The organism is Ulvibacter litoralis (assembly GCF_900102055.1).
Classification (GTDB): Bacteria; Bacteroidota; Bacteroidia; order Flavobacteriales; family Flavobacteriaceae; genus Ulvibacter; species Ulvibacter litoralis.
In genome coordinates this window covers 173,014-230,684 of record NZ_FNBA01000004.1, presented here as the reverse complement: position 1 = coordinate 230,684, position 57,671 = coordinate 173,014, and the positions used below count along the sequence as shown (strand labels likewise).

General features: G+C 33.6%; 46 protein-coding genes and 1 pseudogene (2 of these 47 only partly in view). 14 read left to right on the top strand and 33 right to left on the bottom strand.

What is annotated here, in order from left to right; translation table 11 throughout:
* The 27 genes and pseudogenes from BLQ00_RS13525 to cysQ all read right to left on the bottom strand — a co-directional run.
* Nucleotides 1–1,167, bottom strand: partial view of a glycosyltransferase gene (locus tag BLQ00_RS13525; RefSeq protein WP_139149417.1) — the 5' portion only. It extends 15 nt beyond the left edge of the window; the window shows 1,167 of its 1,182 coding nt (coding positions 1–1,167); the start codon lies at nt 1,165–1,167; its stop codon lies beyond the left edge, outside the window.
* Nucleotides 1,160–2,332: a non-hydrolyzing UDP-N-acetylglucosamine 2-epimerase gene (gene wecB, locus BLQ00_RS13520; protein ID WP_093144853.1), complete on the bottom strand. Its 1,173-nt coding sequence runs from the start codon at nt 2,330–2,332 to the stop codon at nt 1,160–1,162. Before wecB ends, BLQ00_RS13525 begins: the two co-directional genes overlap by 8 nt.
* Before the next feature lie 194 nt (nt 2,333–2,526).
* Nucleotides 2,527–2,829: pseudogene (locus BLQ00_RS13515) on the bottom strand (four helix bundle protein).
* Between the two features lie 112 nt (nt 2,830–2,941).
* Nucleotides 2,942–4,060, bottom strand: a complete 1,119-nt coding sequence (locus tag BLQ00_RS13510; protein WP_093144852.1) for a polysaccharide biosynthesis C-terminal domain-containing protein — start codon at nt 4,058–4,060, stop codon at nt 2,942–2,944.
* 41 nt (nt 4,061–4,101) lie between these two features.
* The gene (locus BLQ00_RS13505; protein WP_093144851.1) at nt 4,102–4,524 is read right to left on the bottom strand and encodes a cupin domain-containing protein; all 423 of its coding nucleotides are present in this window, start codon (nt 4,522–4,524) and stop codon (nt 4,102–4,104) included.
* Nucleotides 4,525–4,532: 8 nt separating this feature from the next.
* The gene (locus tag BLQ00_RS13500; RefSeq protein WP_093144850.1) at nt 4,533–5,564 is read right to left on the bottom strand and encodes a polysaccharide biosynthesis protein; all 1,032 of its coding nucleotides are present in this window, start codon (nt 5,562–5,564) and stop codon (nt 4,533–4,535) included.
* 20 nt (nt 5,565–5,584) lie between these two features.
* Nucleotides 5,585–6,709 (bottom strand): EpsG family protein, encoded by a 1,125-nt coding sequence (locus BLQ00_RS13495; protein WP_093144849.1) that lies wholly within the window; start codon nt 6,707–6,709, stop codon nt 5,585–5,587.
* Between the two features lie 27 nt (nt 6,710–6,736).
* Entirely contained in the window at nt 6,737–7,804 is a 1,068-nt protein-coding gene (locus BLQ00_RS13490) for a nucleotidyltransferase family protein (RefSeq protein WP_093144848.1), read from the bottom strand.
* A gap of 3 nt (nt 7,805–7,807) precedes the next feature.
* Entirely contained in the window at nt 7,808–9,010 is a 1,203-nt protein-coding gene (locus BLQ00_RS13485) for a glycosyltransferase family 4 protein (RefSeq protein ID WP_093144847.1), read from the bottom strand.
* A 54-nt stretch (nt 9,011–9,064) separates the two neighbouring features.
* Entirely contained in the window at nt 9,065–9,685 is a 621-nt protein-coding gene (locus tag BLQ00_RS13480) for a NeuD/PglB/VioB family sugar acetyltransferase (protein WP_093144846.1), read from the bottom strand.
* 1 nt (nt 9,686) lies between these two features.
* Nucleotides 9,687–10,853: a LegC family aminotransferase gene (locus BLQ00_RS13475; protein ID WP_093144845.1), complete on the bottom strand. Its 1,167-nt coding sequence runs from the start codon at nt 10,851–10,853 to the stop codon at nt 9,687–9,689.
* 147 nt (nt 10,854–11,000) lie between these two features.
* Entirely contained in the window at nt 11,001–11,933 is a 933-nt protein-coding gene (locus BLQ00_RS13470; protein WP_093144844.1) for a hypothetical protein, read from the bottom strand.
* A gap of 5 nt (nt 11,934–11,938) precedes the next feature.
* Nucleotides 11,939–13,369, bottom strand: a complete 1,431-nt coding sequence (locus BLQ00_RS13465; RefSeq protein ID WP_093144843.1) for an MATE family efflux transporter — start codon at nt 13,367–13,369, stop codon at nt 11,939–11,941.
* 251 nt (nt 13,370–13,620) lie between these two features.
* Nucleotides 13,621–14,289: an acetyltransferase gene (locus BLQ00_RS13460; RefSeq protein ID WP_093144842.1), complete on the bottom strand. Its 669-nt coding sequence runs from the start codon at nt 14,287–14,289 to the stop codon at nt 13,621–13,623.
* A 9-nt stretch (nt 14,290–14,298) separates the two neighbouring features.
* Nucleotides 14,299–15,207 (bottom strand): HpcH/HpaI aldolase/citrate lyase family protein, encoded by a 909-nt coding sequence (locus BLQ00_RS13455; protein ID WP_093144841.1) that lies wholly within the window; start codon nt 15,205–15,207, stop codon nt 14,299–14,301.
* A complete protein-coding gene (locus BLQ00_RS13450; protein WP_093144840.1) occupies nt 15,197–15,664 on the bottom strand; it encodes a MaoC family dehydratase in 468 nt (155 codons plus the stop codon). The genes BLQ00_RS13455 and BLQ00_RS13450 overlap by 11 nt, the downstream gene beginning before the upstream one ends.
* A gap of 11 nt (nt 15,665–15,675) precedes the next feature.
* Nucleotides 15,676–16,497, bottom strand: coding sequence for an HpcH/HpaI aldolase/citrate lyase family protein (locus BLQ00_RS13445; RefSeq protein WP_093144839.1), 822 nt, complete (start codon nt 16,495–16,497; stop codon nt 15,676–15,678).
* A gap of 155 nt (nt 16,498–16,652) precedes the next feature.
* Nucleotides 16,653–17,735: a DegT/DnrJ/EryC1/StrS family aminotransferase gene (locus BLQ00_RS13440; RefSeq protein ID WP_093144838.1), complete on the bottom strand. Its 1,083-nt coding sequence runs from the start codon at nt 17,733–17,735 to the stop codon at nt 16,653–16,655.
* A 19-nt stretch (nt 17,736–17,754) separates the two neighbouring features.
* Nucleotides 17,755–18,624, bottom strand: coding sequence for a glucose-1-phosphate thymidylyltransferase RfbA (gene rfbA / locus BLQ00_RS13435; protein ID WP_093144837.1), 870 nt, complete (start codon nt 18,622–18,624; stop codon nt 17,755–17,757).
* Between the two features lie 25 nt (nt 18,625–18,649).
* The gene (rfbB, locus tag BLQ00_RS13430) at nt 18,650–19,699 is read right to left on the bottom strand and encodes a dTDP-glucose 4,6-dehydratase (RefSeq protein WP_093144836.1); all 1,050 of its coding nucleotides are present in this window, start codon (nt 19,697–19,699) and stop codon (nt 18,650–18,652) included.
* A 102-nt stretch (nt 19,700–19,801) separates the two neighbouring features.
* Nucleotides 19,802–20,989, bottom strand: a complete 1,188-nt coding sequence (locus BLQ00_RS13425; RefSeq protein WP_093144835.1) for a UDP-N-acetylglucosamine 4,6-dehydratase — start codon at nt 20,987–20,989, stop codon at nt 19,802–19,804.
* Between the two features lie 272 nt (nt 20,990–21,261).
* Nucleotides 21,262–22,371 (bottom strand): Wzz/FepE/Etk N-terminal domain-containing protein, encoded by a 1,110-nt coding sequence (locus BLQ00_RS13420; RefSeq protein WP_093144834.1) that lies wholly within the window; start codon nt 22,369–22,371, stop codon nt 21,262–21,264.
* 266 nt (nt 22,372–22,637) lie between these two features.
* The gene (locus tag BLQ00_RS13415; protein ID WP_093144833.1) at nt 22,638–23,762 is read right to left on the bottom strand and encodes an O-antigen ligase family protein; all 1,125 of its coding nucleotides are present in this window, start codon (nt 23,760–23,762) and stop codon (nt 22,638–22,640) included.
* Complete coding sequence (locus BLQ00_RS17880) at nt 23,755–24,372, bottom strand: acyltransferase (protein WP_093144832.1); 618 nt, start codon at nt 24,370–24,372, stop codon at nt 23,755–23,757. Before BLQ00_RS17880 ends, BLQ00_RS13415 begins: the two co-directional genes overlap by 8 nt.
* A 201-nt stretch (nt 24,373–24,573) precedes the next feature.
* Nucleotides 24,574–26,001, bottom strand: coding sequence for a lipopolysaccharide biosynthesis protein (locus BLQ00_RS13405; RefSeq protein ID WP_093144831.1), 1,428 nt, complete (start codon nt 25,999–26,001; stop codon nt 24,574–24,576).
* Nucleotides 26,002–26,203: 202 nt separating this feature from the next.
* Nucleotides 26,204–28,615 (bottom strand): SLBB domain-containing protein, encoded by a 2,412-nt coding sequence (locus BLQ00_RS13400; RefSeq protein ID WP_093144830.1) that lies wholly within the window; start codon nt 28,613–28,615, stop codon nt 26,204–26,206.
* Nucleotides 28,616–28,774: 159 nt separating this feature from the next.
* On the bottom strand, nt 28,775–29,584 hold the full coding sequence (gene cysQ / locus BLQ00_RS13395; RefSeq protein WP_093144829.1) for a 3'(2'),5'-bisphosphate nucleotidase CysQ: 810 nt from the start codon (nt 29,582–29,584) through the stop codon (nt 28,775–28,777).
* A 203-nt stretch (nt 29,585–29,787) separates the two neighbouring features.
* Here cysQ and BLQ00_RS13390 point away from each other — a divergent pair, with 203 nt between their 5' ends.
* Both BLQ00_RS13390 and BLQ00_RS13385 read left to right on the top strand, forming a co-directional pair.
* The gene (locus BLQ00_RS13390; RefSeq protein ID WP_093144828.1) at nt 29,788–30,279 is read left to right on the top strand and encodes a Dps family protein; all 492 of its coding nucleotides are present in this window, start codon (nt 29,788–29,790) and stop codon (nt 30,277–30,279) included.
* A 16-nt stretch (nt 30,280–30,295) separates the two neighbouring features.
* Complete coding sequence (locus tag BLQ00_RS13385; RefSeq protein ID WP_093144827.1) at nt 30,296–31,159, top strand: esterase-like activity of phytase family protein; 864 nt, start codon at nt 30,296–30,298, stop codon at nt 31,157–31,159.
* Here BLQ00_RS13385 and BLQ00_RS13380 read toward each other — a convergent pair.
* Entirely contained in the window at nt 31,149–34,853 is a 3,705-nt protein-coding gene (locus tag BLQ00_RS13380; protein WP_093144826.1) for a metallophosphoesterase, read from the bottom strand. The two genes, BLQ00_RS13385 and BLQ00_RS13380, sit on opposite strands and share 11 nt — an antisense overlap.
* A 50-nt stretch (nt 34,854–34,903) precedes the next feature.
* Here BLQ00_RS13380 and BLQ00_RS13375 point away from each other — a divergent pair, with 50 nt between their 5' ends.
* Nucleotides 34,904–36,091, top strand: coding sequence for a Pycsar system effector family protein (locus BLQ00_RS13375; RefSeq protein ID WP_093144825.1), 1,188 nt, complete (start codon nt 34,904–34,906; stop codon nt 36,089–36,091).
* Nucleotides 36,092–36,094: 3 nt separating this feature from the next.
* Here the strand turns inward: BLQ00_RS13375 and BLQ00_RS13370 are convergent, their stop codons facing one another.
* The gene (locus BLQ00_RS13370) at nt 36,095–38,467 is read right to left on the bottom strand and encodes a GAF domain-containing protein (RefSeq protein WP_093144824.1); all 2,373 of its coding nucleotides are present in this window, start codon (nt 38,465–38,467) and stop codon (nt 36,095–36,097) included.
* 138 nt (nt 38,468–38,605) lie between these two features.
* On the opposite strand from BLQ00_RS13370, the gene BLQ00_RS13365 reads away from it, so the two are divergent.
* Complete coding sequence (locus BLQ00_RS13365) at nt 38,606–39,718, top strand: TlpA disulfide reductase family protein (protein WP_093144823.1); 1,113 nt, start codon at nt 38,606–38,608, stop codon at nt 39,716–39,718.
* On the opposite strand, the gene BLQ00_RS13360 is transcribed toward BLQ00_RS13365, so the two are convergent.
* Together BLQ00_RS13360 and BLQ00_RS13355 are read right to left on the bottom strand one after the other, a co-directional pair.
* On the bottom strand, nt 39,719–40,399 hold the full coding sequence (locus BLQ00_RS13360; RefSeq protein ID WP_093144822.1) for an SIMPL domain-containing protein: 681 nt from the start codon (nt 40,397–40,399) through the stop codon (nt 39,719–39,721). It lies immediately after the preceding gene.
* 13 nt (nt 40,400–40,412) lie between these two features.
* On the bottom strand, nt 40,413–41,060 hold the full coding sequence (locus tag BLQ00_RS13355; RefSeq protein WP_093144821.1) for a rhomboid family intramembrane serine protease: 648 nt from the start codon (nt 41,058–41,060) through the stop codon (nt 40,413–40,415).
* Between the two features lie 136 nt (nt 41,061–41,196).
* Here BLQ00_RS13355 and BLQ00_RS13350 point away from each other — a divergent pair, with 136 nt between their 5' ends.
* Entirely contained in the window at nt 41,197–42,087 is an 891-nt protein-coding gene (locus tag BLQ00_RS13350; protein WP_093144820.1) for a lysophospholipid acyltransferase family protein, read from the top strand.
* A gap of 11 nt (nt 42,088–42,098) precedes the next feature.
* Here the strand turns inward: BLQ00_RS13350 and BLQ00_RS13345 are convergent, their stop codons facing one another.
* Together BLQ00_RS13345 and glmM are read right to left on the bottom strand one after the other, a co-directional pair.
* Nucleotides 42,099–43,592 carry an aminotransferase class V-fold PLP-dependent enzyme gene (locus BLQ00_RS13345; protein ID WP_093144819.1) on the bottom strand — a complete coding sequence of 498 codons (1,494 nt, stop codon included), beginning with the start codon at nt 43,590–43,592 and terminating at the stop codon, nt 42,099–42,101.
* A 34-nt stretch (nt 43,593–43,626) separates the two neighbouring features.
* Nucleotides 43,627–45,015 carry a phosphoglucosamine mutase gene (glmM, locus tag BLQ00_RS13340; protein ID WP_093144818.1) on the bottom strand — a complete coding sequence of 463 codons (1,389 nt, stop codon included), beginning with the start codon at nt 45,013–45,015 and terminating at the stop codon, nt 43,627–43,629.
* Nucleotides 45,016–45,207: 192 nt separating this feature from the next.
* Here glmM and BLQ00_RS13335 point away from each other — a divergent pair, with 192 nt between their 5' ends.
* The 9 genes from BLQ00_RS13335 to BLQ00_RS13295 form a co-directional block, all read left to right on the top strand.
* Nucleotides 45,208–45,792, top strand: a complete 585-nt coding sequence (locus BLQ00_RS13335) for an acyl carrier protein phosphodiesterase (protein ID WP_093144817.1) — start codon at nt 45,208–45,210, stop codon at nt 45,790–45,792.
* On the top strand, nt 45,789–47,495 hold the full coding sequence (gene ggt / locus BLQ00_RS13330) for a gamma-glutamyltransferase (RefSeq protein WP_093144816.1): 1,707 nt from the start codon (nt 45,789–45,791) through the stop codon (nt 47,493–47,495). Before BLQ00_RS13335 ends, ggt begins: the two co-directional genes overlap by 4 nt.
* Nucleotides 47,496–47,800: 305 nt before the next feature.
* Nucleotides 47,801–48,814, top strand: coding sequence for a hypothetical protein (locus BLQ00_RS13325; protein WP_093144815.1), 1,014 nt, complete (start codon nt 47,801–47,803; stop codon nt 48,812–48,814).
* An 82-nt stretch (nt 48,815–48,896) separates the two neighbouring features.
* A complete protein-coding gene (uvrA, locus tag BLQ00_RS13320; RefSeq protein WP_093144814.1) occupies nt 48,897–51,728 on the top strand; it encodes an excinuclease ABC subunit UvrA in 2,832 nt (943 codons plus the stop codon).
* Nucleotides 51,729–51,762: 34 nt separating this feature from the next.
* Nucleotides 51,763–52,449 carry an LOG family protein gene (locus BLQ00_RS13315; protein WP_093144813.1) on the top strand — a complete coding sequence of 229 codons (687 nt, stop codon included), beginning with the start codon at nt 51,763–51,765 and terminating at the stop codon, nt 52,447–52,449.
* Nucleotides 52,450–52,549: 100 nt separating this feature from the next.
* Nucleotides 52,550–53,725, top strand: a complete 1,176-nt coding sequence (locus tag BLQ00_RS13310; RefSeq protein ID WP_217629433.1) for a T9SS type A sorting domain-containing protein — start codon at nt 52,550–52,552, stop codon at nt 53,723–53,725.
* The gene (locus tag BLQ00_RS13305) at nt 53,722–56,535 is read left to right on the top strand and encodes a gluzincin family metallopeptidase (RefSeq protein WP_093144811.1); all 2,814 of its coding nucleotides are present in this window, start codon (nt 53,722–53,724) and stop codon (nt 56,533–56,535) included. The genes BLQ00_RS13310 and BLQ00_RS13305 overlap by 4 nt, the downstream gene beginning before the upstream one ends.
* 21 nt (nt 56,536–56,556) lie before the next feature.
* Nucleotides 56,557–56,784 carry a hypothetical protein gene (locus BLQ00_RS13300; RefSeq protein ID WP_093144810.1) on the top strand — a complete coding sequence of 76 codons (228 nt, stop codon included), beginning with the start codon at nt 56,557–56,559 and terminating at the stop codon, nt 56,782–56,784.
* A 97-nt stretch (nt 56,785–56,881) separates the two neighbouring features.
* Nucleotides 56,882–57,671, top strand: the beginning of a protein-coding gene (locus BLQ00_RS13295; RefSeq protein ID WP_093144809.1) for an alpha-ketoacid dehydrogenase subunit alpha/beta. The gene runs 1,625 nt beyond the window's last position; the window shows 790 of its 2,415 coding nt (coding positions 1–790); it begins with the start codon at nt 56,882–56,884; the stop codon falls past the right edge of the window.

The following is a 57,671-nucleotide window of genomic DNA, read 5'->3' as shown; positions in this document are numbered from 1 at the left end:
TTTAAAATCGTCTAAAAAATTATGATAATCAAATACCTGAGATTTTTTACAATTTACTTTCATTTTATAAATTTCTTCAGGACTTAATGAAATAGCTTTGTCTATGGAATCTTGAATGCTTTTATCACTTTCTGTTGAAATTAAAAAACCATTTTCTCCTTCTGTTAAATAGTCAACAATATTGCTGTTTTTATTGGTTAATACAGGGATTCCACAGGTAATAGACTCTACAAACTTGGTTGGAAATCCTGCTTTTGTAACAATATTTTCATCTCGAATAAAAATTGAGAAATCACTGCTCTTCAACAACCTAACAGACTCAGAATGAGATACGCGACCATAAAAAGAAATTGAATCTTTCAAGGACTCTATCTCATCTTTAAAATTAGGATATATCTCAATAAAATTTTCTAGTTCTATTCCAACAATATGCAAAAAAAAGGAACGCCCTTCTTTTTTAAGGTTAGACATTGCTTTTATAATAAGATCAAGTCGATCTTTAGCACTAGATTTACTTGTTAAAGAGAAAGGAGATCCAGAATAAATAAACTGGACTGGACGATTCGTTACCACTAAGTCATTTTGCCATTTAGTATCAGTAACATCTACTAAAGGAGGAACTTTAATAGAATTTTGATTATTTACCGAATAATACCTATCAAGATATTCACTAATAGAAATAATTCCATCCATTTTAAAATGCAAATTTCGCATTCGCCAAAAGATGTCTCCTTTTTTTACTTTTCTATTTAAAAAACCACCTTCTTTAGGTGCTTCATACCATTCGGTACAATCTGAAATAATCTTAATTTGATTGCTATTACAATAGTTTTTTAATCGATATAATGAACCTGATGGCAAATTATAGCAAATAATCGCCTTTACGTTTTCTTGGCTTTTAATTAAATGTACATAATAATTATACTCAATAATGTACTTAAACCAATCTATAGTGCTATTTGGGTAGTTAAGTGAATAACATTCAAATCCATAATACTCCTGAGGCGTAGACACTCCATTGTTTTCAGAATCTTTATTCATTCCACAAAAAACAACCTTATAGCCTAATTCTCGAAGTATTTTTCCGTTTGAAATAACCCGATGTGCTGCTGCATTCTTATCCGGTAATTCAAATCCGCCAATATATAATATGGTTCCGCTACTCACTCCAAACAACCCTTTTAATGTAACTCGTATAACTTAAAATAATACGTACCATCTTCTCACCTACATTTGGCATTGAATAGTCTGCTACCCTTCTAAAACTTCTCTCTTCTCCTCTAGCCTGTGTTTGCAATTGAACCAAGCCTTGCATAATACGCTCGGGAGCTAATCCTACCATCATTACGGAAGCTTCTTCCATGGCTTCTGGACGTTCGTGAGCTTCGCGAATATTTAAGGCCGGGAAATTTAAAATAGAAGATTCTTCAGAAATGGTTCCACTGTCTGAAAGTACCGCATAACTATTCAATTGTAATGCGTTGTAGTCATTAAAACCTAAGGGTTTTAAAAACTGAACTTCTGGACGCATTTCAATTTTTTTCTTTTCAATCATATTTCGAGTACGTGGATGTGTACTAACGATTATCGGTAACTTGTAGGTATCGGCTATTAAATTTAAACTTTCCATTAAATTCTGAAAGTTTCTATCGCTGCCAATATTTTCTTCTCTATGTGCTGATACTACAAAATATTTATGAGCGGTAAGATCCAGACGTTCTAACACATCTGAAGTTTTAATTTTTGGCAAGTAATGATTTAGCACCTCAAACATGGGTGATCCTGTTTTAATAATACGATCTGCAGGTAAGCCTTCACGCAATAAATACTCACGCGCAATATCACTATAGGTACAATTTACATCACTGGTATGATCTACAATCTTACGGTTCGTTTCTTCAGGTACGCGTTGATCAAAACATCTATTTCCTGCTTCCATATGAAAAATAGGAATGTGTCTTTTCTTCGCAGGAATAGCACACAAACAACTATTGGTATCACCTAACACTAAAAAAGCATCAGGCTTCAGTTGCGCTAACAAAGGATCTACTTTAATTAATATATTCCCAATAGTTTCGGTTGCTGTTGTCCCTGCGGCTTCTAGAAAATAATCGGGCTTTCGGATTTCTAAATCGTCAAAAAATATCTGGTTTAACTCGTAGTCATAATTCTGACCTGTATGCACCAATATATGTTCAATCGCTTCCGAAGCATCTAACGCATCTAACGTTCTTGAAAGTCGTATAATTTCTGGGCGAGTACCCACAACGGTCATTACTTTTAGCTTCTTAGTTGGGGATTGGTTATTGGTGACAGGTGTGTTTGGGTACATTTTTATTTTTTTTTACTTGATTACTGGTGATTTGTTACTTGTGATCTGTGACTTATTATTTGTTATCTGTGATCTGTGATCTGTGACTTGTGACTTGTGACTAGTTACTGCTCACAATTCACTATCATATATTACTACAACGGTTTATTCTTTACCGATTTTATCAAGCCGTTCAGCATTTTACCTACATCATTTTAAGTACTTAGGCTTTTATCTAAATCCTCTTGCGTTGCAAAAGTAAGGTTTTTTGAGATAATCAATTGTGTTTCTAACTCCATGCAGCTTCCAAGAGAAGTATATAAATAGTGAATAAACTCCTTATCCCCTCGTCTTGCGGCTCCTTCCGCAATATTTGAAGGTATAGACACCGCTGCTCTGCGCATTTAATTTGTTAATCCGTACTTCTCTTCAGTTGGAAAACTTGCTGATAAATTATAAATATCAGTCACGAGATCAATGGCCTTTTTCCAAACTTCTAAGTCCTTATGAGTCTTCATTTCTTTCTATTTTAATTCTAGTGACTTGTGACTTGTTAATGCTCACTAATCACTAGTTACTGCTTACTAATTACTGTTTACTAGTCACTGTTCACTAATCACTAGTCACTGATTAAACTTCTTCAAAAAAGGTATCTGCATCTTCAGGATTGTACGGTTCATTGATCCAAAAGTTGGTATATAAAATGTCGTCTCCTATGTTTTTAATATTGTGCGTGTACCAAATTGGCATGTCAACATACGCAGGTTCGTCTCCGTCTAAATAAAAATCTAACACTTCATCAGTTCCTATTTTTCGCAGCTGAATTAACGCTTTTCCTTTTATAACTGCAAAGCGTTCAATTTTCCGGCTGTGGTAATGATTCCCACGGGTAATGCCAGGAACTGTGGTTGAAAATGAAACTTGCCCTCCAACCCCTAATCTAATAATCTCTACAAAACTCCCTCTCGGATCAGTATGTTGTGTGAATTTTACAGGAAAGTGATTTTTGATATCCATATAACATCTATACGTATTGAACAGATTCAATTGGAACGTATTTTCAATCACAGGAATCTCTCCGTTTTCTTGATATACGAGTTTGTAATGCTTCAGAAGCGCCAATAACTCTGAAACTTTAGCTTCAGAAGTATGTTTTATAATACAAAGTGGCTCATGCGCTTTAGCTTCAATTTTCTGAATTATTTCTGAAACTAACTCTCCTACATAAATTAATTTAAGATCGCCATCAACGTCAATTTTTGGGGTTTCATTATTGGCTACTTGATGTGAAAAAGTTGCAACTACCGAATTGTAGTATGGGTGCCCGAAAGGTCCAAAAACATTCGGGATTACCATTCCTGTAAACACCGCATTTTGTTTTTGTGCCCAAGCTTCAAATAATTCTCTTCCTTCCTTTTTAGATTTTCCGTAGCGGTTATCACGTTCTTCCTGTGAAGAAGATGAAAATAATACATGTGGTGTGCTTTTGGTACGTTCCAAAGCTGCAATAAGCTTAGAAACTAAAGCGACATTGGTTTCGTATATCACTTCCGGGTCGTTGTGTCTGTTTAAAGCAGCTAGATGTACTATAACATCACAACTTGAGACAAATGCATCTAACGCCTTCTCATCATCGAAAAAGGCACGTTTAAAGTCTATTCTTTCATACAGTTCTGGTGTGGTACCTAATGTATTGTACAAATGTGTCCCTACAAAACCTTCTTTTCCTGTTATTCCAATTTTTAACATACTCTTTGTTATTTAAGAAATTTTAAATTTCTTTTTTTAATTTATTCTTCTGAAAAATACGTGCTTTCAAAACGATGTTCATCAGTAACCTCTCCTAACATATAATCGGACATCACCAATAATTTAGAATCAGTTTCCAGCGCTTGAATACTGGTTACAAAACCAGATGGGACCTCTAACACATCTAATTTATCTGAAGACATCTTAAATGTTTGTCGTTTTAAAGTACGATTGGGTTGTTCCCAAGTATCAATCTTAATTACTGTAATTTCAAAAACACCAGAAGTAGCAATAAACCAGCGTCTTTCTATTGCGTGTCCTGTCCAGCCTCTTTTAAATGAAAGGTCATTATTGGTTATGGTATAGAACCTTTTTACTTCGGAAGCATCAAATTCGTTATTATAACAAAGTGTCCCTCGTGCGTCTTTATGGTTTCCTCCTTCTATGAATTTTGGCGCTTTCATTGAAATAATTATCCTGGCATTTGTAATACATCCTCACCAAAAACTTCTTTGCGTATTAATGGAAGTTTAGACAGTAATTTTTTCATTCCCTCCACATCTTCTTGAGAAGTATTGTGTGAATTGTAATCTTCTATTTCTGAAACTTCTTTTTCTCCTTCTGAAAAATACTGCGCATAATTCAAATCTCGATTATCGGCTGGAATGCGGTAAAATTCCCCCATATCTTCCGCTTTAATCATTTCTTCTCGTGTACAGAGAGTTTCGTAAAGTTTCTCCCCATGACGGGTTCCAATAATTTTAATTTCAGTATCCGATTTACACATTTCTTTTAATGCTTGTGCCAAATCTCCTATCGTTCCTGCGGGTGCTTTATTTACAAAAAGATCCCCTGCATTTCCATGTTCAAAAGCAAATAACACTAATTCTACAGCTTCATCTAGCGACATTAAAAAACGAGTCATTTTTGGATCTGTAATCGTAATCGGATTATTCTCTTGAATTTGTTTTAAAAACAAAGGAATTACTGAGCCTCGAGACGCCATTACATTTCCATAACGTGTAAGACACACCGTTGTATCAGGATTATTACGAGAAGCTGCAACTGCAACCTTTTCCATTAATGCCTTAGAAATTCCCATTGCATTAATTGGATACGCTGCCTTATCAGTACTTAAGCAAATCACTTTTTTTACTTTATTATAGGCTGCAGCATCAATTACATTTTGAGTTCCTAGTACATTGGTTCGTGTGGCTTCCAATGGGAAAAACTCACAGGAAGGAACCTGCTTCAGCGCTGCCGCGTGAAACACATAATCTACACCTCTACAGGCACGCTCTATACTATCGTAATTTCGAACATCACCGATGTAAAACTTGAGTTTCTCATTTTTGAGCGAATTTCGCATGTCATCTTGTTTCTTCTCATCGCGAGAAAAAATTCGGATTTCACTAAAATGATCGGTGTGTAAAAAACGTTGTAATACAGCATTTCCAAAGGATCCTGTTCCTCCCGTGATTAGTAGTGTTTTGTTCTGTAACATATTCTTAACTTAAATTATTTTTAAATCCTTCCTCTGTACTCTTTTGGAAGCTCCATTTCTTCCCAAAAGAATTTATATTCATCAAGACCTTGAATTGCAAATAGCGTAATAAAAAAGAACCCTATAATAGCCAATGTATATAAAAATTTTCTTGTTTTCTCCGATTCTCCCGCTGTTGCATCAAGTAGGTATGGAATCCACACCATAATAATAATTGCGAAATATTGCGCAATACGTCCTGCACTTGGATTTACCCATTGCAAGGGTAGAAAAAACAATGCGAGAGCAAAGGTATTATACATTAAGTAAGTTTTGTTTCCTAATGCCAATACTTTTTTAATTAACATCAATGCATAAATAGCTAGAAACACTTGAAAAGCGGTTAGAATTAACGATCCTCCTTGATGGTACTGACTGGCATAGGCTTCAAATCGATCTTGTAGTGTACTGTATTTAAGAAAGAGAATTGCCAATTGGTTTTTAAAAATCATGAAAAAGGGAAATCCAAAAACAGCACACACAAAGACAAATTCAGGACGTTTAATTTTCGACGCAAAATACAAGGGTAGAAAAACTAGTGCAGTAATATGGAATGAGGCACCTATAATAACAAGTACTGCAAAAGGAATCAGTTTTTCTTTTTTCACATACTCATAACTCCATAATAAAAATGCCGTTGCCAAGGTTTGCCGCAAGCCTGTTATGGAGAAAAAGCCATAAAAATAGCCCATATATATTATAAAGGCTAATATTGCATGGCTTATGCGAGTAGTGTTTTTAAGTACAAAATTACCCAATGCCATCATAAATATGACAGCAATAACTATTAAAAAAAATTGATAATTATCAAATAAAATTTGCAATATCTTCTGAAAAAGCGTGTAAAAAGGGTCTTTTTCACCTCCATATAGAAAAGAATTTAATATTTTTTGCCAAGAAGTTATCTTCACATTTTCCCATCTGATGTAATACTGATAGGTATCCGCTCCCACTGCCCAGTTCCGCAAGCCAGATTGAAGTGCTAAAATAAAAATCACAAAGCGGATATAAAATTTTCTACGTTGCTCGTATGAATTTTTATACGACTCTAAAGAAAACCAAATACCTGCTAATACAATTATAAATATGACAATGATTCTAATCATTCAGTAGTAAATCTATCTATGCAAATTTTAATGCTTTTTTAAAATTTTACCATAATCATCCCAATTCCCAATGTCTTGCCAACTATTTTCCGCAATCGGAAACACTCCCACATTTCCTGAATGTTCTTTTATTAATTCAATTAAGTGTGTAATATGAAAAAACTCATTTTCAGGAATATATTTTAACACACTGGGTTCTAAAATGTACATTCCTGTATTTATTTGAAAGACTAGTTCAGGTTTCTCATCTAATTTATCGAGAATACCGTTTTCTTTAGTCTGAATAGTACCATAAGGTATTTTATAACGCTTAATAGCAGAAACAATGGTAATTTCATTTTTGTTTTCTTTATGGTAGTTATAAATCTCTTCCAAATCTTGATCTATAAGGATATCGCAGTTTGATACAAAAAATGTAGAGTTGATTTTATCTTTTATGAGGTACATAGACCCTGCTGTTCCAAGTGGCTTGTCTTCTTCAAAATAGCTTACATTATAATCGGGATTAGCTAGAACATTAAAGTAGTTTTTGATTGTTTCTGCCTTGTAATTTACAGAAAGGTGAAAATCATTGCAGCCAACAGCCACAAAACGATCCATAATATCCTCTATAATGGTCTTTTCATTAATTGGCAGTAAAGGTTTCGGAAAAATATTTGTTAAAGGCTTTAAACGTGTCCCTTTACCACCTGCCATGATAATTACAGGCAAATCTAACTTAACTGTTTTCCTTTTAATATGAATATCAAAAACTTCATTCCAAAAATATAAATTAGTCAAACGCCCTTCATCATTAATTACAGGCATGCATTCTGTCCTGAATTCAAGCATTTTTTTCTTAATTTCTTCAAAAGTATCTGACTCTGAACAAACGGTAATCTGACTTCTTATTATCGAAGATATTGGACTCTCTAATGGTATTTTTTTTATGATAGCTCTTTGGATATCGCCAATACTTAAAACACTGTGAAATTGATCCCCTTTTAAAACAATCAATAATTTTCGATCAATTTTATCCATCTGTTCAAGCGCCTCTAAGATTGACAGTTGATTTCCGATAAATATTGGATTGTTTAAGTCTACTTGTTTACTCATAATTTATTGTTTATGCTCTATTCGCAAAATATCTTTATAAATGTTAATGAAATTTTGATATATTTTTTCATTATCATATTTGTCCATAATTAATTCAAACCCATTTTGAACCAATTTTTCAGTTCGTTTTCTATCGTTTAAGACTAATTTAATTTTTTCTACTAAGTCGCTTATGTTTTGATTTTCTACTAAGGTAATACATTCCTTTTCATCATTTAAACTAGGAATCCCTCCAACTGCATTTGCTACTACGGGAATTCTCATAAACATCGATTCTCTAATAGAACCTGGGACGCCATCAAAATGAGTGGGCAATACATAAATTTTTGCCTGAATTGCTAATCTAAAAACATCTTGTTGTGTTTTTTGAAATCCCGCAAAGTTAATATTATTGGTTAACCCCAACGAAACAATCAACTCCTTAATATACCCTATATAAGTTTCACTTCCCCCTCCTATTATTATGGCACTAATTGATGGATTTGTTTCTTTTAAAATATGCATAGCATTAATTAAATCTTCAATGCCCTTATTCTTAGTAACTCTAGCATAATAAACAATATCATATTTCTTATCTATAAAATCTGAAGAGCTTACCTCGGGTACGATGGTTGGATAATAATTAATATAGATTTTAGCTTTTGTATTAGTTCCTTTTAAATTTTTCTTGTCATTGGTAGAAGATAAAACAAAGTAAGAGGCCTTAGAATTAATTTTCCGTTCAAATCTCATTCTGTTCCATCGAACATATTGACTTATGATATTTTTTGGCTTACTAGATAGTGAAACAAAGCCTTGAATAGACACAAGTGTAGGGAACTTGTTGATCAATTTAAGGGCACTCGCCCCATAAAATGGATTTTCTGAGCCGTGTAAATGAATCAAGTCTGGGTTTAATTCACCCATTATTTTTAATACAGATTTAGTAGCTATTTTGTAATTGAGCGTTAAATTATATGCTCTATGAGGTAGAAAGCTAGGCTTATATTTATATAAGTATATATTAATATTACCTAATGTAAACTCTTTATATTCATTGTTAAAATAGTTTGGTGAAATTATAGATAAGTCGATATCTTCTCTATTTCTGAAAATACCTATTAATTCAGAAATCCAAGGCGCAGCATCAATATCTTTTTCACTTTCTAAGATATTTTTAACTTCTTCATTTGCAAAACTACAGATCCAAACTACTTTTTTCTTCATACTAATTATTCAAACTTTTACTACTCTTTACGTACTAATAAATGCTATTTTGACTTATGTATTTTTGAAAACACCGATTGCATCAATATTAACAGCTACTCTACTCCCTGAAGGAACAATCACTGAGCCTTTAATATTCAAATTATTATTTATTACCGCTTTACTACCTACAAAACAAGAATCTCCTATAACTACTGATCCATTGATAGTTGAGGTGGTAGAGATGTGGCAAAAATTACCTATTTTACAATCATGTTCGACTAACGATCCTGTGTTCAGAATACAGCATTTGCCAATTGTTGCAGCTGCATTAACGATTGCACTATGCATTACAATAGTTCCTTCTTCAAGGGTGGCCGATTTACTCACAATGGCATGAGGGCTAATAACTACAGGTAATTCTCCCCCAACTTTTTTAATGGTTTTATATATTTTCTCTCGAATTGCTGATGATTTAATTTGACCTACAGTAATTAGAAAACAATAATTCTCGTTTGCAAATTCCTCTATTAATTGATCAGAGCCTAGTATAGGATACCCAAGTATCTTTTCTCCAGTTAAACTTTCTTTATCGAGAATACCAGCAATTGTAAATTTATCTTCTCTTTCAATTACATCAATACAAGATTTGCAATGACCTCCTCCGCCTACCAGTATGATCTTCCTCTTTTCCATATTACAAACTAATTGCTGAACTCGGTATGTTTACCAATCTTTCAGCGATATACTTAGAGTTAGTTAAATCGCCACATTGTGCGTCTTTATTCATAGTTAAAGTATGCATTGGCTCCCATAAAGGACGTGTCATTATTTTCTTTGCGTTCATAAACTCAAGAAAACTATTTCGTTCTTCTTTATCTTTCAGTAAAACAGCATTTAACCAATAGTTTGATTGTGAATTTACAGGCTCTGTTACGAACTCAATTTCAATTGATTGGAAGAAGTCCATATATCGTTCTGATAATTTTCTTTTTCGAGCGACAAAATTATTTAACTCCTCTAGTTGCGCAACACCTAAAGCTGCATTTATATTTGGCATTCTATAATTATAACCAATGTGGTCGTGTTTATATTCCCAAGCATGTGGCATCTTTGCTTGTGTACTTAAATGCTTCGCTTTGGCAGCAAGTTCTGAATCATTAAAAAGCAACATACCTCCACCTCCAGTAGTAATAATTTTGTTCCCATTAAAGCTAACTACTCCAATCAAGCCAATTGTACCTGTATGCTTACCTTTGTAAAAGCTTCCCATACTTTCAGCAGCATCTTCAATAACATTAATTCCATATTTATTACAAATATCCATGATGCTATCCATATCGCAAGGGTGTCCAAACGTATGCATTGGGACACAGGCCCTGACAGTTGCTCCCGTTTTTTTATTTATAGCTTGTTTTTCTCCATTTACAATAACAATATCAACATTCTCTTCAAGCCAGTTGTTTAATGCTATTGGAGAGAGACCATAACTGTGTCTATCTACATCAATAAAAATAGGCTCTGCATTACAATATCTAATCGCATTGGTCGTAGCGATAAAAGTCAAATCTTGAGTTATTACTTCGTCACCTTTCTCAACACCACCTATTAATAAGGCTAGATGTAGCGCACTAGTACCATTTACACAGGCTACTGCTTTGGTAGCTCCTGTATATTTTGCAATTTCTTCTTCAAACTCATCTACATATTTCCCGACACTTGACACAAAGGTTGATTTAATTGCATCATTACTATATTTTATTTCATTGCCTTCGAAAATGGGTTCATGTAATGCTATAAATTCGGTATCTTTTTTGAAAGAAGTTCGGATAAAATCAGCAATTAATTCAAATTTTTTATTCATAGTTCATCATTATAAAATATAAGCGTAGTATTTATTTCGAATGCAATAAACAGAGTTTGTGAAAACCAATAGGAAATCAGTAGATCTCCAGCTTCCATACCAATCATTATTATAGCAAGGTTTTACATATGTGTTACTTCAATAATTCTAAGAAAGCTTCTTTTTAAGTTGTTCTAGTATAATTGAAGGATTTTTTAATATTAGTTTATAAAGAGGTGGGTTTATATTATTATTGAGTTTTTTAATTAATTTGAAATTAGGCTCAAGATCTGGTAGAAAAGTTATAGGTTCTCCTTCAGATATTTTTTGATCAGCATATATTTTTCGTACTTTTTCACTATTCCCACCATGGATTCCAGTTCCGTCATGCCCTAAATTTCTTACTCGGCTTATTGTAGGAAATACAGAATACATTTTATTAACATGTTGATAGTAACCAATAAAAGTGTCTCCTGTCATTTTTCTAGTTTCAACAATTCTACGAATACGACTTAGTAAACGAGGCTTGTTAAAATGCTTTAATTGCTCCTTATCTTTTAAAAATTCTTCTAAAAGAGAAATATCAAATTTCACTTGCTCCCATTTGTGCTTCCAGGTACCATAACCCCAAGCAGACATACCGTCAAACAAATAAACATCTTTATCATAGTGATTAAGCTCGATAGGAAAATGATATCCATTAATTGAAAAAATATCCTCTCTATCTTTATAAACCTCAAGTCCTTCATTAATAAAGGAAAGAAAATCGGTTGAGAAAACATTATCATCTTCACTAAATATGAGCCTATCATATTCTTTATAAATAACCTCTCTTGCTTGTCTAATATTTTCTATGGCTCCTAAATTTTCCGCTCTCTTAAATACAGTCAAACTCTTAAAAGATTCAAAAACAGGAGAGCTTAAATATTCTAATATCTTATTATAACCTTCATAGTGCTTTTCAGTAAGCGGATAATCTAAAGCTATAAATATATCTGTTTGTTCTACTTGATCACATTTTAAAAGAGATTCAATACAATTCTTAAAATGACTGTGTCTATTTAAGGTAGGTATTAGAAAAGGAGCGTATTTAGATTCCATGAAGCTTATTTTATTTTTTCTTTTAGTTTAACTAATAACCTTTTAGCAAGGCTTTTTTCTTTTTGATCTAAACCTACAAAGTAAATAGTTGAAAGATAAAGAATGGGAGTTCCTATAAATGAAAATATAAGCCCATAATTAATGGATTCAATATGGCTATTTACAAAGTAAAGCGGCAGTGTTAACACGCACACATAAAACAGTTTTAAGTAAGACGTTTTTAATAAACTAATAACATTAAAATTAATAATTCGATGTAATAAAAAGATACTTATTACTAAAGTAATCAACGATATAATGATATACACTTGAAATACGATATAGGGTTTATACCCATATTTTAATAAAAAGTAGGACAAAGGTAAACCTAAAATTTTAATAGTACTATTTATAAGCATAAACCATCTCACTTTACCCGTAGCTTGCACAGCTGCTGGAATACCCGCTTTTAAAGATTCTATGAGTGCGTTTACAATCATTAACTGACAAAATATAACAGTGTATTGAGGCACCTCTCCTACCCAAAGATTTAATAAAAAATCTATTTGAAGTAAAATTGGAAACGCCAATAAATACATTAATAGAAAAGAATACTTACTTATATAGCTTACTAGCATTAGTATTCTAGTATCATCATTACCGCTGTAGCTTTTTGTGATTTGTGGAATGGCTGCTTGACCTAAACTCCCAGAGAAGAGGATTAAGAATCTATTTAATTGGTTTGCAATACCAAAAGCGGCATTTAATAAAGTACCATAAAAAAAATTCAATACCACTGGTAGTAATGAATTTTTTCCCATTTCTGCTCCCGCTCCTATCATCATCCATCCTGAATAACCGAGAAGCTCTTTGTACTGTGAAAATTTTCTTTGAAAGTTCCACTTTATTTGTTCGCCGTAGTGTTTTTTACAATAAACAATATACATTAATGTGGTACCAATTGTTGAAAGAACTATTAAAAAACTGTATAGTTTTAACCGGTTTCCTAAGTAATAGGATAGAAATAATACAAAAGAGAAGTTTACAACATTCTTTATAATTTCGACGATTGATTGAAAATAAAAATTTTCATGAGCAACAATCAATCCTTGATAAGGAATAGAAACTACATTGATAATCGTAGCCAATATGGACATTCTAAACACAAAAATAGCGACTCCTATGTTTGTAGATTCTATGTTTAGATAGTTATGAATATAATAAACCCCTACTGTTTCACCAATAATCCAAACAAGGATTGCCATTGTAATATGGATCACAGAGCTTAGGTTGAATATTAAATTTACTCCTTTAACATTTTTTTCTTTTCCTAACTCGAAAGCGATATATCGATATGTTGTCGAAATCATGACAACATTCAAAAAGTTCATCATTACAACAATACTGGCTACAACATTGTAAAGTCCAAAATCTGAAACTCCTAAATATTTCAGCAATAACCTTGTCGATAATAACCCTATGATACTATTAATAAATAGCTTAACATAAAGTATTAAAGTGTTCTTACCTAATTTAAAATTTCCCTCTTTCAACGTATATCGTTTTATTAATTTTCTTTAATTAGGAATATGAGTACCAGCAATAGTGTACTTATATACACAAAAAAGTCTCTACGTATTTAGATGCTTTTTTGGCGATACATCCTAAACAACAAACACTTACTAAGGGTGTCTCCACGATTTAACTATTATTTTAATCTCTTGGGAGTAGACACTGCTTTTGCAGGGTTACCAAAGCATTTAGTGCCAGAAGGAACATCTTTAACAACATTGGAAGCCATCCCAATCATACAATCATCACCAATAAAAATTTTATTGTTTGTTGTAGCGTTAATTCCAATAAAATTACGGTCTCCCATTATAATATTAGCAACTATGGCTTGAGTGGCAACTAAATTATAGTCTCCAACAGTAGCATCGTGACCAACTGTAACACCACTCATAATTGAATTAAACTCACCTATTGTCGCTTTAGGGTTTACTACTGTATGCGCTAGAATAATTGTTCCTTGTCCTATTGTAGCACTTCTAGCAATCATACAACTAGGGTGAATAAAAGTACAATAGCGTTCTTTAGGTATTCCTAAGCTATCTTTAAAATCAATAGTGCGTTGCATGTCTTGAATGTCATACATCTGAAAAATAAATTTCACCGCTGCATCTTCTTTATACTTGTCGTATGCCTCACTAACTTTACACAGTACAGGAAACCCATTAATATCAGTACCAACTGGTTCTGCATCGAAAGCAAATCCTAAGCATTCTATAGGCACATTATGTTTATGTTGTGCATCATAAATATAATCAGCTATTAAAGTGGCAGAACTCTTTCCTCCAATTATTACAATCTTTTCCATGAAATAAATTTAACTATTAAACTGTTGTTTCCTCTTTTCTATTAACTCAACCCTTGCTATTATGTCTTTAGATTTAGTAATTAAAGGAGGTCCAACAAATTTACCTTCTATAATAGCAACTCCTTTATTTAGTTTTTTAGCTTCTTCATATAATCTTAAGAACTCAACTGAAGTTTTATATTCTTCTTCCGTAGGACTAAATACTTTATTCGCTAATTCATTTTGCTTTGGGTGTAAAATCCACATTCCACCATATCCTAAGACCTTACCTATTTGAAGATGTCTGTCCAACCCTTCTAAATCATGAACATTAATATACGCTGCATCAATGGCTTCTAAATTATGCGCTCTTGCAACAATAGGTACTAAATTACGAGGAAAAGAAATACTCAGATTTGTTTCAAAATCACGAACACCTTGTATGTCTGACACATAATCTTCTGAACCAAAACCTAAGGCAATTATTCTTTTTGAAGAAATTGCTATTTCATTAATATTTACAATTGACAAAGCACTTTCAAGAATAGGAACAATGGTAAACGTATTTGCTTCCAATCCTCTTTCCAGTTCAATAGAAGTCAGTAAATTATCTAAATATTGAACATCTTCTTTTGTATTTGTTTTAGACAGCAAAAATCCATCTATATTACCTTTTGTTACTTGTAATACATCTTGCAGAAAAAATTCTGTTTCTATTTCGTTTAGTCTAACAAACTTTTGAAAACGATCAAACTGTTTCTCTTTAGATCTTCTAACAATTATTTCTCTTGCTAGAAGTTTATTTGAAACGGGTTGTACACTATCTTCCAAATCAAAAATAAGAGCATCGGCAGCGCTTTTAGATGCAGAATCAATTATTTTTTCGTTATGCCCAGGAACGAACATCATCGTGCGTAATAACTGTAGGCTATTCTTCATAATTACTTTTTTTAATTAATATCTTTCTTCTGAAGCGAATGACATCTACATTATCTTGGTTATAACCAGTAGTTTCGACATACACGATTCCTCTATCATTTTTTGACCGTGAATCGGTTTTATCTAATATTTCTGTTTTACTGTATATGGTATCGTTTATAAAAGTGGGTTTTAAATGGTCTATGTTTTCATACGCCAAATTAGCAATCGCTTTTCCACTAATATCTAATACTGTTAAATGAACTGCTAAACAAAACACTAAAGTTCCAGGAACTAAAACTTGTCCATGCTGATTGTCTTTACAATAATCAATATTAATGTGAACAGGATGATGGTTCATCGTTAATAATGAAAATAGATTATTGTCTGACTCAAAAATTGTTTTTGATTGGCAATGATGAATTACCTCTCCAACTTTGAAGTCCTCAAAATAATTTCCCATTTTATTTGCTTCCATGTCTTTATGTTTTAATTTTTACTAAACTCTTGTATTTTTCTCATTACCTTTTTAATCCTCATTATATGGGGTTTTTCATAGACTTTTCCGCCAATGGTATATACCTCTATCATGTTATCTGGTATGTCCTTAATTATTTCGTAAACAGAGTGCAACTCATCTAATTCAGCATCTGACAAATAAGCCACTTCTCTAAGTTTTTCTATTTGCTTAGGATGTATTAAAAACTTACCACTTGCCCCCATTTCAAAAGCAAACACACATTCTTTTTTAAATTGAGTGAAATCTTTTAAATCTAAATCTACTCCATCTATATAATTGACATTAAATGCCTTCGCATATAATAACAACTGCCTTTTATAATTGTCTAAATTTTCTGACGTATGCTTCATTCCAGTAATAGAACAGAAGTCGTGAGTACCAAATCCTATTCCGTGTATTTGTGACGAAAAGGACTTCATGATTTCAACTAAATTGATAATACATAGTGGATTTTCAACTAAAATTATCATATTCAAATCTATTTCTGGGACTAGATTTTTTATTTGAGTTATTTCAGCTTTCTCACTTAATTTAGGTACCGCAATTCTACCTTCAAAATGCTGAATAAGTTTCGCTACCTGCTCATTCGAATAACAATTTTCAAAAAATGGAATTCTAACAAAGCAATTTGGTTGTAGTGATAATCCTAATACTAATTCAAGTGCTTCATTTTTATTTTTTAAAGCAACAGCATCTTCTAAATCAATAACGATATAATCAGACTTTACAACATCTATTTTATCTAGATATTTCTGTTTATCTCCTGGTATAAAAAAGTAAGTATCTAACATATGTTGTTTAACTAAATTGTTGCTTCATTTTCAGTGAAACTATGCTAATGAATAACACAGTCATATTCAATATCAATTATATAATTATCTTTTTATTATTTACATCCAGCTCCTTTATTCGTTTTGGAACTAGAATAAAAAAACAAAATGTTATATTAATCATTTTGAGTTTTTAATACGATACTACAAATTAAATCTACATCTTCTAACGTTAGTTCGGTATATAGCGGAAAGCAAAAAACTCTTGAAGCTATATCTTCAGTAATGTCTAAACGTTCTGTTGGTATATAAGGTAACGACTTTGCCAGTGAAGGATAAAAGTAACGTCTCCCAAAAATGTCTTCTTTTTTTAATGCTTCAATCGTCTCTAATAACTGCTTTTCAGTATCAAAAACTAATGGATAATACGAATTATTAGGTTTAGAGTCTGGATGCCATACTGGTCTTCTAGCGTTTAAGGTCTCTAAGTTATTATTATATCGTTCAGCTACAGCTGCTCTTTTACTTAAAATGTAATCTATATGCTTAAAATTGACAAGCCCCATTGCTGCATGAAACTCAGAATTTTTACCATTAATTCCTAATCCTTGAAAGTTTTCAGGACCATTATGTCCAAAATTTCTAGTATAGGCTATTTTATCAATAAGTGTTTTATCATTCGCAAATACAAGTCCTCCTTCTCCAGAATGAAACAACTTTGTTGCATGCAAAGAACATGTTGAAATATCACCGTGGTAAAAAAGAGATTTCCCATTAATATTTACTCCAAAAGCGTGGGCAGCATCATAAATAACTTTCAGATTGTGCTTTTCGGCAATGGCAGCAATCATTTCTACATCGCAAGGATTCCCATATACATGCGTCGCTAAAATAGCCGTTGTTTTATCGGTAATTGCCGCTTCAATTAATGTAGCGTCTATATTTAGACTATCTCTATCAATATCGACAAACACTGGAGTACAACCTTCCCAAAATATACTACTCGTTGTAGCAACGTAAGAAAAGGGAGTCGTAATAATTTCGCCTGTTAAATCAAGTGCCTTGATTGCCATTTGTATTGCAATGGTACCATTGGTAACAAAAAGAACATTATCCAAGTTCAAATACTCTTTTAAAGTGTTTTCTAGCTCTACAGCTAAAGGCCCCATATTGGTAAGCCACTGGCGCTCCCAAACACCATCAATTAATTCTTTGTATTCTTCTATGGGTGGTAAAAATGGTTTTGTAACAGGTATCATTACTATAAAATATTAAGACTTAGTTTGTTATATTTTTAAGATAATCGTAATAATCCCCTTTAAGATTTTCAATTTTATTTGAAAGATCTTTTTTTGTTATCCAATTATAATTTAGTGCAATCTCTTCTAAACAAGCAATTTTTAATCCTGTTCTTTTCTCAACAGCTTTTACAAATTCTGTTGCTTCAGTTAATGCCTCGTGTGTACCTGTATCCAACCAAGCAAACCCTCTACTTAGAATCTGTAGCTTTAAGTTTTCTTGTTGTAAGTACATTTGATTAACTGTCGTTATTTCGAGTTCTCCCCTGTCTGAAGGCTTTACATTTTTAGCAATTTCAATAACGGAGTTAGGATAGAAATAGAGACCAACAACCGCATAATTAGATTTTGGATTCTCTGGCTTTTCTTCAATGCTCAATACATTTTTATCGGCATCAAATTCTGCTACTCCATAGCGTTTAGGATCGTGTACGTAATTTCCAAAAACAATTGCTTTCCCTTCCTCTTTTACCGTATTTACAGCATTAACTAATAATTTCTGTAAGCCAGCTCCATAAAAGATGTTATCTCCTAACACCAAACAAACATCGTCATTGCCTATAAATTTCTCACCAATTATAAAAGCTTGCGCTAAACCATCGGGAGAAGGCTGCTCTTCATAAGACAACTTTAATCCAAACTGTTCACCGTTTCCAAATAAGTTAATAAAATTTGGTAAATCATGCGGAGTAGATATTATTAAAATTTCCTTAATTCCTGCCAACATTAGAACAGACAAAGGGTAATAAATCATCGGTTTATCATAAATTGGCAACAACTGTTTACTAACACTCAACGTTAGTGGATGTAACCTTGTTCCTGAACCTCCTGCGAGTATAATACCTTTCATATTGTTATATTTTATCTAGATTAATCTAGTTGTATTGTTTTTTATAATACTCCAAATAAGCCCCAGATGTGACATTTGTGAGCCACTCTTCATTACTTAAGTACCAATCAATTGTTTTAGACAGTCCTTCTTCAAAAGTAACACTTGGCTTCCACCCTAATTCTTTATTGATTTTTGAAGCATCTATTGCATATCTTAGATCATGTCCAGGTCTATCTTTCACATACGTAATCAACTCTTCACTTTCGCCAGCTACTCTACCTAACTTGGCGTCCATTTGAGCACATAATAATTTCACTAAATCTATATTTTTCCACTCGTTAAAGCCTCCGATATTATAGGTCTCCCCTTTTCTTCCTTTATGAAAAGCTAATTCTATAGCGATAGCGTGATCTATTACATACAACCAATCTCTGGTGTAATTACCATCACCATATACAGGTAAAGATTTTTTCTGAATAATGTTATTTATAAATAATGGAATCAATTTCTCTGGAAAATGATTTGGTCCGTAATTATTTGAACAATTACTTATCATAAATGGCAACCCATAAGTTTCTCCATACGCTCTCACAAAATGATCTGAACTTGCTTTTGAAGCAGAATATGGCGAATTTGGATCGTATGAAGTTTCTTCCGTAAACAATCCTGTTTCTCCTAACGAACCATAAACTTCGTCTGTACTTACATGGTAAAACAATTTGTTGTCAAAATTATCCTTCCAACATTTTTTAGCGGCATTCAGTAAATTTATAGTTCCAACAACATTGGTGAAAACAAAATCTAAAGGATTCGTAATAGAGCGATCTACGTGCGATTCGGCTGCTAAATGAATTACACCATCAAATTGATATTTTTCGAATAAAGAATCGATAAAAGCTGCGTCTACAATATCCCCTTTAATGAAGTTATAATTATCGGATGCTTCAATATCTTTTAAGTTAGCAAGATTCCCCGCATAGGTTAAATTATCTAAATTATAAATAGTATAATCTGGATGTTTTTCTACAAACAATCGAACCACATGCGATCCAATAAATCCAGCTCCTCCGGTAATAAGTATCTTTTTTTTCATTTCAATAGGATAATTTAAACTCTAATAATTCACTTTAGTTTAAAAGTAATAACCAACTTTACTAATGGTATCTCTAAACAAGTTTAATAGTAGATTCTAAAGTTACATTTTAGAATCTAAATATTTTCCTGTCTCTTTATGACCAAAGTTAGGAATCATAGTGTTGAATAAATCAACAATTGATTCTTTTTCCCACATTTGATTATCTTTCATTTGACGAATGCTCGCAGTGAAATTCTCTAGTTTTGATTGGTCAAAGTTAGGCTCATTTTTTATAATTCCGAAGTTATAAAAAGAATCCATGTCTAATGTTTCATTGTCTGTATAAAATTCTTCAAAATCTTTCTCTCCAGTAGTATCACTATTGGTAAAAAAACAAGGCCATTTTTTCTCCTTAATTAATGCATCAACGCTAGACCTAGCCTCTTCTTCTGTATCGCACAAAAGAGGTGTGTAGCCTAAATCTTCAAGATACTTAACAGCAATATCAGCAAAAGAAATTAAATTTAAATTTTCATCTAACTTTGGAAAGAATATATCTCTATTTTCTCCAAGCAAACAAGACACAAGACATAATTCACCCGATTCTTTTGGAGTTACAAAATATCTTCTAATATCATTTGGCGCCACTATTGGCTGCTTTTTTAGTATTCGCTGATTAAAACCATGAAGTAGAGAACCATCTGAAAAGGCAACATTAGCAAATCGAGCGGTAGAAATTTTCAACTCTTTACTTTTTCGCATTAAGTACATTTCCATAATACGCTTTGAAGCCCCCATCATATTTACAGGGTTTGCAGCTTTATCGGTAGAAACACAAAAATATTTCTTCACACCGTTTTCAATAGATTGCTGCATTGTTTTTTCAGTATTGAAGATGTTTACATCTATCATACGCATCAATGTGTAAGGATCTTTTTCACTTCGTACGTGCTTTAATGCTGAAAGATTTAAAACATAATCGTAAGCTCCATCCGATTTTATAAAGGCATCGTATTCGATTGATCCAATATCTAACGCAAATGTTTGGAAATCTCCCGAGATATATCCGAAAGAACTTCTTATATCGCGAACCAGCTCAACCATATTGTTCTCACTAATATCGACAACATGTAATTTTCTAGGATTACGCTTAAAAATCTCTTTTGTAACAGCTTGACCAATAGAACCCGCACCACCTATTACTAAAAAACGAGAACTACTTACGATATCGACTAATGTATCTTCATGTTTCCTAAAGTCTTGAGCAAATAATTCTTTTTCGCGTCCTATTAAATTTAAAACATTCATGGTTTATTTAGTATTTATTTAGCCACAATCTTCTCCTTTCTTTTCATCAAAAAAATATTAAAACACTTTACCGAAGTGATTAATACTTTCTTTTCTAAAGTAGCTTAAGTTCTACTTCAGGACTCGACAGTTTGTTTGTTATAATCCAATGAAACTCTCGATTGACTTTTCATTAAATTATTTTCAGTGGAGATCTATGCGATTTTTGACTTTAGTATTGAAATTATTTTTTTGATATTCATTATTTTTTGAACGAGCAAAAACTATGAAAATTAATAATTAATGTAATCTTTAATGTATGGTTTGAAATATTTATACAATAAAATAAATATAGAGATTGCAATTCCGAAGAAGAACGTCTTAATAATAATCATCAATTTATTAGGATACGATGGCTCTGTTGGAACTGTAACTGGCTTTATGACTGTAAATATTGGAGTATCCCTTTTAACTTGTAGTTTAGCACTTTCAAATTCACTTGATATTTCTGAATAGATTGAATATGCTAAATCGTATTCAATTTTATATTGCTCTCCACGGTTTATTGCAGAAGTTGTAATAAGGTTTTGATTCCGTTCTCTATAATTACCAAGTTTGGCTCTCTTTTCAAAAAAATTCTCTTCAGCTTCTACAAATCGCTCCTGTATGTATGTCAATTCGTCTTTCGATTTTTGAATGTTATATTCAATAACATATTGCTCTAATAGCTTATACGCTCGTTGTGCAAGTTCTGCAGACGCAAGTGGCTCTTCAAGTGTTCCTATAATCTCAATATAACCATCTAAATCATTATATTTTACCTCTACAGCTCCATCTAAAAATCCTATTTGCCCTTTTTCAACAGGAGTAAATTCAAACAAAGTTGTATCTTTTCTAAACCCCGCGCTAGCTGTTGCTTTTGGTTTTGACTTCAAGCTATTAATTAGCAATCCTGGTAACCCAATAGTATATTTTTTAACCTTATCTAGAAAAGAGGGCTTTCTAATGTTACTTAAATAATTTGTTAAGGAGACTGTACTGTCCTGTCCTTTTATAGTAAGCGGCGTCTTTAATAGTTCCTTCTGAAAAGGTGCGCTTGATAGTATAAGTGGATAAATGGTTGGAAGAATATTACTAGACTCTCCACTGTTTAGGTTTATTCCAGCTAAAGAAGCAATTTTTGCATATTTTTTACTAACTCCTTGAGAAGAATTCATTTGCGGAACAATGACTGCTTTGGAAGTGTATTTTTTTGTTGAGAGAATAGCTAAAGCAAGACCTAGTACAAAAAAACAAATTCCAAATATAATTACGAATCTTCGTCGTTTAATTATATGCAGAAGAATATCTTCAGAAAAAATATTTATTTTCACTTTTTCTACAGGTGTAAATTCCTCTTCCATTCTATTATTTTATAAATGCTTTCGTCAAATGAATATCTAATATTTATTGTTAAAACAAACTTTTATAAAATAGAAAGTTATTACTATAATTTAATAAATTCCTACATTTTAAATTCACCCAAACTATTAAAAAGCAACACATTAAGTGCATGCAAATATATTCGGGTGCAAATATAACATATTTTTCTCTAGTCAAGGTAGACCAGTCAAGTAATTTACTTCAAAAAAAAGGTATGTTCTAACAATAAAAAGGAACGCAATAAAAATTATTTTTGCTTATTATTTATTAAAAAAATGACTGCTAGTAGCGCCCAAAACAATGGATTTCGAATTCCTTGATGCACAAAATTATAGATTAATATTGGAGACAACAGCAATAAATTATAAAAAAAATTGAACTTTATAGCACTAAAAAAGAACACCAAGAATAGAACCAATCCTATTATTCCATAAGCGAATAATATCGTGCCAAAGCCCGAATGAAGTTCCCCTTTTTGGTAAGATGAAAATCGATCGTACTTTCCTTCACCTGCACCAACTAACAAATAATTCGGATGAAGCACAATCCTGTCGTATCCTCTTATCTGAAATTCAGAAACACCCGTTGTATCTTGTCGATGATTTCTAATTTCGATTAATTCTATTTTCTTTTGAACGTATTCCGTTTTATACATAATTGAGGCTATCAACACCCCTACTAAACCTATTACAATCCAATATTTTACTTGTATTCCAAGTTGATACATTAAAATTCCCGTTAACAGAAACAAACCTAGTAATACGATTCTTGAACTTGAAAAAACACCTAAGCTAATTGAAGCTATAATCACTCCTAAAACAATGCATTTGTTTGATCTAAACTTACTTGGTACTATGGCAAACAAGCTTACTACTAGTAACACATAATACCCAAGTTGATTTGGATTATTAAAGAAAATGACCATTCGCTCTGTCACAATATATTGAGTAACTTTATTCACTCCTACTACCGCTAAAATAAATTGAAGCACTAATGAAAGTAGCAAAAAAAGCACTATCGTATTGTTCACCTTAGAATAATCTTCTTTTCTTAAAACATGCAGTATTAAGAGAAAGAATCCAAAATTATAAATGTAATACGCCGTATGTATAAGGAAGGGGGACATAAATCCATCTTCTTTAAAATGAACGAAAAAGTAGCTTGTATTAATGAGGATTACTAGAAGAATAAACCAAAGCAAGTAACGAACAACTTTCTCTTTAAAAAGAGACCTGAATCCTTTTGTAAAAGGTAGAATTACGATACCTATTAATGCTAGGTAATGTGCTGGTTGTGGAACCCCACTATCAAATATATAAAATGGGTATAGTATTAAAAATAAACCTACAATGAATAGTAAAAGTTTATTCATTATCCATAATTAATCGTGGTTCGTTTTGAATGTTCTCCTTAACAACTTTAGCAGGATTACCAGCTACTATAGAATTTGCTGGAACATTTTTAGTCACCATAGCATTTGCCGCTATAATTGAATTATCTCCGATAGTGACACCTTTATGAATTCTAGACCCTGTTCCTACCCAAACATTTTCTCCAATACTAATAGGTGCTGATTTTGAATAATTCCAATTTCTCAATGGAGAATCCCAAGGTGAATTATACATAAGTTTCCGATCCTCAGGATGGGTTGGATGATTGTTATTATCAATAATTGTGACATTATGAGCAATAGCGGTTCCTTTTCCTATCGTAATGCTAGTAGTACACGCAATAACAGAACCATATCCAATTTTCACATTTTCTTCAAAAATAATTTTTCCACCAAATTTTGATACTAAAGAAGCATACATTCGACTTCTATGTTTAAGAATAATATCTTGTTTTTTACTTCCGTTACAAAGTAAAATCCTACTCGTATATCCAAAATCTACGCTTCCTTGAGTAGTAACTTTATTTCTAAATCTAAAATGATTAACATGATTAATAATACGTTTCAAAAACAACTTTAAAGTACCATTCATAAAATTATAGTCATTTTTCTAAATATTGAACAAAACTTAGGGGATGTAATGGTTTGCAAGAACAATATAATTATTACTATTCAATTCAACATAAAATAATTAGTAAATAAACCATATAAATTAACTCTATAGCCTAAAAAAAAACAATATAACTATGTAATTGTTTGACAGAAAGAAACATATAACACATTAGTTCTTTTTTTAAATAAACTTCTTGAATATATTTTTTACTTCTTTCTTATAAAAAAGGTAGCAAATAGAATAAAAAACAACAAATAGAAATACCAATAAAATAATGGAATGTATTTCAGTATATAAATATAGACTCGTAATAATATAAAATGTAAGAATAAATGCTATAATTGAAGGCATCAATTGCTTTACTATTGTAATTAATCTGATATTAAAATGACGGTACAGTAGTATTGAGACAACTACAAAATTAATAATCGAAGCCAAAAGGATTCCGTAAGCGACACCTCTCACATCATAATAATACCCTCCTATAGTTATTGAGGGAATAATTACAAATATTAGCATACAAAAAAGAATTTTCATTTCTAATCTAGGTCGTCCTAAACTTCTATACAATAAATTATAACTACTTGTAAAAACGTTCACTAAAACTGCTACGGAAAGAATCCGCAACGGAACCTTAGTATCTACCCATTTATCACCAAATAACATTGAAAGTATAGGCCCAGCCAAAACAATTAATGATAACATAATGGGATAAATTAACAACGCGCTATATCCAACTACTTTAAGGTAATAACTTTTAACATTATTTATATTTGATTGTATGGAGCTATAAAATGGAAACATAACTCTATTTAACATGCTTGTTATTTGAGAACTCACTAAGCCTGTTAACATAAATGCTAACGTATAAGCTCCTAGCGCTGCAGCATCGACTAATTTCCCTATTACTAAGTAATCAATATTTGCAGCGATGTTTAAAATTAGTGCTGTTCCGAATGTATAAATTCCAAAACTAAAAATCTCCTTAAAAGCAACACGATCCCACACCAACTTAGGAACCCATTTTGTAGCATAAAATAATAATGGAATCGCAACAAAAAATGGGACTACAGCATTAAAAACCAACGCCCAAATTCCAAAATCATTCACAGCAAGTAGTATAGCTCCTACTCCAGCAATAATACTCGATGAGTTATTTACAATAGCCAACTTCTTAAAATCAAGCTCCCGCATGAGTTGTGCCTTGTTTACATTATTGATAGAACTTATTAGAATTGGAAGACTTAAAATAGGAATGACTTTTAACAAAATCGGTTCATTGTAAAAATCAGCAATTAAAGGAGTCAAAACGAAGAAAACCAAAAGATATAATACAACACTCCAAACGAAACCGAACCAAAATGCAGTCTGAAAATGAATTTCCTTTAGCTCTTCTTTTTTTCGTTGAATTAAAGCAGCTCCTATACCCATTTCTGAAACCACTTGTACAAATGTAGTGAAAACAGCTGCCATACCTACTACACCAAACTCTTCGGGAAATAAAAGTCGTGCTAAAACAAGTTTAACAAAGAAGTCGAAAACACGCTTAACTAATACTTCTAAAGCACTCCAAAGCAACCCTTTTTTTAATAATTTATCTAAAGCCATCAACAGTTATAATCAAAAGCCAGCTATTTCAAAGCTTTTAATCAATAAAGATATCAAAAAATACGTGGGCACGTCAGAATCTTATCCTTTCAAAAATAAAACCGATAATTTAGATGCATTCTATTATGCAAAAAAAAATAAAAACCTATCTTGATTTAACTTCAAGATAGGTTCATGACAAAATATTCTGTGAAATTAGCTACTACTTAATTATACTATTAATAAGCAATCCAAGTGTTGCTAAGCCAGTAGTAAGCCCTATAACTTCTTGTGTGTTTAAACCGTCTTTTCGTTCCGGCTTGGTTGGTATAATAACTGCAGCTCCAGGTTCTAATTTTGGATAATTTCTAAAGAATAAAAAATGTTTGGTTGCAGCTATATCTCCATTAGAATATATAACATATGCTTTTCCTTTTTTTGCATTGGATGAAAATCCACCAGATCTATTGATATAATCTTTTAATGTAAACGACTTATCAAAACGAACCAACGAAGGCACTAATACTTCTCCATCTACTTTTACTGTTTGCATCACAGACGGGATGTCTAAAATGTCGCCGTTTTTCAATACTAAATTATGTTTAGAGTTTGGATCTTTCAATATTTTCTCTAAATCAATACCTACACGAAAAGAAGCTCTGTTATTCAAATCGATACTTTCACTTCCTGAGCCCTCTTTTTCTGACAAAAATGCCACTGTAGTATTCTGTAGCATTTCTTTATGATATGGATTTTTTCGGATCAATGTAGCTCCTTTTACGAAAGCGTAAGGAGAAATACCTCCAGCCTTCATCACTAAATCAGAAATTTTTTCATCTTTTGTTTCAATAGAATATGCCCCTGGATAACTTACCTCTCCATTAACTGAAACATTTACTGATTCGTAAACTCCCATTAAATAACGAACAGAAACGCGATCGTTGGGTTGCAATTGGAATGAATCGCCAGAATCTAATGTCAATTTTCCATTAGCAGCTATCTTAAAACTTTCTGTAAGGGTTTCATAGTTATCATCAGTAATTTTTCTATAAATATCAATAACACTACTATTCGCCTCTTTTTTTAAACCTCCTCCTAATAAAATTAAATCTTCAATCGTCATATTTTCCATGTAAGGAAATTTATCTGGTGAGTTTACAGCACCCGATATGGTTAAAAATCCTTGTTCTTCAAGATTGTATTTATTAAAAATACGAACCCGATCGTTAGGCTTTAAAACAATATCTTTTTCTCCATTCATTACAGAAGTAACCGAAAAAGGAACTACTGTTTGCTTAATATTATCATCTGTTCTAAAAAGCAATGCTCTTGTAGAAAACGCTAATTCTGTTAAACCTGCAGATTTCTCTATAAGTCCTTTTAATGTTAACCCTTCTGTAAGCTCATATTTTCCTGGTCTATACACCGCTCCTTCAATTTCAATTCGGTTCTCAAACTTATCAATAATGTTTTTTACAATAAGATTATCACCGTCTTTTAAACCTTCTGCTAATGCGTTTTTAGTAAGCAACTCTTTTACCACCATTCTATCACCTTCAATTCTTTCTAGAACAATTCGATCTCTATACGCATTCGACTTAAAACCACTCACATATGTTAACAAATCATTCAAATTTTCCGAAGGTAATATTTCATAAATACCTGGTCTTTTTACACCACCACTTACTTGCACTCTCGATTTGTAAGGAGACACAATGATAACATCTTGATCTCTCAAGTTTTTATTCCCTTCTTGAGAACCATTAATCAAATAGTCATAAACATCAAAAGAGGCAACTTCTTTACCGTTACGTATCAATCTAATATCTCTAAAGGTACCTTGTTTGGTAGGCCCTCCTGAAGCGTATAACGCATTCAACACTGAAGACAATGCACTTAAAGAGTACGTTCCTGGTACTTTTACTTCACCAATAATATCAACTTGCACTGTTCGTACATTTACTAATGAAACTCCCACAAAAACCTTGTAAGGACTATTTTCCCGTTCGTTTACTCCTGCATATATTCTACTTAAAGCTCCTTTAATTTTCTTAGTTGCCTCCTCTATAGATAATCCGTTTACATATATAGGCGCTATCCCGTTTAAACGAATAGATCCCTCCCTATTTACAGAAAGATTGTAAGTGTTCTCTGCAGCTCCCCATATTGAAATTACCAGTTCATCTCCAGGACCTAATTGATAATTTGCAGGTGTCGCTAAATTAATATTGGGCGTGAACGTAATATTTACATTGTTAAAAAAATCATATCCAAAAAGCGGATCTTTTATCTCTTTTTTAACCTCACTACCTGTGAATCCTTCTAAATCTCCTTTTACTATATCTAAAGAAGTATCTATTTGGCTATCCGACATGGAGCCTGGAGAGGCAGACATACCACTTAATTTACCTTCTAACTCAGCTATTTTAGATGGCGAAACACCTCTTGCTAAAGCCAATGCTTTTACTTGAGCCAAAGTGTACCCCTGTGCTTGTGCTTGTTGCCAATAGCCTAAAATTTCTTTATCATCTAAACTATTTAAATCACTAGGTATCGATTGCGACAGCAATGTAAAGGAAACAAAAAAGGCAAATAAAAAACCTATAAAATTAATACGGTTAAAAGTAATTTTCATTTTTTAACTAAATTAGATGTAAAAAGTATAAAACAAACGATACTGCTTTAAAATGGTATGAGTACACGTTATTTCAAGTTTGCAAATATAGGTATTCTTTTATTTCTCTTACAACAATTAGACAACCCAAAACACAGGTTTTCACTTATTATAGGGCTTTTATTTAATTATATCCCTCTTTGTCCTACAAATAAAACTGTTGTTTATCAGTATTTCTTTGTTGTATTGTAATGGCTTTTGAGTTGTAACATCAATAACTTCTATGCCTACAGCATTACAAATCGCATGTCCTGCGCCTGTATCCCACTCCATGGTTGGAGAAAATCGCGGATATATATGCGCCAAACCTTCCGCTAGCAAACAAAATTTTAAAGAACTCCCTTTTTGCACAAATTGAATGGTACTTTTCTTTTTTTCTTCAGAAATAAACACCTCTGTTTCAACAGTAAGGTGCGACCTACTTCCTAAAATTTTAACTTCGGAAGTGGGTTTCGTTTCTGGAAAAATTTCCGAAGCATTTGAAAAAATTTCAGCAGGAGTACAATCATGCTTAGAAAGTACAACTTTATACGCTGAAGCCATATCTGAACCCGTAAAATACAAGGTTTTAGTTACTGGAATATAAATAACCCCTAGTTTCGGAATTCCGTTCACGATTAAAGCAATATTTACGGTAAACTCCCCATTCCTACTTACAAACTCCTTTGTGCCATCCAATGGATCTACCAACCAATAGTGTGTCCACTCTTTTCTATCTGCATAGGCAATTTGCTTGCTTTCCTCGCTAATAATTGGATCCTTTGTCTTTTCCAAATAACGAGTAATCACATCATTTGCTTTTGTATCTGCAAGAGTTACTGGAGAACAATCCTCCTTTTGTTTTACACTAAAAGGAGCTGCGTACACCTTCATTATTTCTATACCTGCCTCTAAAGCAGCTTGTATGGCAATGGTAAGATTTTCTTTCATAAACAGTTAACTAATATCTAAGCAAAAATACATTTTATAAAGCGATTCCTTAAAAAAACAAAGCCCACATATCAAGAAAAATTTAAGAATCCTAAGGGTTTGTTAAACCTGTAGTGTTTTACGTTAATTAAAGGCTAAAGCACTGGTTTTACTTACATTTACGCTGTAATTCTCTTATCTTTGATGTATAAAAAAACACAATTATGAGCTACTTACAATTTAATAAAAAAGAAATTTCTGAAACGGTAAAAGAACTTGATATTCTATTAGCTGATTATCATTTGTACTATCAAAAACTTAGAAATTTTCATTGGAACGTGGTAGGCAAAAACTTTTTCGACCTTCACGTAAAATTTGAAGAAATGTACGAAGATGCTAAAATTAAAGTGGATGAAATTGCCGAACGAATTTTAACTCTTCGCTACCAACCTACAAGTAATTTTACCGATTACCTTAAAATGTCATCAATAAAAGAATCTTCTTCTAAAACAGAAGACGTTGAAATGGTGAAAATCTTATTAAAAGATCACGGAATCATTTTGAAACAAATGCGTACTGTTGTTGAAAAAGCTACTGAAGCTGAAGACGAAGGAACCATCGATTTAATTGGAGGATACATCGGAAACTTAGAAAAAGTAAGCTGGATGTTAGATGCTTGGACTATGAAAACGAATCAAAATCATCCTGAAGCCTAATTACTAAATCCCATCCATGACCAAAATTCTGTTTGCTCTACTAATAACTGCTTTTACAGCTAACTGTCAAGACTATGGAGTGCTAACGAAAAAGGAAACGCTCCCGAAATCATTAAAGGAAATTAGCGGAACAGAATACAATTCAAAAAACAATACGTTGTGGATGGTAGAAGACTCTGGAAACTCACCTGCAGTCTATGCTTTTAATCCAATTAGCGGGAAAATTGAGTTAGAAATTAATATCACCAATGCTACAAATATCGACTGGGAGGATTTATCCTTTTCACCTGACGGAAATTTGTACATTGGTGATTTTGGTAATAACAATAATGACCGAAAAAACCTTGTGATTTATACATTGAAAAACGCTTCCAATATTTCTTCTTCGGAAGCAGAAGTCACCAAGACAAACTTTACGTTAGAAGATCAAGATAAGTTCCCTCCAAAAAAGAAAGATCGCAATTACGATATCGAATCCTTTTTCTTTTTGAACAATCATTTTTATCTCTTTACGCGTAATAGAAGTAAAGACTTTGATGGTACCACAAAATTGTATAAATTAAATGCTTCTGAAGGTGCTTCTGAAGCAAAACTATTAGGAACATTCCAAACATGCAATAAGCAAAGTCACTGTCAAGTAACCTCTGCCGCTATTGATTATACCACAGGAAATATTGCATTGTTAACCTACAATAGAGTATTCATTTTTAGCGATTATTCTGGTGATGATTTTTTTAATGGTACTGTTCAAGAAATCAAATTAAAATACACTTCCCAAAAAGAGGGAATTACTTTTAAAGACTCCAAAACGCTATATATTACAGATGAACGCAATAAGAGTAACGGCGGTAATGTATATCAATTAAATCTTACAGACTAACCAAGAACCCGAACGCAAAACGTGGTCCTTCTTTCCCTCCAAACAACCCAAATTCTCCTGATACCGTATCAACAGCATTAATGACAAGTCCACCTCCAAAATCGGTGTGCCACGTATTAGAATCTTCTCCTTTCAACCAAACACGCCCAACATCATATCCTCCAAAAAGCGACATTTGTAAAGGCAATAGGCCTGTTTTAAATTGTATTAACTTGTAATTAATATCTGCGTTAAAGGCCAACGCACTATTTCCAGCAAAACGTTGTGTTCTATATCCACGTAAGCCTGTATTTGCTCCCAAAACAGCCGCTTGATAAAACTCAAATTTGTTTCCTAATTTAAACTGACCTTGTACTTTTGTTTTCAATACTAGTTTGCGGTTGCGACTTAATGCATTAATAAATTCTAAGGAAGGGTGAATATACCCAAATGTATTTTTTGTCTCTTCTAAATTGGTTGTCGCACCAACACGAAGTCCGAAGTACATTCCACGAGTTGGAAACGCTTTACTGTCACTACCCGAATAACTATAGTCCAAGTCTACATTTCCAAAGAAATTACTTTCAAACAATTTACTGTCTGCAGGAAGTACAGAAGCGATAAAACGTCCTTCCGTTTGTTGAACTTCAATTTTATCAACACCAGTAGTTATTGCAATTCTAGAACCGTAATGACCTGTTTTTACCAATCCTATGTGTCCACCGTAAATTCCTGTTTTTACACGATTGTAATCCATTTCTAGATCATCATCAAAGTTTTTAGTATCATTCCCTAAACCAAAGTAGTTTTGTGTAAAACTTTCATTTGCATATCGTCCAGAGACAATGACATTCCATTTACCAAATGCTTTTGCAAACTCTCCAGTGTATTGTAAATCTAAACCTTCAGTCGCTAAAAAATATCCAAGGCTCAACGTATGTTTCGATTCGTAGGGGTCGCTTTTAAAGCCTTTTGTCATATAAACATCTTGTATCCCTAGTTTCACGCCATCATCAGGGTTATAGCCCACTGAAGGCACAATTGTATTTACAGCGCTAATGTATCGGTTGTAATCGTAGGTATTATTGTCGTAAATATTGTTAAATCGGAAACTTGCACTTCCTTTCTTCACAATGGTATTGGGTTTTGTTTTATGATCGTACACTTTTATTTTTTTACCATTCTCCATGGTATAGACATCATTATTCTGACCTCCTATTATTCTTGTGAAAATTGGTTTTTTCCCACTTCCATTGACCAAAAATTCATCATCATCGTCTAACCCATAAACCCAAATTTCATTAGTTTCCGAAGCATTTATAACACGTTTTTTAAACGGCTTTTTTACTTCCCCTCCTTTAATTCTAGAAACAGTAATTGTCGTGGTTTTATCTCCTCTAGTTATTTCAAAAAAGTCATCTTTATCGGTACCCGTAATAATAACTTGTTTGCTTAAATGATTGTAATATTCTTCTGCAATAGCAACTATATTACCACGTCTTTCTTTTAACTTATCTGAAATATCTCTAGAAGTTTCACCTTGTACTTCTATCGGTAATTTACTAAATGCTTCATCGATGGCTTCATCGGTTAGGTGTTCTTGAATGTATTTAGCTTGTGCCAACCAAACGTCTCTACCAGTATTTTGTGTAAAGGTTCTATCTAATTTGATTCCTGAGAAATTAATCCACTTTACATTTTTTAAGTCTCCATCATATACTTGAAAGGCTCTTGTTGTTGGAACAAGTGCTTGTATAATTCCTAACAATGCTCCGTCATAATTAGAAAACACTTGGTCTCTATCTCTCGGAATTGGACGATACACACTCTCATCATCCGAAATATCAAATCGGGACCAACGCCATTGATCTTGATGCCTATCCCAATCTCCTAAAAGCATATCGAACAAACGCGCTTTGATATAAGCAGGCTCGTCAATTTTATATTTCTCATCCTTCCGAAGATTCTCTAACACATCACTTGTACTATCAATTCCGTCAGGACTTCCAAATGAAGGTACATCTACAAAGCCGTCGTCTGGACGTTCTTCAATAATATATAATTCGTCTCCAAATTCATCATTATAATTCCCAAGTGCCTTGTGTTTTGGCATATAAAACATCATCGGGTTTGTATGATAAACACCAATGGCATCTGCGAGGGTTCCGATAGTAAAAGTTGCAAAAGGATGACTAGAAGTATAAAAATCGAGCAATACATCTTCCGTTATAGTTTTCTCAAATTCATCTTCCACATAGATATCTTTAAACACCGCTTTTTGTAAAAATTGAGTTGCACTCTTTTTTACAGCTCGTAACGCAAAGTTTCTTTTACGACTGTCTATTAATCGAAGTGATCTTGTTTGATGCCCTCCTCCTTTTCTTTCCACAGTAAATCCACCCATAAGGGTATCTATAGTTGCAACCGGCACTAAAACATTGGTTCCATAAACATCGCGATAATGATCTCCCCAAAACCATTTGTAAGAATCGGATTTTTCAGTATCCTCTTTTTTATAAACTGAAACTTCTCTAGAAACTCCAAACTCTTCAGCTAGAAGAGAAGTATCATAATCGGGTGTTTTTTCGTACACATTTTTTGAGAACATTAAATTTGGTGTTCCGTTTTGAGCTCCATAAAAATTCACTTCAGAAGAGCCATCTTTAAAAACATTTAATACAGCAAAACCTTCACCTCCATATGAAAACAAACCATTTTGCCCTAAATTGGCCGCAGATCTTTTTGAACCAGAACCTGAAACAATTTGCTTTACCCCTTCACTTTCAATGTATTGAAGGTTGTGTTCATGTCCAGAGGCAAAAACAACTTTATCGCTTGATTTAGACATTGTAATAAGGCGTTTCATCAATTCATTGTACCGAAGGTTATATCTATCTTGAGGAGAAACCCCACCTTGCGAACGAATTTGAGTCACTAAACTTCCTAGTATTGGCAAAGGTATTTTCCGTTTGGTAGAAAATATATGTTTCTGAAAATTATAAACACCTCCGTGAATTCCGTTGGTATAAGCAGGATGATGCATTGCAATTACAATGGTTTTTCCGTTGTTCTTTTTAAGTTCTCCTTCAATTTCTAAAAAGAAATCTTCTCGAGAGTTAATATCACACTCATCATTCATTGTAGGATGCTTATCCCAGTCTGAAATATACCATTGCGTATCTAAAACTAAGAGTTCTATGTTTTCTGAAACCTCTATATTTTCAATTGGACACCCGTTTTCTGGTTGAAAACTTTCATTATCGTTTAACGCATCTTCAATATATTCTTCTTGACGTTTTAACCCCACTAACCCGTCGTCATACCAATCATGATTTCCTGGAATAAACAACACTCTGCCTTTAAAATCTTTAAGTGCCTCTATTTGAACATCCAAACGGTGTTCTGCTTCCTTTCTATGAGAAGCATCTTTTGGCGGTAAGCCACTATCGTAAATATTATCTCCTAAAAAGATGGCATAGTCTCCTTTAGAGCCAGTGCTGTCTGTATATTTCTTAAGTGCTTTGAGTGTATTTGTAGTTTCTCCAACTTTAGCACCACCCGCATCACCAATCAAGAAAAAAGTCTTATCCAATTCTCGATCAGCAATTGTATCTGTTAAAGGGACTGTTTCTTCCTTATATTTAGGAGAATACGTGGCACAACTAGTTATAAATAATAATAGTATTAAAGTTACAGAGATGTTAATTTTCGTCATAAGGTAAATACAGCGTATATTTTTAGTAATTTGGTCGTAAAACTTACTATATGTCTCAATTAGTTGATGACGCTTTTCAGTATATTACAACACTCTTTGCTTCTAGTTTGCCGAGCACTTGTTTGTACCATAATTTAACACATACTAAAAGAGTCCTTAAAAGTACAAAAGAAATTATAGAGAACAGTACCCTCAGTGCAGAAGATATTGAAGCACTTCAGCTTGCTGCTATACTGCATGATACTGGGTACATACATGGCGCACACGAACACGAAAAAGAAAGTGTTCGTATCGCAACAAACTTTTTAAATGAGAAAAATGCTAGTCAGTCACTTATAGACAAAGTTACAGCTTGCATTTTAGTCACAAAACTAGATTCTCTTCCCAAAAATGAACTCGAAAAAATAATTAGAGATGCAGATTGTTCTCATTTTGCTAAAAATTATTTTCAAGAAGCTAGCGAATTACTTCGGTTAGAATTAAAACTACAAGACATACAAGACATCAGTGAAAAAGATTGGCTTGCAGGCAATATTGACTTGCTTACATCACAACACACTTTTTATACCGATTATGCTAAGAAAAATTGGAATCCTTTAAAAGAAGCCAATATAGAAAAGATTAAAGAAGAGAAAAAGAAACTAAAAAAGGAAAGCAAAAAAGAAGTTAAAGAGCTAAAGGAGGAACTTAAAAAAGATAATCCTGAAAGAGCCATCCAAAGTGTTTTTAGAGTTACTTTAAAAAATCACATTAAACTTAGTGACATTGCAGATACGAAGGCCAATATTTTACTTTCTGTAAATGCAATTATTATTTCAATCGCATTATCTAATTTAATACCAAAACTAGACAATGCTTCTAATGAGTACTTAATTATTCCAACAGGAATTTTTATGCTTTTTACGGTTATCTCTATGGTACTTTCAATTATAGCAACGAGACCTAATATCACCTCTGGAAAGTTTACAACAGAAGACGTGGAAAATAAAAAAGTGAATCTATTGTTCTTCGGAAATTTTCACAAAATGACCTTGTCCGAATTTGAGTGGGCAATGAATCAAATGCTAAACGACAAAGATTATATCTATTCATCGATGACGAAAGATTTATATTTCTTAGGAATTGTATTGCAACGGAAATATAAAATTTTAAGACTTACTTACGCCATATTTATGACAGGAATAATTATATCTGTAATTGCCTTTGCAATTTCGTTTAAACTACTCGTAAACAATTAATGATTACGAACTAATTTCGTCCATTAAATCCTCGTACGTATAGTATTCTTTTGCACTGTCTTTTCCTTTGCTATACAATACTTTTACACGTATTGCTTTAAGTCCTGTAACCCCTTGTAGATCTTCTAATTCTAAAATTTCAACAGCGTTATCAAGCTGCTTTTTAGCTTGTAAAAAGGAAATGTATTGTAAAAATTCTATTTCATCTTCTTTTTGAGTGTATACTATAGAAATTTTACCTGCTTGTGTAACACGTTCGTCTGTTCCCTTAATATTGGCCTTATCAACACGTTTTTTCACAACTTCGTAACGCGCATTGTACGTTCCATCTACATCAAATCGTTTTTCATCCATACGGAAGCGAAGGGATAGTGAACTTCCAAAAACTAAAATCATAGAAGCCACATCTAACGGAACCGATAAGTTTTCTTTTAACTTATAATACTCATTTTCCATTTCACACATTACCTGTAATTGCCACAATCGCAAATTATACAAGTAAATAGGATTGAAGCTATTTTCTTTTGTAATAGACTCACCAATGTATAAATTATGCTCTACTCCATCCGATTTAAATCGTTCAAAATAGTGTGGATACATAGCCTGTGCTTCAACTTGCTTTTTATCTAAGATAGCGGCCATTTTTTTGTTAATAAGCATGACAGACTCATCATAATCTTTTCGATGTTTGTACACAAACCCTTTATCGTTATCTACTAATTTATAGTATTCAGCAATAAGACTTTTTAAATCAGCGTTTTTAGTGCTTAAATGTTGGTATAAAGGAATTATTTCTGAACGTAAAAAATTCAATATATATCGCTCACTATCAACTTGAAATTGTTCTTCTAATTCATTTAAAAAAGTTTGAATTCTGAAATCTATTTGCTCATAAATAGGCAACGATTCTAGTTTAAAAATCTTCTTTATAATTTTTTGAACATGTTTCAACTGAAGTACAAGATCGTATTTCGTGGCCTCATTTCTTGCTTCGGAAGATCCTTTGATATCTATTTGACCGTACAAAGGATAAACATCTTCAAACACAACCTCTCTAAAAGAAAGTATATTTTTTGTGTTTTGAGATTTTAAAACTCTTCTCGCTTCTTTTCGAAATTTCCAATGTACACTTGGATGAATTGAAGTACATTCACTTTGAATTAATAACTCAATAGTATCTTCTTCATTCTTTTTTGTTTTATGAATAGAATCTATTAAAAAAGGTAAAACATCCTGAAGTTTACTGGCGTTTACAGTATTTAAATCTCTTCTATTTGGAGATACAATCTCTAACAACCCTAAAACTTTTCCTCCAGTATAAAGTGCGGCAATAATAGCACTTTGTATCCCTTGTTTGTATAGTTTCTTATACAATTTATTTTCTGGATATAATTTATAATAATGAGGAACATCTGAAATACTGTAGGTTTCTTTCTTTTGAAATAAAGCGGTGTAAGATTTATCACAAAGTGCATTTACACACGACTCTGTTTCTTTTCCATTTAAAACATAGCTATTCACATTCATTTTAGCAGGAACCTGTTCAAAAAGACCCTCTTCATCATTAAAAGATGTGAATCCTATTTTAATTTCTGGAAGGTTAAAAATAGATTGTAAGATATTCTGAAACTCATCGATATTAAATTTAATATTGGTTTCGTTCCGTAAAAGAGAAGCTTTAAAGTTAGACAACGACACATCGGTGGTGGCATCGTAAAGATTTGCAATTATAAAACCATTTGAAATATATCCTCCTGGAGGAAATTTTTCTTTCCAAACTTCTACATCATCAAAATTTTCGAGTAACTCTAAAAAGTCTGCTTCTGTAATCTCTTTTGCAGCTTCGGTACGATCTATCGTAATAAAATCGGCGTTGTAAAGAACTCTATAATTACGAATTCTACCATTTACATCAGGAATATTGTAATGAAATGGACGTTTAAAATCGGCATTGTAGCCATAATACATGTTTAAAATGATGCTACACGCCATGATGTACGAATTGTCATCATTAAAATTAACGAGCTCCATTTTAAATCCTTCACCAGCTGCATTTAAAATCGCTGTATAGCGTGGCGTGGCTTTAAAAACAAGCTCTTGCATTGGGATCGTTGCTGTTTTAATTTCATTCGTCCCAAGTACAGGTGCAAACATATCATCCAAAAGAATGTCAATTTGCGGCTGGTATTGTTTTAATTCTTGTTCTGAAGTAAGGCCTTCAGATAAAATAGGGTATTGTTTCGCAATAGCCATCACTTCAGCAGCACGTACTTTAGAAACTGAAGTGTCAGAATCTAAAACACGCTGATAATGATCAAACACCTTTTTAAAACCAATTTTGATTTCTAAAGGAAATTCTTCTTTTAGTGTTTTCATTTTTTAAGAGTAGCTATTTACGTATAAATTTAACAATTATTGAGATTAATATCTCGTTTAACAAGCAATATTTTCGTTCTATCATTTTTTTTCAGAATATATAACAACTATTTTTGTTTCTGAAAAACACACATACTTATGAGACGCTTATTTGCCGTATTACTTACACTTTCTATTGTATCTTGTAATACAAACAAAGATACCTATTCAATTGATGGTACTGCTGAAGGATTTGACAACAACACTCCAGTTATCGTATTTACCATCGAAAACAATCAACCAAAGGCATTAGATACCCTACTTGTACAAGACGGAAAATTTTCCGGAATGTTACCAAAAACTGAGGGTGCAAATATCAACTATTTCAACATAGCAAAGTACAATGGTAACGTTATATTTTTTCCTGAAAATGAAGATTTAAAAGTTACTTTATACAAAGATAGTATTCAATCATCGTTTGTGGTTGGTGGTAACCAAAACAAAGCATATAGAGACTTCTCTCAAAAAATTAGAGGTTTTAACTCACAAAAACAAAACAATATTGCACGTTTTAAAACAGCACGAGAACAACAAGACAATTTGCTTGTAAGTCAGATACAAGCTGAAAACAAAGCAATTTTAGCTGAAGAAGCCGCATATAAAAAGCAATTTGTTACAGAAAACACCAATAGTATCTTTTCTGTGATGCTTCTTTCTGAAATGGTTTCTAAAAAAGACATTACGGTTGCTGAAGCTTCAGAAATAGTAACAAAACTATCTCCTAAAGTAGCCGCTTCAGAAATAACAAAAACGCTAAATAAATCGATTGCTGGGATGCAAAAATCAGAAATCGGAGGATTGGCACCACAATTTACAGCTCCCACACCTGAAGGTACTATGTTATCGCTTCAAGAAACATTAGGAAAATATACTATTATCGACTTTTGGGCTTCTTGGTGTCGTCCTTGTAGAGTAGAAAACCCAAATGTGGTACGTGTGTATAACAAATACCACGATAAGGGTTTAAATATCATAAGTGTTTCTTTAGACAAAGCAGGTCAAAAAGATCGATGGATAAAAGCCATCGCCGATGACAATATGGACTGGTACCATGTTTCTAACTTACAGTCTTGGAAAGATCCAATTGCTGCTCAATACGGTGTGCGTTCTATTCCTGCTACATTTTTGTTAGATGAAGAAGGAAAGATTATTGCTAAAAACCTTAGAGGGCCAGCATTAGAGGCTAAAATAGCTTCTTTGCTTGGAGAGTAATTAATTTAATAAAAAGCTAACGTTTACGTTAGCTTTTATTTCTATTTCACCAAGAGCTATTGTTTCTCTTCCATCAGAAGCACTGCTTGCTTTTGCCATCGTACGATATACAGGTTGCGGCCCATTTGAACTTCTTTGTTCACTTATTGAAATGGCTTTACCTATCGATTGGTTTAAAGCTCCTACGTATTCTTCTGCTTTCATCTTAGCATTCTCAATGGCTTTTTTACGAGCTTGAGATTCTAACGCTTCACTCTTAGAAGAAGAAAAGGAAACATTGTCTATTCGGTTTATACCGCTTTCTAAAAGTGCATTCATTAGAGGTTCGTATTTTTTTAAATCTCGCACCTTTATTGAAATAGATTGGTTTGCTTTATAACTATAGGTTTTAGTATTGTAATCGAAGTTTTTACTTAACTGTACATACTCTGTTTGCATATCTTTATCTTTTATCCCCATTTGTTTAATGGTCGAAAGAACCTCACTAACGATAGCGTCATTTTCATTTTTTAATTGCTTAGGTTCTTGCCCTTCGTTTTCTACACGAACATTAATTGTTGCTTCGTCAGGAACCACATAAACAATTCCCTCTCCAGTAACATCTATTGTAGGTTGTGGTGTGTTTTGAGCGATCATCATAGTACTAAATAATAAGATTAATAATGTGTTTACAGTTTTCATAGATTTTTTGTTTTTAAATTTTTCCTGTTTTATGTAGTAGAAAAAGAAGTATAATTGGAAAAGCTAGAATGGCAACAATCCACAAACTAGTTTGCAGCAAATAAGGCGCAAAAGCAATGGTTAAAATATAGCCCGCAATAGCACCTCCTAAATGCGCATCGTGACCAATATTTCCAACTTTGTTTTTCATACCGTAAATAGAATACAACAAATATGCCAATCCAAAAATCCACGCCGGAATTGGAATTGCAAAAAACAAGTATAAGTTTTCATTTGGAATAAATAAAATTGCCGAATACAAAACCCCAGTCACGGCCCCACTTGCCCCTACTGCACTATAATGGTATTCGTCTTTGTGAAAGAAATAAGAAAGTAAACTACCAAAAAGTAAACTGGCAATGTATATTGCGATAAATTTTGAAACCCCAACATATCCAATAACTACACCTGCAAAAAAATAAAGTGTTAGCATATTGAACAATAAGTGATTAAAATCTGCATGTAAAAACCCTGAAGTAAACATTCTAATTTGCTCGCCACGACGAATACCGGCAATGTTAAACTTATACTTTTCAAAAAATGTAAAATCTTTAAACCCTTTTAAAGAAATTAATACGTTTGCAGCAATAATGATGAGGGTAGCAATATTTATATTTTGCATTGTTATAGAGGCTAAAAAAATGTAACTATTATGTGTTGCAGTACTTTCTGAAACTATTGTATTATTTTTTAAGTTAATACTGCTTTAGAATTCTAACTACTTATCAAAAATACTTAGTTTTGCTGTAAATTTAGCTATGCAATTACTTGTTTATATTTTAGTATATCCCATTTTGTGGATTCTATCCATATTACCGATGAGAGTTTTGTATTTTATCTCGGATGGACTATACATTCTTATTCATTCTATTATAGGCTATCGCAAAAAAACGGTGCGTGAAAACCTATCACTTGCCTTTCCTGAAAAGTCTTCCGAAGAGCGAAAAGAAATTGAAAAAAAGTTCTACCATCATCTTTGTGATATGATTGTTGAATTTATAAAATCGCTTACTATTTCTGAAAAAGAACTTTTAAAACGCTTTGTACCAACAAACATTGAAGTTGTTCGTGAAATTGAAGCACAAAACAAAAGCATCGTATTGGTGCTTGCACATTATGGAAGCTGGGAATGGATTTTCATCCTTCAGAAATACATCAATTATAAAACACATGCAGTGTACAAGAAACTTGACAATAAGTATTTTGACGCGATGATAAGACGTATTAGAGCGAAATATAACAGTTTTTTAATCACCACAAAAGAAACAATCCCAACGCTACTAGAATCTGATGCGAAAGGAGAATTAACTCTAAATGGTTTTGTGTCAGATCAGTCACCAAAAGCACAAAGTGCCTATCATTGGCAAAACTTCATGAATATTAAAGTTCCTGCGTATACCGGCGCCGAACTTGTTGCAAAAAAGCTGGACATGCCTGTATTATTTTGTGCTATAGACAAAGTTAAAAGAGGGTATTATGAAGCTACTTTCAAAACAATTACGTTAACACCTAGAGAGTTTAAAGACTACGAAATTACAGATGCTTTTTTAAAGCTTGTAGAAGCGCAAATTTATGCGGCCCCTGAATACTATTTATGGACACATAAACGATGGAAGCACAGAGATAAAGTACCGCAAGAATTTCTATAAGCACTGAAATATTAGAACTGAAACCAAGCTTCAGATAATTCGCCTATTGGATTTAATTTTTCTGAGACATGTTCGTAGTTCCCATTCGTTAACACATATTCTTTTTTCCATTCTGAATAGTTTTCAGCCACAGCAATAATACTTTCACACACAAACTCAACCTCAGCAGTTGTCGTAGTTGGATGAATTGAAATTCGAACCCACCCTGGTTTTACTTCGCAGGTACCAGCTTCAACCTTTGTTATTATATTTTCAGATTCTAATTCTCCTATTCCCAACAAATAGTGTCCGTAGGTTCCTGCGCAACTACAGCCTCCGCGTGACTGAATCCCAAAACGGTCATTCAGCATTTTCACAACAAGATTATGATATGTGTTTTTTATTGTTAATGAAATAACTCCTAATCGATCAGTATGTTCTCCCGCTAAAATTGAAACAGCATCACATTGATTTAAACGATCAAAAATAATAGCTAATAGTTCGTGCTCTCGCTCTATAATATTAGAAACTCCCATTTGTTCTTTAAGACGCATTGCTAGAGAAACTCTAATTACTTGTAGAAACCCTGGAGTTCCTCCATCTTCTCTCTCTTCAATGTCGTCTATATACTTATGTTTTCCCCAAGGATTGGTCCAAGTTACAGTTCCTCCTCCAGGATTGTCAGGAATTTTATTTCGGTATAATTTTTTGTTGAATAAAAGAACACCACTTGTTCCTGGTCCGCCCAAAAATTTATGCGGCGACATGAAAACTGCATCTAAATAGGCCTCAGGATCATTTTCAGGATGCATATCTATATCAATATAGGGCGCAGAGCAAGCAAAATCTACAAAACATAATCCCCCTTCTCGGTGCATTAATTTTGCCACTTCGTAATAGGGTGTTTTAATCCCAGTTACGTTAGAGCAACTTGTGATAGAAGCTATTTTATAAGAAGCATCTTTATACTCTTCTAATACACGCTTAAAATTTTCTAAACAAAAGAGACCTACTTCGTTACAGGGTATCACTACAACCTTTGCTATGGTTTCTAACCATGAGGTTTGGTTGCTATGATGCTCCATGTGAGATATGAAGAGAATAGGTCGCTGCGCTTCAGAAATTTCAACTTTATCTTTTAGTACTTCAGGAACTTTTAATCCCAAAATGCGTTGAAATTTATTAATAACCCCAGTCATTCCTGTTCCGCAGGTTAACAAGACATCGTCACTATTTGCATTTACATGCTCCTTTATAATTGTACGTGCATGATGATAGGCGCGCGTCATCGTAGTCCCCATTACTGAAGTTTCAGTATGGGTATTGGCTACAAAAGGGCCAAACTTATGAAGCATTTTTTCTTCAATAGGACGATACAACCTTCCGCTAGCAGTCCAATCGGTATAGACAATTTTTTGTTCTCCAAAAGGAGACATAAAAGTTTGATCTATCCCTAAAATTTGCTCTCGAAATGAATCGAAATAATCTTCAAGTTTAGTTGTCGTTTGGTTGGTTAGCGTTGTCATTTTATCACTTTAAACACGCTAAAATAACTAAAACTTATAGATTTGCAACCATCTTTATTTCTCCTATTACCCTATCGGCTAGGGAGTCTGCTTCCTTTTGAGACAGCGCTTCCGTGTAAATACGTATGATTGGTTCAGTATTGGATTTTCGAAGATGTACCCAATTTTTTTCAAAATCTATTTTTACACCATCAATTAAATTAATTTCTTCGGAAGCATACTTATTTGCCATTTCACTCAAAATTGCATCCACATCTAATTGTGGTGTAAGCTCGATCTTCTTTTTACTCATAAAGTAAGAAGGATACTCTTTCCGAAGTTGACTAACAGAAATATTTATATCGGCTAAATAACTTAAAAACAAAGCAATTCCTACCAGACTATCTCTTCCATAATGAAGTTCAGGATAGATAATTCCTCCATTACCTTCACCACCAATAACAGCATTTGTCTCTTTCATTTTCTCAACCACATTTACTTCTCCTACAGCACTTGCCGTATAGACACCTCCATGCTTCTTCGTCACATCTCGTAATGCGCGAGAAGAAGACATGTTTGAAACTGTATTTCCGTTGGTGTTTTGCAAAATATAATCAGCTACTGCAACCAAGGTATATTCTTCGCCAAACATCTCTCCCTTTTCATCTACAAAGGCCAATCTATCTACATCTGGATCTACTACCAATCCAAAGTCAGCATTTTCTTTTACTACAAGTTCCATTAGATCTGAAAGATGTTCTTTTAATGGTTCTGGATTGTGTGGAAACTCACCGTTTGGAGTACAGTACAATTTTACTGTTTCTACACCCAATGCTTCTAATAATAACGGCACTGCAATTCCTCCAGTTGAATTTACGGCATCTACAACCACTTTAAACTTTGCCTTTTTAATTGCGTCAATGTTGACTAATGGAAGGTTTAAAATTTCATCAATATGCAAATCGATGTACGCATCATTAATCGAAATTTCCCCTAAATCATCTACCTCAGCAAACGTAATATCTCCTTTTTCTGCAATGTCAAGAATTTCTTGTCCTGCAGCTGAATTTAAAAATTCTCCTTTGCTATTTAAAAGTTTTAAAGCATTCCATTGTTTTGGATTATGGCTCGCTGTTAAAATAATACCTCCATCTGCATGCTCTAATGCCACAGCAACCTCAACGGTTGGAGTTGTAGACAGCCCAAGATCTATAACATGTATCCCCATTCCTACCAAGGTTTGCATGACGAGTTCTTGAACCATTTTCCCCGAAATTCGTGCATCACGCCCAACGACTACTCGATACTCTTCCTTTGTTCGTTGTTGTTTTACCCATGTTCCGTAAGCCGCAGCATATTTAACTGCATCTATTGGGGTTAAATTATCTCCTTGAGCACCACCAATGGTACCACGTATTCCTGAAATTGATTTTATTAAAGTCATTTTCTAAATCTTGTTTTTCTTTCTTAAAAAATAGGTTTCCTAGTAAAATATATGAAATCTGTGCAAATATAAGGGTTAGAATAAAGCCATGCGCATTAATTACTAGTATAGTTGAATAACTATTAAAATTAATGTTTTGGTAATCTATTCAATCTGGAAGTTTAAACGCTTAAAAATACATATATTTATTGAATGAATTTTTTAGCACACATTTACCTTTCCGGCAACGATGAAGGAGTTACAATTGGCAATTTTATTGCGGACGGAATTAAAGGCAAAAAGTACCTGAAATACCCCGAAAGCATTCAGAAAGGAATCCTTTTACACAGAGGGATAGACAGCTATACAGACCAGCATCCTACTGTGCGAAAAAGCACTGCCCGCTTGCACGAAAACTACGGACATTACAGTGGTGTAATTGTAGATATTCTATATGATCATTACTTAGCAAAAAATTGGAGTAAATACCATCCGCAGCCTTTAGATGAATATATACAGGATTTTTATGAGTTACTTCGCGTAAATTTTGAAATACTCCCTACTCGTATTCAGCGAATGATGCCCTACATGATGGCCGACAATTGGTTATTGAGCTACGCAACAGTTCCTGGAATAAGCAACATATTAGATCAAATGAATGTTCGTACCAAAGGGATTTCTAAAATGAATTTTGCCGTTATCGAGCTTGAAAAATACTACACCGAATTTGAAACTGAATTCACTTCTTTTTTTTCTGAATTAATTGACTTTTCTGAAAACAAATTAAAATCATTATGAAACACGTTTTATTTATAGCAACCATTGCATTGTGCCTCTCTTGCAAAGAATCGATAAAACAATCCCCTGTAGCTCCTACCCTTCCTATTAACGGACTTATAACTCAAAATGCGATGGTAGTTTCTGCGCGCGAAGAAGCATCAAAAATAGGAAGTGATATTATGGAAAGCGGAGGAAACGCTTTTGACGCCATGGTAGCAACCGAGTTAGCATTGGCGGTTACTTATCCCTATGCGGGTAACTTAGGAGGCGGCGGTTTTATGGTTTATAGAACACAATACGGAGAAATTGGCGCTTTAGATTATCGTGAAAAAGCACCAATGGCTTCAAAAAAAGATATGTATTTGGATGAAAATGGAACTTATATACAAGAAAAAAGTAAAATTGGAGGATTGGCCGTTGGAGTTCCTGGAACGATCGCCGGTATTTTTGCCGTGCATGAAAAACTAGGCTCCCTTCCCATTGAGGAATTGATACAACCTGTTATCGAATTAGCAAACAGAGGCTATGTTATTACGCCCCAACAAGCAGATCGTTTTATAGAATATGGACCTATTTTTGAACAAGTAAATGGAGAGCCTTCGTTATACACACAACCTCATAAAGCCGGCGACACCATTAAAAACATCGCGTTAGCAAATACCCTTAGTCGAATTTCTTCGGAAGGTCGCTCGGAATTTTACAATGGGGAGACTGGAAAAAAATTAGTCGCTTTTTTACAATCCAAAAATGGAATCATCACCTTAGAAGATCTTAACGCTTATGAAGCAGAATGGCGAGAACCTATTGTTTTCGATTATAAAGATTTACGTATTATCTCCATGTCTCCACCTTCTAGTGGCGGAATATGCCTTGCTCAAATATTAAAATCAATAGCACCTTATCCTTTAAAAGAGTATGGTCACAATAGTGTAAAAGCCATTCAAGTGATTACCGAAGCCGAACGCCGTGCGTATGCAGATAGAAGTCACTATTTAGGAGATCCTGATTATGTAGAGATTCCTGTAGATACCCTTATTAGCGATCAGTATTTAAAAGGGAGAATGGATGATTTTTCATTTGACAAAGCGACTCCTTCCTCTTCCGTTTCCTTCGGAACAATTCAAGGATACGAGAGCACTGAAACAACACACTATTCTATTATAGATCAGTTTGGAAATGCTATTGCCGTAACAACAACGCTGAATGCTGCCTTCGGATCTAAACTATACTCAAAAGATCTTGGTTTTTTTCTGAACAATGAAATGGACGACTTTAGCGCTAAGCCTGGGGAACCCAATATGTTCGGACTCATAGGCGGAGAAGCAAATGCCATTGCACCACATAAACGAATGCTAAGCTCTATGACACCAACATTGGTTGAAAAGGATGGTAAGTTATGGATGAGTGTCGGAACTCCCGGAGGTTCAACAATTATTACATCAGTACTTCAAACCATTCTAAATGTGTATGAATATGATATGAACATTCAAGAAGCGGTTAACGCGCCTCGTTTTCATCATCAATGGTTGCCAGACACTGTATTGTTTGAACCTAATTCCTTTCCGAAGGAAACCATAGACACACTCCTTCAAAAAGGATATACTCCCGATTTAGAAAACGCACCTGTTATTGGTAAAGTTGACGGAATTCTAGTGCTTCCAAATGGAAATCTAGAAGGGGGCGCAGATAAACGAGGAGATGATACTGCTATAGGATTTTAATCATCACACTTCTTAAAATAGGTCGTTCATCGAAAATGACAGGCTTCACATCGATTTGTAAGTAAATTACTACATCTATTCAATAATTATTCTAATATTTGGTAAATAGTGCTCTTGGAGAAAAAGAACAAACCCCATTTAAAGCACTAGAAAAAAAGCAATCATTTTAAACCAAAAAAAGTCTATAATAACTTCTATACTTCCCCGTATTCCCTCCAATTAGAATACTCTTGTAACGTTTTATATCTATGCATTCAATTTTATATTGAGTCATGCTTTTTTTTGCTTTTTTTTGAAATTGAAGTATGAGAAAGAAAACTTTTCACAAAGAGTTGATTGTTAGTATCCCCCTACTTTGTAGTGGTCTTCTTTGTATTGGTTTAATTTATCTGCTTTGGGAAAAATCGGATCAGATTCTTTCTTATAACGAGCAACTATCAAACTTAACTACAGTTTTAATTGGTATTAGTGGGTTTTTAGCTACAATCATTATGATCTATTTAGCAGCAGTAGCTGTTATTCAGAAAAAACCGAAAATAACTGAAAATAGTGACTTCAGAAAAGCTACTCAGAAAATGCACGATTTCAGATCTATTATCGAGCTTTTGGTACAATCGAAAATGTGGCTTCCGGAAGTAAGGGAATACATTGATGAAGAGTTTGAAGACCTTTCGTTTTTTGAGGTTAAAGAGTTTTACAAAGGAAAGTCGAAGCTAGCCATCGAATTTTTGCAAGAAAACAAAAGTCTCGCCGATACAAAGAATTTATATTTAGAGATGAAATCCCTTCTAATGACGAGTCCGAAGGACAAAAAAATAGTTGCCAATATTAGCTTTCCTAAATACTATTCCAAAGATATCGTCGAAAAGTGGCTAGAACACAAAAGTGGTGCTGGTTTATGGTATTACTTTGGTTATAAATTTGGAACGTACAAAGATGCATTAAACATTGAAGCCGTTTACGAGAGGCATCAAAACAAAATAATGACATTAGCAAATACTATTGATAGCACTATATTTGAAGATTCTTCATTTAACGAAGTATTCCTTTCAAAATTAGGAGAATACATGAGTAAAGACGTAATTCCTATGTTACATAACGATCAAGAAACCCGTAAAGGTTCTATGTCTGAACTCATGCAGTATTTCTATTGTATTTTTATCATGTTAACTGTTTTTGGTGTATTGTTTCCGTTATTATATTTACTATTAAACCTTCCAATATTGGTTCTTATTGTAAGTATATCGCTTGTAGTAAGCTGCCTGTTTTTCCTCACAACTACTTTTTATTATTTCTTAACTAGTGAACTCAAAAAATAACAATCAATTTTAAGATAAAAATAATACAATCGGTATTTGTCTCGTTTAAAATTTTCATTGCAATTGAGTACCTTTGCAAGCTATGACAAAAAATGAAGATTGTATTGAAGTTCTAGGGGCTAGAGTACACAACCTTAAGAACATTGATGTAAAAATTCCAAGAGAGAAATTAGTAGTTATCACAGGGCTTTCAGGAAGCGGAAAATCTTCGTTAGCCTTCGATACTATTTATGCTGAAGGACAACGTCGTTATATAGAAACTTTCTCCGCTTATGCTCGCCAATTCTTAGGAAGCTTAGAGCGTCCAGATGTTGATAAAATTGAAGGATTATCACCCGTAATTGCCATCGAGCAGAAAACCACTAGTCGTAGTCCGAGATCAACCGTTGGTACCATTACCGAGATTTACGATTTTCTTCGTCTATTTTATGCCAGAGCTAGTGATGCCTATAGTTTCAATACGGGAGAGAAAATGGTGAGCTACGACGACGAACAAATAAAACAACTTATTCTTACCCATTTTAAAGATAAAAAAGTTAGTGTGCTTGCGCCAGTCGTACGTTCTAGAAAAGGACATTACCGCGAATTATTTGAACAAATCGCTAAACAAGGCTTTCTGAAGGTACGTGTTGATGGTGTCGTAAAAGATATCGTGAAGGGAATGAAAATTGACCGATATAAAAATCACGATATCGAAATTGTAATTGATCGTCTTAAAATTTCTGAAGATTCTGATAACGACAAACGCTTGTCCGAAACCATTGTGACAGCGATGTATCATGGAGACAACGTACTTATGGTATTAGACAATGAAACCGACAACGTCCGTTTTTTTAGTCGGGAGTTGATGTGTCCAACAAGTGGAATCTCTTACCCTAACCCAGAACCAAATAACTTTTCGTTTAATTCGCCTAAAGGAATGTGTCCACACTGTAAAGGATTGGGGCAATTACACGAAGTGAACATAGATAAGGTTGTTCCCAACCCAAAACTATCAATTAAACAAGGTGCGTTGGCACCACAAGGACCGCAAAAGAACAATTGGGTTTTTAAGCAACTAGAATTAATTGCCGAACGTTTCCAATTTAAACTAAGCGACCCTTTTGAAAGTATTCCGAAAAATGCCAAGGAAGTTATTTTTTACGGCGGAAATGAAAAATTTGACGTTGAGTCGAAAACTCTCGGAATTACCAGAAATTATAAAATTGAATTTGAAGGAGTCGTACATTTTCTTCAGAACACTTATGAAACCAACGAATCGAAATCATTACAACGTTGGGCGAAAGAGTATATGGACAAAGTAAATTGTCCGGAATGTAATGGAGCACGCCTTCGGAAAGAATCGTTATACTTTAAAGTTAACGGTAAAAACATTGCCGAACTCGCTCATATGGATGTGATCGAGCTTGCAGCTTGGTTTCAAAATCTAGAAAAAGATCTTTCTGAGACGCAACTAAAAATTGCACAAGAAATCATCAAAGAGGTACGCACAAGGCTTCAGTTTTTAGTCGATGTTGGATTAACCTATCTAGCATTAGACCGAAGTTCTAAGTCATTATCAGGCGGAGAAGCACAACGTATTCGATTGGCGACACAAATTGGTTCGCAGCTGGTGGGTGTTTTATACATTTTAGACGAACCAAGTATCGGATTACACCAACGCGATAATGAGAAATTGATTCAATCCTTAGTTTCGTTACGAGACATTGGTAACTCTGTTATTGTGGTAGAACACGACAAAGACATGATAGAGCATGCCGATTATGTAATTGATATCGGTCCTGCTGCAGGAAAACATGGTGGAGAGATTGTTTCGGAAGGCACACCTTCAGAAATACTAAAACACAATACCTTAACCGCTGCCTATCTTAATGGAACGAAAGCCATTGAAATTCCGAAGAAACGAAGAGAAGGCAACGGAAAAACCTTAAAACTTACCGGCGCAACGGGAAACAACCTAAAAAATGTGTCCATCGAGATTCCTTTAGGAAAAATGATTGGTGTCACAGGCGTTTCAGGAAGTGGAAAATCTACGTTGATTAATGAAACCCTCTACCCTATTTTAAATGCACATTTTTTCAACGGTGTAAAAAAACCAATGCCGTATAAAAAAATTACAGGCTTAGAGCACCTCGATAAAGTCATTGACATTAATCAGTCGCCCATTGGAAGAACGCCTCGTTCAAATCCTGCGACCTATACAGGGGTATTTTCAGAAATAAGAAGCCTTTTTGCCAAAGTTCCTGAAGCGATGATCCGTGGTTATAAACCGGGACGTTTCAGTTTTAACGTGGCTGGCGGAAGGTGTGAAACCTGTAAAGGAGGTGGTTTGCGCGTAATTGAAATGAACTTTCTTCCGGATGTCTATGTAGAATGTGAAACCTGTCAAGGAAAACGCTTCAACCGTGAGACGTTAGAAATTCGCTACAAAGGCAAGTCGATATACGATGTCCTTGAAATGACTATTGAAGAAGCTTGTGGCTATTTCGAATTGATTCCGAAGATCTTTAGAAAATTAAAAACCATTCGAGATGTTGGTTTGGGATACATCACACTCGGACAACAATCTACCACACTTTCTGGAGGAGAAGCACAACGTATAAAACTGGCAACTGAATTGTCTAAAAGAGACACCGGAAACACCTTTTATATTTTAGATGAACCTACCACAGGATTACACTTTGAAGACATAAGAGTGCTTATGTTAGTGCTTAATAAATTGGTCGATAAAGGAAATACAGTGCTGATTATTGAACACAATTTAGATGTTATAAAAACAGTAGATTATATCATAGACATTGGTCCTGAAGGCGGTAAAAATGGAGGAAAAGTATTGGTAAAAGGTACTCCCGAAGAAGTAATTAAAAACAAAAAAAGCTATACGGCAAGTTTCCTTAAAAAAGAATTACTTTAGCCTAAAAGCATACATAGAAAAGAAAACGCTTATAATGAGAGACGAAACAACACCTAAAAATTGGAATCAAGTAAAAACAAATGACTCTTGGGCTATTTTTAAAATTTTGGGAGAATTTGTAAATGGATATGAAAAAATGAGCCGGATTGGTCCTTGTGTTTCTATTTTCGGATCGGCACGAACCAAACCAGATCATAAATACTATAAATTAGCAGAGCGTGTTGCTAAAAAAATCACAGAACACGGCTACGGTGTAATTACAGGTGGTGGTCCTGGAATTATGGAAGCTGGAAATAAAGGAGCACACTTGGCTGGAGGAACCTCTGTAGGTTTAAACATTACCCTTCCTTTTGAACAACATGACAACCCGTATATTGACAGTGATAAAAGTATTGATTTTGATTACTTTTTTGTTCGGAAAGTGATGTTTGTAAAATATTCACAAGGGTTTGTGGTCATGCCTGGTGGTTTTGGAACTTTGGATGAGTTTTTTGAAGCATTTACCTTAATACAAACACATAAAATTGATAAATTTCCGCTTATTCTAGTTGGAAGAGAATTTTGGGGCGGTTTATTCGATTGGATCAAAGGAACATTGCTTGCTGAAGGAAACATTAGCGAAGGTGATTTAGATTTAGTACATTTAGTAGATACGGAAGATGAAGTCTTAGCTATTTTAGACGATTTCTACAAAGAATATAATTTAAGTCCGAACTTTTAATAAGGAACCTAACAACTCCCCTGCAATGTTTAAAAAACTATTATTTATAGCAGTAGTCTTTAGTGTGTGCCAAACCTTTGCGCAAAACACGATTAAAACTATGTTTTATAATTTATTAGAATTTCCAAGATTCTTGCCTGGGGATCGTTCTATCCTACTTCAAGACATTCTCGACAACTACGAACCCGATATTTTTATGGTGTGCGAGTTACAGAGCCAGAATGGTTCAGATCAAGTGCTAAACATCGCACTTAATGACGAAGGCGCGAATTATTCGGCGGCTCCTTTTGTTTTAAATCAGTCCAGTTCAGATACAGATTTACAGCAAATGCTATATTACAGAAGCTCCATGTTTACGCTTGTCTATTCTGAAGTAATTCCTACCGAAGTTCGCGATATTAATCGGTATGTACTGAGATTGAATACGGAAGATCAAGGCACAGATCCTGTATTGATTGAAGTATATGTAACACATTTAAAATCGAGTCAAGGCTCTGCCAACCAAACGCTTCGTTTAAACATGGTAACAGAACTTACAGACCATTTTGCGAATATTGATCCAGACTCGTTTGTAATCTTCTCTGGAGATTTTAATTTATACAGAGCGACTGAACCTGCTTACGAAGAAATACTAGATCCTACCAACGCTATTGTATTGGTAGATCCTATTAATCGCCCAGGATCGTGGAGTTCTAATACAAGCTTTCAAGATATTCATACACAGAGTACACGAACAAGTTCAGGGCCTTTTGGCGCAGGAGCTGGTGGTGGTTTAGATGATCGTTTTGATTTTATAATGATTTCTGAAAATATGCAAACCGATCCGAAACTTCGCTATGTACCTGACACGTATAAAGCTTACGGAAACAACGGAAACTGCTACAATCAAAATATTAATAATGTAGATTGCATAGGCGTTTTTGATCAAACAACTCGGGACAATATTTACAATATGAGTGACCATTTACCCGTTGTAATGGAGTTAGAGACAAATAAAGAAATTGTATTAAGTACTTCGGAATTTGAAGCAACAACCCTTCAAATAGAACTTGAAAATACGATTGTTGTAGATGAATTAAGGCTACAAATAGCGCCGACTATTTCTGAAACTGTATCATTTACCATTTACAATACGTTAGGTCAAAATGTACTAACCGCACCTGCTAGTACTTCTAAAACCAGATTAATCAATGTCTCACACCTAACCAACGGAGTTTATTACCTAAAAAATAACCAATCGTTGGGAAATCCAATTAAATTTTTAAAGACTTCTTGAAGCAGAAAAACAACTTAGTACTCCTATTATTTTTGTTGTCGGGGCTTTTGCATGCACAACATCGAATAACTATTGAAGCTACTTTACTACCAGATTCAAATTCGATTGCAATCACACAACAGATTGAATATTTTAATACGTCCAATACTGTTTTAAACGAAATTTACCTAAACGATTGGGCGAATAGCTTCAGCAGTAAAACAACACCTTTAGGAAAACGATTTTCTGAAAATTACGACAGTTCATTTCATTTTGAAAAAGATAAAAACCGAGGAAAAACAACGATTGAAACAATTGTTAACGAAACCAACTCACCATTGCCTTGGGAACGAGGTGCCGCCGCAGACATTTTAAAGATTACATTAGATAATCCGTTACAACCAAATGAAAGTTATACGTTTACATGTACTTACACTGTAAAGCTTCCAAACGATAAGTTTACACGGTATGGAGTTACCAATCAAAACGACTACAACTTGCAATATTGGTACCTTTCGCCTGCTGTTTATACTGAAAAATGGGAGGCGTATAGTAATAAAAACACTGACGATTTATACCTAACTCCTTCTACCTTTTCGGTTGCGTTTCATACCCCAAAAACATATACGCTTACTTCCGACTTAGATGTTATTTCTGAAACAATTTCCGAAGAAAATAAAACAACAACACTACAAGGAAATCATCGTTCAAGGGTAATTCTGTATTTAGAGAAGCAACCAAGTTTTGAAGTAATTGAAACCGATAAACTCGCTATCGTAACCAATTTGCAAGACAAAAAAATAACGCCTCCAATTAGAGCGCTCGTTATTGATAGAATCGCACATTTTTTAGATGAAAAACTGGGAGAGTATCCTTTTGAAAAAATGGTGATTAGCGAAGTAGATTACAAAAAGAATCCTGTGTATGGATTAAATCAGTTGCCCAATTTTATCAGCCCGTTTCCTGACGGATTTGAATACGATATGGAACAACTTAAGACCATATCGAGAAACTACATCGAAAATACTTTAAACCTTCATCCTCGTGACGATTATTGGTTGTCGGGTGCGCTTCAGATCTACCTGATGATGGAGTATGTAGATACGTATTATCCTAAAATGAAAATTATAGGAAACCTAAGCGATTTTTGGATTATTAAATGGGCACATGGCGCCGATTTAGAGTTTAATGACCAGTATCCGCTGCTGTATCTAAATATGGCACGCAATAATTTACATCAAAAGCTAACTCTTCCGAAGGATTCCTTACTAAAGTTCAACAAAAACATTGCGAATAGTTATTACGGCGGACAAGGATTACAATACCTTTCAGATTATCTGGGAGATGAAGTGCTTTCAAAAAGTATTGCTCAGTTTTATACTGAAAACAAACTAAAGCCGACTACTTCCGATTCCTTTCAGAAAATTATCGAACAAAACACAACACTCCCTGTAAATTGGTTTTTTGAAGATTACGTAGATTCCAGAAAAACAATCGATTTCAAAATAAAAAAGATAAAAAAACAAGGCGATTCGCTGCGTGTTCAGGTTAAAAATTTAAACAATAGTACCCTTCCTGTTCCTTTATTTGGTATTAATAAAAAGGAAGTGATTTCAAAAAAATGGATACCGCCTTTTATCGATACTACTTCTGTTACTATTGCCGCTGCCGATATTCGGAAATTAGCTTTAAACTACGAAAGCGTTATTCCTGAATACAACCTTCGGAATAATTACAAAAAAGTTAAGGGCTTGCTGAATAGACCAATTCAATTTCGAATCTTTCAAGATATAGAAGACCCACATTACAATCAATTATTCTTCATGCCAATTTTTGAATACAATTTGTACGATGGTGTTTCGGCAGGATTGAAGTTGTACAACAAGACGGTCCTACCTAAGGGAATTCATTACAAAGTAGAACCGCAATTTGGATTTCGTTCAAAAAACTTAATTGGAAGTGGATCTATTGTTTATACCCAACGATTAGACACCGAAAATTTATACTCTATGCGTTATGGTTTTTCGGGAAGTTATTACTCTTACGATCAAGACTTGTTTTATAAAAAGTTCACGCCTTTTATTACATTTTCATTTAGAGAAAACGATTTAAGAAACAATAAGAAGCAGTTTATAAACATTAAAAATGTGAATGTTTATAGAGATGAAGATCCTTTAAAACCCAATCAGGAGCCAAACTATAGTGTTTTTAACGCACAATATGTATATAGCAATCCCAATTTGATTAATTATTTTAGAGGTGTCGCCGATTACCAAATATCTTCCAAGTTTAGCAAGTTATTTGCAACCTTAGAATACCGAAAACTTTTCAATAACAACCGACAATTGAATGTTCGATTATTTGCTGGAGCTTTTCTGTTTAATGACACAGGAAGTGACGAGCATTTTTTCGATTTTGCATTAGACAGACCTACCGATTATTTATTTGAATACGGTTATTACGGACGAAGTGAAGACCAAGGATTATTTAGTCAGCAGTTTATTGTTTCTGAAGGAGGATTTAAATCACAACTAACACCTGCCTTTGCAGACAGTTGGATGACTACTATTAATGCCAGTACAAATATTTGGAGTTGGATTTATGCCTATGGCGATGTCGGATTAGTTCATAACAAAGGAATAGGAACAAAAGCTGTATTTGATAGCGGAATTCGTGTAAACTTAGTTGCAGATTACTTTGAATTGTACTTCCCTATCTACTCCAACCTCGGATTTGAACCTAGTTTGTCTAATTATGATGAAAAAGTTCGATTCACGGTCACTTTAAGTCCGAAAACATTATTAGGCCTTTTTACGAGAGAATGGTATTAATTTTCAAATGAAAAAAGTAAAATGAAATTGATAAACAATTGGCAAATTATAGGCATCGCCTGTTTAACATTAGGACTAGCTCCCTTTTTCCCAGAACCCCATGTTTGGGGGAAACTCAAATGGGTTCTTGGTGGCGGACACGGAATGGAGTTTAAAGATTGGTTTGATTTTTTATTCCACGGAGCCCCTTTTGTTTTACTCATTCGTATTGTAATTCTCAAAATAATAAGTTTTACTAAGAATACTTAAAAATATATCCCCAAAAATTAAGAATTCTTTAAAACTTTAGCATTGTTTGGCAAGGCGTTTTTCGCTACTTTTGCAATACCAAACTATTCCAAATTTTATGCAAACAAACCCACAAACAAATAGCGAATTATCTTTTGACGATTTTAAAGCTGAAGTACTCAACGATTATAAAATCGCTGTAACAAGTCGCGAATGCAGTTTATTGGGTCGTAGAGAAGTTTTGACAGGGAAAGCCAAATTCGGAATATTTGGAGATGGGAAAGAAGTTCCTCAACTTGCTTGGGCAAAAGCGTTTAAAAAAGGAGATTGGCGTAGTGGTTACTACCGTGATCAAACCTTTATGATGGCTTTAGGGAAATTAAATATTGAACAATTTTTCGCTGGTTTGTACGCTCATACCGATATCGAAGCAGACCCGATGAGCGCAGGTCGTCAAATGGGAGGTCATTTCTCAACACACAGTTTGAATGATGACGGAACATGGAAAAATTTAACCACACAATACAATAGTAGTCCTGATATTTCACCTACAGCAGGACAAATGCCACGTTTACTTGGATTAGCACAAGCTTCTAAGATTTTTAGAAACGTAAAAGGAATTGAAAATAAAACCAATTTTTCTATCAACGGGAACGAAGTTGCTTGGGGAACGATTGGAAACGCAAGTACAAGTGAAGGTTTATTTTGGGAAACCATAAATGCTGCTGGTGTATTACAAGTACCCATGGTAATGAGTGTTTGGGATGATGAATACGGAATTTCTGTACATGCAAAACACCAAACTACCAAAGAGAATATTAGCGAAGTATTAAAAGGATTTCAACGTACCGAAACAGAAAACGGTTACGAAATAATTCGCGTTAATGGTTGGGACTATCCAACATTAG

Excerpts from the sequence above, each read along its gene's own strand:
- wecB (WP_093144853.1), bottom strand. The coding sequence starts at position 2,332 with ATGTACCCAAACACACCTGTCACCAATAACCAATCCCCAACTAAGAAG.
- BLQ00_RS13510 (WP_093144852.1), bottom strand. The coding sequence starts at position 4,060 with ATGTTAAAAATTGGAATAACAGGAAAAGAAGGTTTTGTAGGGACACAT.
- BLQ00_RS13505 (WP_093144851.1), bottom strand. The coding sequence starts at position 4,524 with ATGAAAGCGCCAAAATTCATAGAAGGAGGAAACCATAAAGACGCACGA.
- BLQ00_RS13500 (WP_093144850.1), bottom strand. The coding sequence starts at position 5,564 with ATGTTACAGAACAAAACACTACTAATCACGGGAGGAACAGGATCCTTT.
- BLQ00_RS13495 (WP_093144849.1), bottom strand. The coding sequence starts at position 6,709 with ATGATTAGAATCATTGTCATATTTATAATTGTATTAGCAGGTATTTGG.
- BLQ00_RS13490 (WP_093144848.1), bottom strand. The coding sequence starts at position 7,804 with ATGAGTAAACAAGTAGACTTAAACAATCCAATATTTATCGGAAATCAA.
- BLQ00_RS13485 (WP_093144847.1), bottom strand. The coding sequence starts at position 9,010 with ATGAAGAAAAAAGTAGTTTGGATCTGTAGTTTTGCAAATGAAGAAGTT.
- BLQ00_RS13480 (WP_093144846.1), bottom strand. The coding sequence starts at position 9,685 with ATGGAAAAGAGGAAGATCATACTGGTAGGCGGAGGAGGTCATTGCAAA.
- BLQ00_RS13475 (WP_093144845.1), bottom strand. The coding sequence starts at position 10,853 with ATGAATAAAAAATTTGAATTAATTGCTGATTTTATCCGAACTTCTTTC.
- BLQ00_RS13470 (WP_093144844.1), bottom strand. The coding sequence starts at position 11,933 with ATGGAATCTAAATACGCTCCTTTTCTAATACCTACCTTAAATAGACAC.
- BLQ00_RS13460 (WP_093144842.1), bottom strand. The coding sequence starts at position 14,289 with ATGGAAAAGATTGTAATAATTGGAGGAAAGAGTTCTGCCACTTTAATA.
- BLQ00_RS13455 (WP_093144841.1), bottom strand. The coding sequence starts at position 15,207 with ATGAAGAATAGCCTACAGTTATTACGCACGATGATGTTCGTTCCTGGG.
- BLQ00_RS13450 (WP_093144840.1), bottom strand. The coding sequence starts at position 15,664 with ATGGAAGCAAATAAAATGGGAAATTATTTTGAGGACTTCAAAGTTGGA.
- BLQ00_RS13445 (WP_093144839.1), bottom strand. The coding sequence starts at position 16,497 with ATGTTAGATACTTACTTTTTTATACCAGGAGATAAACAGAAATATCTA.
- BLQ00_RS13440 (WP_093144838.1), bottom strand. The coding sequence starts at position 17,735 with ATGATACCTGTTACAAAACCATTTTTACCACCCATAGAAGAATACAAA.
- rfbA (WP_093144837.1), bottom strand. The coding sequence starts at position 18,624 with ATGAAAGGTATTATACTCGCAGGAGGTTCAGGAACAAGGTTACATCCA.
- rfbB (WP_093144836.1), bottom strand. The coding sequence starts at position 19,699 with ATGAAAAAAAAGATACTTATTACCGGAGGAGCTGGATTTATTGGATCG.
- BLQ00_RS13425 (WP_093144835.1), bottom strand. The coding sequence starts at position 20,989 with ATGAATGTTTTAAATTTAATAGGACGCGAAAAAGAATTATTTGCTCAA.
- BLQ00_RS13420 (WP_093144834.1), bottom strand. The coding sequence starts at position 22,371 with ATGGAAGAGGAATTTACACCTGTAGAAAAAGTGAAAATAAATATTTTT.
- BLQ00_RS13415 (WP_093144833.1), bottom strand. The coding sequence starts at position 23,762 with ATGAATAAACTTTTACTATTCATTGTAGGTTTATTTTTAATACTATAC.
- BLQ00_RS17880 (WP_093144832.1), bottom strand. The coding sequence starts at position 24,372 with ATGAATGGTACTTTAAAGTTGTTTTTGAAACGTATTATTAATCATGTT.
- BLQ00_RS13405 (WP_093144831.1), bottom strand. The coding sequence starts at position 26,001 with ATGGCTTTAGATAAATTATTAAAAAAAGGGTTGCTTTGGAGTGCTTTA.
- BLQ00_RS13400 (WP_093144830.1), bottom strand. The coding sequence starts at position 28,615 with ATGAAAATTACTTTTAACCGTATTAATTTTATAGGTTTTTTATTTGCC.
- cysQ (WP_093144829.1), bottom strand. The coding sequence starts at position 29,584 with ATGAAAGAAAATCTTACCATTGCCATACAAGCTGCTTTAGAGGCAGGT.
- BLQ00_RS13390 (WP_093144828.1), top strand. The coding sequence starts at position 29,788 with ATGAGCTACTTACAATTTAATAAAAAAGAAATTTCTGAAACGGTAAAA.
- BLQ00_RS13385 (WP_093144827.1), top strand. The coding sequence starts at position 30,296 with ATGACCAAAATTCTGTTTGCTCTACTAATAACTGCTTTTACAGCTAAC.
- BLQ00_RS13380 (WP_093144826.1), bottom strand. The coding sequence starts at position 34,853 with ATGACGAAAATTAACATCTCTGTAACTTTAATACTATTATTATTTATA.
- BLQ00_RS13375 (WP_093144825.1), top strand. The coding sequence starts at position 34,904 with ATGTCTCAATTAGTTGATGACGCTTTTCAGTATATTACAACACTCTTT.
- BLQ00_RS13370 (WP_093144824.1), bottom strand. The coding sequence starts at position 38,467 with ATGAAAACACTAAAAGAAGAATTTCCTTTAGAAATCAAAATTGGTTTT.
- BLQ00_RS13365 (WP_093144823.1), top strand. The coding sequence starts at position 38,606 with ATGAGACGCTTATTTGCCGTATTACTTACACTTTCTATTGTATCTTGT.
- BLQ00_RS13360 (WP_093144822.1), bottom strand. The coding sequence starts at position 40,399 with ATGAAAACTGTAAACACATTATTAATCTTATTATTTAGTACTATGATG.
- BLQ00_RS13355 (WP_093144821.1), bottom strand. The coding sequence starts at position 41,060 with ATGCAAAATATAAATATTGCTACCCTCATCATTATTGCTGCAAACGTA.
- BLQ00_RS13350 (WP_093144820.1), top strand. The coding sequence starts at position 41,197 with ATGCAATTACTTGTTTATATTTTAGTATATCCCATTTTGTGGATTCTA.
- BLQ00_RS13345 (WP_093144819.1), bottom strand. The coding sequence starts at position 43,592 with ATGACAACGCTAACCAACCAAACGACAACTAAACTTGAAGATTATTTC.
- glmM (WP_093144818.1), bottom strand. The coding sequence starts at position 45,015 with ATGACTTTAATAAAATCAATTTCAGGAATACGTGGTACCATTGGTGGT.
- BLQ00_RS13335 (WP_093144817.1), top strand. The coding sequence starts at position 45,208 with ATGAATTTTTTAGCACACATTTACCTTTCCGGCAACGATGAAGGAGTT.
- ggt (WP_093144816.1), top strand. The coding sequence starts at position 45,789 with ATGAAACACGTTTTATTTATAGCAACCATTGCATTGTGCCTCTCTTGC.
- BLQ00_RS13325 (WP_093144815.1), top strand. The coding sequence starts at position 47,801 with ATGAGAAAGAAAACTTTTCACAAAGAGTTGATTGTTAGTATCCCCCTA.
- uvrA (WP_093144814.1), top strand. The coding sequence starts at position 48,897 with ATGACAAAAAATGAAGATTGTATTGAAGTTCTAGGGGCTAGAGTACAC.
- BLQ00_RS13315 (WP_093144813.1), top strand. The coding sequence starts at position 51,763 with ATGAGAGACGAAACAACACCTAAAAATTGGAATCAAGTAAAAACAAAT.
- BLQ00_RS13310 (WP_217629433.1), top strand. The coding sequence starts at position 52,550 with ATGTTTTATAATTTATTAGAATTTCCAAGATTCTTGCCTGGGGATCGT.
- BLQ00_RS13300 (WP_093144810.1), top strand. The coding sequence starts at position 56,557 with ATGAAATTGATAAACAATTGGCAAATTATAGGCATCGCCTGTTTAACA.